This window comes from Mycolicibacterium tusciae (genome assembly GCF_002086795.1).
Taxonomy (GTDB): domain Bacteria; phylum Actinomycetota; class Actinomycetes; order Mycobacteriales; family Mycobacteriaceae; genus Mycobacterium; species Mycobacterium tusciae.
The window spans coordinates 513,292-568,496 of record NZ_MVIM01000002.1 but is presented as its reverse complement, the minus strand read 5'-3'; the positions used below and the strand labels follow the sequence as shown (position 1 = coordinate 568,496).

68 protein-coding genes (2 of these 68 only partly in view) are annotated in these 55,205 nt (G+C 66.9%); 17 read left to right on the top strand and 51 right to left on the bottom strand.

Features of this window, described 5'->3' with window-relative positions; genetic code table 11:
* The 3 genes in view from BST47_RS05865 to BST47_RS05855 are tightly spaced (at most 1 nt apart) and all read left to right on the top strand, a layout consistent with a single transcriptional unit that may run on beyond the window.
* Positions 1–111: the 3' end of a molybdopterin-dependent oxidoreductase gene (locus BST47_RS05865; protein ID WP_234809591.1), read on the top strand. It extends 1,233 nt beyond the left edge of the window; the window shows 111 of its 1,344 coding nt (coding positions 1,234–1,344); the start codon falls outside the window, past its left edge; it ends in the stop codon at positions 109–111.
* Position 112: 1 nt separating this feature from the next.
* A complete protein-coding gene (locus BST47_RS05860) occupies positions 113–628 on the top strand; it encodes a hypothetical protein (protein WP_083124238.1) in 516 nt (171 codons plus the stop codon).
* On the top strand, positions 615–1,658 hold the full coding sequence (locus BST47_RS05855; RefSeq protein WP_107528857.1) for an NHL repeat-containing protein: 1,044 nt from the start codon (positions 615–617) through the stop codon (positions 1,656–1,658). Before BST47_RS05860 ends, BST47_RS05855 begins: the two co-directional genes overlap by 14 nt.
* Positions 1,659–1,661: 3 nt before the next feature.
* Here BST47_RS05855 and BST47_RS05850 read toward each other — a convergent pair whose 3' ends face one another.
* Genes BST47_RS05850 through BST47_RS05840 form a run of 3 tightly spaced genes read right to left on the bottom strand, consistent with a single transcriptional unit; the run spans position 1,662 to position 3,611 of the window.
* Positions 1,662–2,291 carry a class I SAM-dependent methyltransferase gene (locus BST47_RS05850; protein WP_083124237.1) on the bottom strand — a complete coding sequence of 210 codons (630 nt, stop codon included), beginning with the start codon at positions 2,289–2,291 and terminating at the stop codon, positions 1,662–1,664.
* 1 nt (position 2,292) lies between these two features.
* Entirely contained in the window at positions 2,293–2,958 is a 666-nt protein-coding gene (locus tag BST47_RS05845; RefSeq protein WP_083124236.1) for a TIGR04282 family arsenosugar biosynthesis glycosyltransferase, read from the bottom strand.
* Positions 2,955–3,611, bottom strand: a complete 657-nt coding sequence (locus BST47_RS05840) for a glycosyltransferase family 2 protein (protein WP_083124235.1) — start codon at positions 3,609–3,611, stop codon at positions 2,955–2,957. The genes BST47_RS05845 and BST47_RS05840 overlap by 4 nt, the downstream gene beginning before the upstream one ends.
* A gap of 100 nt (positions 3,612–3,711) precedes the next feature.
* On the opposite strand from BST47_RS05840, the gene BST47_RS05835 reads away from it, so the two are divergent.
* Positions 3,712–4,410, top strand: coding sequence for a response regulator transcription factor (locus tag BST47_RS05835; protein ID WP_083124234.1), 699 nt, complete (start codon positions 3,712–3,714; stop codon positions 4,408–4,410).
* Positions 4,400–5,422: a sensor histidine kinase gene (locus BST47_RS05830; RefSeq protein ID WP_083124233.1), complete on the top strand. Its 1,023-nt coding sequence runs from the start codon at positions 4,400–4,402 to the stop codon at positions 5,420–5,422. Before BST47_RS05835 ends, BST47_RS05830 begins: the two co-directional genes overlap by 11 nt.
* Here BST47_RS05830 and BST47_RS05825 read toward each other — a convergent pair.
* Complete coding sequence (locus BST47_RS05825) at positions 5,419–6,750, bottom strand: adenylate/guanylate cyclase domain-containing protein (protein ID WP_083124232.1); 1,332 nt, start codon at positions 6,748–6,750, stop codon at positions 5,419–5,421. The two genes, BST47_RS05830 and BST47_RS05825, sit on opposite strands and share 4 nt — an antisense overlap.
* Positions 6,751–6,877: 127 nt before the next feature.
* On the opposite strand from BST47_RS05825, the gene BST47_RS05820 reads away from it, so the two are divergent.
* Positions 6,878–7,324 carry a nitroreductase/quinone reductase family protein gene (locus BST47_RS05820; RefSeq protein WP_083124231.1) on the top strand — a complete coding sequence of 149 codons (447 nt, stop codon included), beginning with the start codon at positions 6,878–6,880 and terminating at the stop codon, positions 7,322–7,324.
* A gap of 70 nt (positions 7,325–7,394) precedes the next feature.
* Positions 7,395–7,781: a hypothetical protein gene (locus BST47_RS30195; protein WP_207568539.1), complete on the top strand. Its 387-nt coding sequence runs from the start codon at positions 7,395–7,397 to the stop codon at positions 7,779–7,781.
* Between the two features lie 108 nt (positions 7,782–7,889).
* Here the strand turns inward: BST47_RS30195 and BST47_RS05810 are convergent, their stop codons facing one another.
* From BST47_RS05810 to BST47_RS05790, 5 genes are read right to left on the bottom strand one after another with little or no spacing between them, the layout of a single operon-like run.
* Positions 7,890–9,017 (bottom strand): nitronate monooxygenase, encoded by a 1,128-nt coding sequence (locus tag BST47_RS05810; protein ID WP_083124230.1) that lies wholly within the window; start codon positions 9,015–9,017, stop codon positions 7,890–7,892.
* Between the two features lie 13 nt (positions 9,018–9,030).
* On the bottom strand, positions 9,031–9,843 hold the full coding sequence (locus BST47_RS05805) for an alpha/beta hydrolase (RefSeq protein ID WP_083124229.1): 813 nt from the start codon (positions 9,841–9,843) through the stop codon (positions 9,031–9,033).
* Positions 9,844–10,875: an NAD-dependent epimerase/dehydratase family protein gene (locus BST47_RS05800; protein ID WP_083124228.1), complete on the bottom strand. Its 1,032-nt coding sequence runs from the start codon at positions 10,873–10,875 to the stop codon at positions 9,844–9,846.
* A complete protein-coding gene (locus BST47_RS05795; RefSeq protein ID WP_083124227.1) occupies positions 10,872–11,648 on the bottom strand; it encodes an S-methyl-5'-thioadenosine phosphorylase in 777 nt (258 codons plus the stop codon). The genes BST47_RS05800 and BST47_RS05795 overlap by 4 nt, the downstream gene beginning before the upstream one ends.
* A gap of 3 nt (positions 11,649–11,651) precedes the next feature.
* Positions 11,652–11,876, bottom strand: a complete 225-nt coding sequence (locus BST47_RS05790) for a hypothetical protein (protein WP_083124226.1) — start codon at positions 11,874–11,876, stop codon at positions 11,652–11,654.
* A gap of 71 nt (positions 11,877–11,947) precedes the next feature.
* Between BST47_RS05790 and BST47_RS05785 the strand changes: the two genes are divergently transcribed.
* The gene (locus BST47_RS05785; protein ID WP_083124225.1) at positions 11,948–12,823 is read left to right on the top strand and encodes a 1,4-dihydroxy-2-naphthoate polyprenyltransferase; all 876 of its coding nucleotides are present in this window, start codon (positions 11,948–11,950) and stop codon (positions 12,821–12,823) included.
* Between the two features lie 37 nt (positions 12,824–12,860).
* On the opposite strand, the gene BST47_RS05780 is transcribed toward BST47_RS05785, so the two are convergent.
* Positions 12,861–13,967 carry a DUF1214 domain-containing protein gene (locus tag BST47_RS05780; protein ID WP_083124224.1) on the bottom strand — a complete coding sequence of 369 codons (1,107 nt, stop codon included), beginning with the start codon at positions 13,965–13,967 and terminating at the stop codon, positions 12,861–12,863.
* Positions 13,964–14,539 (bottom strand): TetR/AcrR family transcriptional regulator, encoded by a 576-nt coding sequence (locus BST47_RS05775; RefSeq protein ID WP_083124223.1) that lies wholly within the window; start codon positions 14,537–14,539, stop codon positions 13,964–13,966. The genes BST47_RS05780 and BST47_RS05775 overlap by 4 nt, the downstream gene beginning before the upstream one ends.
* Positions 14,540–14,597: 58 nt before the next feature.
* On the opposite strand from BST47_RS05775, the gene BST47_RS05770 reads away from it, so the two are divergent.
* Positions 14,598–15,851: a sulfotransferase family protein gene (locus BST47_RS05770; RefSeq protein ID WP_107528876.1), complete on the top strand. Its 1,254-nt coding sequence runs from the start codon at positions 14,598–14,600 to the stop codon at positions 15,849–15,851.
* A gap of 12 nt (positions 15,852–15,863) precedes the next feature.
* On the opposite strand, the gene BST47_RS05765 is transcribed toward BST47_RS05770, so the two are convergent.
* From BST47_RS05765 to BST47_RS05755, 3 genes are all read right to left on the bottom strand, one after another.
* Positions 15,864–16,229: an ester cyclase gene (locus tag BST47_RS05765; protein WP_207568538.1), complete on the bottom strand. Its 366-nt coding sequence runs from the start codon at positions 16,227–16,229 to the stop codon at positions 15,864–15,866.
* Between the two features lie 195 nt (positions 16,230–16,424).
* Positions 16,425–17,459 (bottom strand): aminotransferase class V-fold PLP-dependent enzyme, encoded by a 1,035-nt coding sequence (locus BST47_RS05760; protein ID WP_083124220.1) that lies wholly within the window; start codon positions 17,457–17,459, stop codon positions 16,425–16,427.
* Positions 17,456–17,764: a DUF4229 domain-containing protein gene (locus BST47_RS05755; RefSeq protein WP_083124219.1), complete on the bottom strand. Its 309-nt coding sequence runs from the start codon at positions 17,762–17,764 to the stop codon at positions 17,456–17,458. Before BST47_RS05755 ends, BST47_RS05760 begins: the two co-directional genes overlap by 4 nt.
* A gap of 48 nt (positions 17,765–17,812) precedes the next feature.
* Here BST47_RS05755 and BST47_RS30610 point away from each other — a divergent pair, with 48 nt between their 5' ends.
* The gene (locus BST47_RS30610) at positions 17,813–17,968 is read left to right on the top strand and encodes a hypothetical protein (protein WP_165799741.1); all 156 of its coding nucleotides are present in this window, start codon (positions 17,813–17,815) and stop codon (positions 17,966–17,968) included.
* A 13-nt stretch (positions 17,969–17,981) separates the two neighbouring features.
* Here the strand turns inward: BST47_RS30610 and BST47_RS05750 are convergent, their stop codons facing one another.
* Genes BST47_RS05750 through BST47_RS05715 form a run of 8 tightly spaced genes read right to left on the bottom strand, consistent with a single transcriptional unit; the run spans position 17,982 to position 25,531 of the window.
* Entirely contained in the window at positions 17,982–19,133 is a 1,152-nt protein-coding gene (locus tag BST47_RS05750) for a MinD/ParA family ATP-binding protein (RefSeq protein WP_083124314.1), read from the bottom strand.
* 14 nt (positions 19,134–19,147) lie between these two features.
* The gene (gene ccsB, locus BST47_RS05745) at positions 19,148–20,131 is read right to left on the bottom strand and encodes a c-type cytochrome biogenesis protein CcsB (protein ID WP_083124218.1); all 984 of its coding nucleotides are present in this window, start codon (positions 20,129–20,131) and stop codon (positions 19,148–19,150) included.
* Entirely contained in the window at positions 20,128–21,771 is a 1,644-nt protein-coding gene (resB, locus tag BST47_RS05740; protein ID WP_083124217.1) for a cytochrome c biogenesis protein ResB, read from the bottom strand. The genes ccsB and resB overlap by 4 nt, the downstream gene beginning before the upstream one ends.
* Positions 21,768–22,568, bottom strand: coding sequence for a cytochrome c biogenesis CcdA family protein (locus tag BST47_RS05735; RefSeq protein WP_207568537.1), 801 nt, complete (start codon positions 22,566–22,568; stop codon positions 21,768–21,770). Before BST47_RS05735 ends, resB begins: the two co-directional genes overlap by 4 nt.
* Complete coding sequence (locus BST47_RS05730) at positions 22,565–23,176, bottom strand: TlpA disulfide reductase family protein (RefSeq protein WP_083124216.1); 612 nt, start codon at positions 23,174–23,176, stop codon at positions 22,565–22,567. The genes BST47_RS05735 and BST47_RS05730 overlap by 4 nt, the downstream gene beginning before the upstream one ends.
* Positions 23,173–23,781, bottom strand: coding sequence for a histidine phosphatase family protein (locus tag BST47_RS05725; RefSeq protein ID WP_083124215.1), 609 nt, complete (start codon positions 23,779–23,781; stop codon positions 23,173–23,175). The genes BST47_RS05730 and BST47_RS05725 overlap by 4 nt, the downstream gene beginning before the upstream one ends.
* Positions 23,778–25,094 carry a glutamate-1-semialdehyde 2,1-aminomutase gene (hemL, locus tag BST47_RS05720; RefSeq protein ID WP_083124214.1) on the bottom strand — a complete coding sequence of 439 codons (1,317 nt, stop codon included), beginning with the start codon at positions 25,092–25,094 and terminating at the stop codon, positions 23,778–23,780. Before hemL ends, BST47_RS05725 begins: the two co-directional genes overlap by 4 nt.
* Positions 25,095–25,144: 50 nt before the next feature.
* Positions 25,145–25,531, bottom strand: coding sequence for a nitroreductase/quinone reductase family protein (locus BST47_RS05715; protein ID WP_083124213.1), 387 nt, complete (start codon positions 25,529–25,531; stop codon positions 25,145–25,147).
* A 23-nt stretch (positions 25,532–25,554) separates the two neighbouring features.
* Here BST47_RS05715 and BST47_RS05710 point away from each other — a divergent pair, with 23 nt between their 5' ends.
* Positions 25,555–25,935, top strand: a complete 381-nt coding sequence (locus tag BST47_RS05710; protein ID WP_083124312.1) for a nitroreductase family deazaflavin-dependent oxidoreductase — start codon at positions 25,555–25,557, stop codon at positions 25,933–25,935.
* Positions 25,936–25,941: 6 nt separating this feature from the next.
* Here BST47_RS05710 and BST47_RS05705 read toward each other — a convergent pair whose 3' ends face one another.
* The 5 genes from BST47_RS05705 to BST47_RS05685 are packed head-to-tail and all read right to left on the bottom strand — an operon-like array spanning position 25,942 to position 29,622.
* Positions 25,942–27,300: a cytochrome P450 gene (locus BST47_RS05705; protein WP_083124212.1), complete on the bottom strand. Its 1,359-nt coding sequence runs from the start codon at positions 27,298–27,300 to the stop codon at positions 25,942–25,944.
* Positions 27,297–27,782 (bottom strand): pyridoxamine 5'-phosphate oxidase family protein, encoded by a 486-nt coding sequence (locus BST47_RS05700; protein ID WP_083124211.1) that lies wholly within the window; start codon positions 27,780–27,782, stop codon positions 27,297–27,299. The genes BST47_RS05705 and BST47_RS05700 overlap by 4 nt, the downstream gene beginning before the upstream one ends.
* A 19-nt stretch (positions 27,783–27,801) precedes the next feature.
* On the bottom strand, positions 27,802–28,113 hold the full coding sequence (locus tag BST47_RS05695; protein WP_083124210.1) for a hypothetical protein: 312 nt from the start codon (positions 28,111–28,113) through the stop codon (positions 27,802–27,804).
* 44 nt (positions 28,114–28,157) lie between these two features.
* On the bottom strand, positions 28,158–28,778 hold the full coding sequence (locus tag BST47_RS05690) for a TetR/AcrR family transcriptional regulator (protein ID WP_083124209.1): 621 nt from the start codon (positions 28,776–28,778) through the stop codon (positions 28,158–28,160).
* Positions 28,765–29,622 carry an oxygenase MpaB family protein gene (locus BST47_RS05685; RefSeq protein ID WP_083124208.1) on the bottom strand — a complete coding sequence of 286 codons (858 nt, stop codon included), beginning with the start codon at positions 29,620–29,622 and terminating at the stop codon, positions 28,765–28,767. The genes BST47_RS05690 and BST47_RS05685 overlap by 14 nt, the downstream gene beginning before the upstream one ends.
* Before the next feature lie 149 nt (positions 29,623–29,771).
* Here BST47_RS05685 and BST47_RS05680 point away from each other — a divergent pair, with 149 nt between their 5' ends.
* Entirely contained in the window at positions 29,772–31,145 is a 1,374-nt protein-coding gene (locus BST47_RS05680; protein ID WP_083124311.1) for a WS/DGAT/MGAT family O-acyltransferase, read from the top strand.
* Positions 31,146–31,160: 15 nt separating this feature from the next.
* Here BST47_RS05680 and BST47_RS05675 read toward each other — a convergent pair whose 3' ends face one another.
* The 9 genes from BST47_RS05675 to BST47_RS05635 all read right to left on the bottom strand — a co-directional run bounded on the left by BST47_RS05675 (position 31,161) and on the right by BST47_RS05635 (position 38,166).
* Positions 31,161–31,430, bottom strand: a complete 270-nt coding sequence (locus BST47_RS05675; RefSeq protein WP_083124207.1) for a hypothetical protein — start codon at positions 31,428–31,430, stop codon at positions 31,161–31,163.
* Positions 31,427–31,918 (bottom strand): transport-regulating membrane protein Mce1N, encoded by a 492-nt coding sequence (locus BST47_RS05670; protein ID WP_083124206.1) that lies wholly within the window; start codon positions 31,916–31,918, stop codon positions 31,427–31,429. Before BST47_RS05670 ends, BST47_RS05675 begins: the two co-directional genes overlap by 4 nt.
* A complete protein-coding gene (locus tag BST47_RS05665; RefSeq protein ID WP_083124310.1) occupies positions 31,915–32,307 on the bottom strand; it encodes a hypothetical protein in 393 nt (130 codons plus the stop codon). The genes BST47_RS05670 and BST47_RS05665 overlap by 4 nt, the downstream gene beginning before the upstream one ends.
* Before the next feature lie 20 nt (positions 32,308–32,327).
* Positions 32,328–32,744, bottom strand: a complete 417-nt coding sequence (locus tag BST47_RS05660) for a hypothetical protein (RefSeq protein WP_083124205.1) — start codon at positions 32,742–32,744, stop codon at positions 32,328–32,330.
* A complete protein-coding gene (hemB, locus tag BST47_RS05655) occupies positions 32,741–33,721 on the bottom strand; it encodes a porphobilinogen synthase (protein ID WP_083124204.1) in 981 nt (326 codons plus the stop codon). The genes BST47_RS05660 and hemB overlap by 4 nt, the downstream gene beginning before the upstream one ends.
* 23 nt (positions 33,722–33,744) lie before the next feature.
* Positions 33,745–35,427, bottom strand: coding sequence for a bifunctional uroporphyrinogen-III C-methyltransferase/uroporphyrinogen-III synthase (locus BST47_RS05650; RefSeq protein WP_083124203.1), 1,683 nt, complete (start codon positions 35,425–35,427; stop codon positions 33,745–33,747).
* A 30-nt stretch (positions 35,428–35,457) separates the two neighbouring features.
* On the bottom strand, positions 35,458–36,438 hold the full coding sequence (gene hemC / locus BST47_RS05645; protein ID WP_420094019.1) for a hydroxymethylbilane synthase: 981 nt from the start codon (positions 36,436–36,438) through the stop codon (positions 35,458–35,460).
* 3 nt (positions 36,439–36,441) lie between these two features.
* Complete coding sequence (locus BST47_RS05640) at positions 36,442–37,785, bottom strand: glutamyl-tRNA reductase (RefSeq protein WP_083124202.1); 1,344 nt, start codon at positions 37,783–37,785, stop codon at positions 36,442–36,444.
* Positions 37,786–37,899: 114 nt separating this feature from the next.
* Positions 37,900–38,166 carry a glutaredoxin family protein gene (locus BST47_RS05635; protein ID WP_083124201.1) on the bottom strand — a complete coding sequence of 89 codons (267 nt, stop codon included), beginning with the start codon at positions 38,164–38,166 and terminating at the stop codon, positions 37,900–37,902.
* Between the two features lie 38 nt (positions 38,167–38,204).
* Between BST47_RS05635 and BST47_RS05630 the strand changes: the two genes are divergently transcribed.
* Complete coding sequence (locus tag BST47_RS05630) at positions 38,205–39,107, top strand: HAD family hydrolase (protein ID WP_234809578.1); 903 nt, start codon at positions 38,205–38,207, stop codon at positions 39,105–39,107.
* Between the two features lie 51 nt (positions 39,108–39,158).
* Positions 39,159–39,698, top strand: coding sequence for an FAS1-like dehydratase domain-containing protein (locus BST47_RS05625; protein ID WP_083124200.1), 540 nt, complete (start codon positions 39,159–39,161; stop codon positions 39,696–39,698).
* 45 nt (positions 39,699–39,743) lie between these two features.
* Here BST47_RS05625 and BST47_RS05620 read toward each other — a convergent pair whose 3' ends face one another.
* From BST47_RS05620 to BST47_RS05580, 9 genes are all read right to left on the bottom strand, one after another.
* Positions 39,744–40,814 (bottom strand): lysophospholipid acyltransferase family protein, encoded by a 1,071-nt coding sequence (locus tag BST47_RS05620; RefSeq protein WP_083124199.1) that lies wholly within the window; start codon positions 40,812–40,814, stop codon positions 39,744–39,746.
* Positions 40,815–40,853: 39 nt separating this feature from the next.
* Positions 40,854–41,930, bottom strand: a complete 1,077-nt coding sequence (locus tag BST47_RS05615) for an SDR family oxidoreductase (RefSeq protein ID WP_083124198.1) — start codon at positions 41,928–41,930, stop codon at positions 40,854–40,856.
* 29 nt (positions 41,931–41,959) lie between these two features.
* Positions 41,960–42,061: a 30S ribosomal protein bS22 gene (locus BST47_RS05610; protein ID WP_003402602.1), complete on the bottom strand. Its 102-nt coding sequence runs from the start codon at positions 42,059–42,061 to the stop codon at positions 41,960–41,962.
* Positions 42,062–42,223: 162 nt separating this feature from the next.
* Positions 42,224–42,481, bottom strand: coding sequence for a helix-turn-helix domain-containing protein (locus BST47_RS05605; RefSeq protein WP_083124197.1), 258 nt, complete (start codon positions 42,479–42,481; stop codon positions 42,224–42,226).
* Positions 42,482–42,620: 139 nt separating this feature from the next.
* Positions 42,621–43,493: a pyrroline-5-carboxylate reductase gene (gene proC / locus BST47_RS05600; protein WP_207568536.1), complete on the bottom strand. Its 873-nt coding sequence runs from the start codon at positions 43,491–43,493 to the stop codon at positions 42,621–42,623.
* A gap of 55 nt (positions 43,494–43,548) precedes the next feature.
* Positions 43,549–44,409, bottom strand: a complete 861-nt coding sequence (locus BST47_RS05595) for a thioesterase family protein (protein ID WP_083124195.1) — start codon at positions 44,407–44,409, stop codon at positions 43,549–43,551.
* Between the two features lie 17 nt (positions 44,410–44,426).
* Positions 44,427–45,272, bottom strand: coding sequence for a sugar phosphate isomerase/epimerase family protein (locus tag BST47_RS05590; RefSeq protein ID WP_083124194.1), 846 nt, complete (start codon positions 45,270–45,272; stop codon positions 44,427–44,429).
* Positions 45,273–45,300: 28 nt separating this feature from the next.
* Entirely contained in the window at positions 45,301–46,428 is a 1,128-nt protein-coding gene (locus BST47_RS05585; RefSeq protein ID WP_083124193.1) for an Rv0497 family membrane protein, read from the bottom strand.
* Between the two features lie 57 nt (positions 46,429–46,485).
* Positions 46,486–47,451, bottom strand: a complete 966-nt coding sequence (locus BST47_RS05580) for a Ppx/GppA family phosphatase (RefSeq protein ID WP_083124192.1) — start codon at positions 47,449–47,451, stop codon at positions 46,486–46,488.
* A gap of 12 nt (positions 47,452–47,463) precedes the next feature.
* Here BST47_RS05580 and BST47_RS05575 point away from each other — a divergent pair, with 12 nt between their 5' ends.
* Entirely contained in the window at positions 47,464–48,294 is an 831-nt protein-coding gene (locus tag BST47_RS05575) for a DUF3109 family protein (RefSeq protein ID WP_207568535.1), read from the top strand.
* Positions 48,291–48,575 carry a YciI family protein gene (locus BST47_RS05570; RefSeq protein WP_207568534.1) on the top strand — a complete coding sequence of 95 codons (285 nt, stop codon included), beginning with the start codon at positions 48,291–48,293 and terminating at the stop codon, positions 48,573–48,575. The genes BST47_RS05575 and BST47_RS05570 overlap by 4 nt, the downstream gene beginning before the upstream one ends.
* A gap of 51 nt (positions 48,576–48,626) precedes the next feature.
* Here BST47_RS05570 and regX read toward each other — a convergent pair whose 3' ends face one another.
* The 6 genes from regX to BST47_RS05540 all read right to left on the bottom strand — a co-directional run bounded on the left by regX (position 48,627) and on the right by BST47_RS05540 (position 54,594).
* A complete protein-coding gene (regX, locus tag BST47_RS05565; protein ID WP_083124190.1) occupies positions 48,627–49,313 on the bottom strand; it encodes a two-component sensory transduction protein RegX in 687 nt (228 codons plus the stop codon).
* Between the two features lie 7 nt (positions 49,314–49,320).
* Complete coding sequence (locus BST47_RS05560; protein WP_083124189.1) at positions 49,321–50,508, bottom strand: sensor histidine kinase; 1,188 nt, start codon at positions 50,506–50,508, stop codon at positions 49,321–49,323.
* A 141-nt stretch (positions 50,509–50,649) separates the two neighbouring features.
* Positions 50,650–51,396, bottom strand: coding sequence for a phosphoglyceromutase (locus BST47_RS05555; protein ID WP_083124188.1), 747 nt, complete (start codon positions 51,394–51,396; stop codon positions 50,650–50,652).
* Between the two features lie 10 nt (positions 51,397–51,406).
* Positions 51,407–51,928, bottom strand: coding sequence for a type III secretion system chaperone family protein (locus BST47_RS05550; RefSeq protein ID WP_083124187.1), 522 nt, complete (start codon positions 51,926–51,928; stop codon positions 51,407–51,409).
* Positions 51,925–53,265 carry a D-inositol-3-phosphate glycosyltransferase gene (mshA, locus tag BST47_RS05545; RefSeq protein WP_083124306.1) on the bottom strand — a complete coding sequence of 447 codons (1,341 nt, stop codon included), beginning with the start codon at positions 53,263–53,265 and terminating at the stop codon, positions 51,925–51,927. The genes BST47_RS05550 and mshA overlap by 4 nt, the downstream gene beginning before the upstream one ends.
* 54 nt (positions 53,266–53,319) lie before the next feature.
* Complete coding sequence (locus tag BST47_RS05540) at positions 53,320–54,594, bottom strand: ROK family transcriptional regulator (RefSeq protein ID WP_083124186.1); 1,275 nt, start codon at positions 54,592–54,594, stop codon at positions 53,320–53,322.
* A 172-nt stretch (positions 54,595–54,766) separates the two neighbouring features.
* Here BST47_RS05540 and BST47_RS05535 point away from each other — a divergent pair, with 172 nt between their 5' ends.
* Positions 54,767–55,205, top strand: the 5' portion of a protein-coding gene (locus BST47_RS05535; RefSeq protein WP_083124185.1) for an SDR family oxidoreductase. It continues 320 nt past the right edge of the window; only the first 439 of its 759 coding nucleotides appear in the window; the start codon lies at positions 54,767–54,769; its stop codon lies beyond the right edge, outside the window.

Genomic DNA, 55,205 nt, shown 5'->3' with positions numbered 1-55,205 from the left:
GACGCCGACCTGTCCCCCGATCACGGCTTCCCGGCACGGATCATCGTTCCCGCACTGCCAGGCGTGCACAACACCAAATGGGTTGCATCCATCGATTTCAGGGCCAAGTGACATGTCGCTGAACGGGTTTCACCGTGTCTACGGGTCGCATCCGCTGCACCTGCTGACGCTGGTCGCGGGTTTCGCGCTCTTCGGATACGTCATCGCGACGATCAAGCCGGAGACGTTGTGGAACACCAACGTGTGGTGGCAGTCGATCGCAGTGTGGTTCGCCGCCGCGATCATCGCTCACGACCTCGTCCTTTTTCCAATCTATGCCCTGGCGGACCGACTGCTGACAGCGAATCGGCGTCCAGTCGCAAATGTGCCTGTGCTCAACTACATCCGCGTACCCGCGCTGGGAGCTGCGCTGACGCTGGTGGTATTCCTGCCCGGCATCATCGAACAAGGTGCGCCGACGTATCTGGCCGCCACCGGACAAACACAGGAGCCTTTCCTCGGTCGGTGGCTGCTGCTGACCGCGGCGATGTTCGCCGTCAGTGCCATCGCATTCGCGATCAAGCTTGTTCTCAGCCGGGCGAAATCCACTGGCCCGCAGAAAAGGACGGTCCATAGTGCGGCCGATTGAGGCGGTCGGGGTCCTGCTCGCCGTGATAGCGGTGGTAGCGGGCTGCGGCGGAGGTGCGACAACGGAGCAGACATCCGCACCGCGATCCCCACGTGCGCCCGCCGCCGAACCCGCTCCAGCCGAGGCGCCGACGGTGGCACCGGTCGGCAGGGTCGTGCCGATCCCCGGCGGGCCCGAGGGCATCGTCGTCGGCAGATCGGGGACCGCTGCGATCGCCGTTCGTAATCCCCCCGGTGTGGCGCTGGTGGACAGCGCAACCGGGGTCGTTCGCCAGACCGTCCAAATGGGCGGAGCTGCGCGGCATCTGAGCCTCGCCGGGGCCGACGGGCCAGTGTTGGTCCCGCTGGAGTCATCCGACGAATTGGTCGAAATGAGCCTTGCCGATGGCAACGTGGTGTCGAGGACCGGCGGCGTCGGGCGGCAGCCTCACGATGCAGTGCGCACGTCCGACGGCACGGTCGTCGTGACCAACGAGATGGGTGGCGGTGTGGTGTTCGTTCGGGACGGGGCCGTCGTCGGATCACTACCCGCGGGTCCGCCGCAGCCGGGTGGTGCCGCGGCGGTCGGGAAGTACGCGGCCGTGGCCGACGTGCAGGGCAACGGAGTGTGGGTTTATGACGGATCGAGCCGGCAGCAGGTGGCGCAAGGGCCGGTCGGGACCAAGCTGACGCACGCGGTGGCGTTATCCGACGATATCGTCGCATTCGCCGACACCGATGGCGGTGCCGTGCTCATCGAACGCATCACGCCACAGATCAGCGAGCTGGCCAGGGTCGAGTCGCCGGGCATGCCCTACGGGCTGGCGCAGGACCCCGATCGTCGACGGCTTTTCGTCACCCTGACCGCCACCAACCAACTGCAGGTGATCGACGTGGCTGATCCCGCCACACCACGGATCGCCGGCACCGTCCCGACGGTGCAGCAACCCAATTCGGTCGCGGTGGAACCACGTTCCGGTGCGGTACTGATCACGGGTAGCAGCCCGAACGGGTCACTGCAGATGATCAGCGAAGATCTGTTACCCCGCTGATCGTCACGGTAGTGCCAGCGTTGCCACGACGCGCCCACCGATCGTCTGCATGCCCGTCATCACCAATCCCGCGTCCTTGGCGAGCGAGGCTGCGGAATCGATGCCGACCAACGCCCAACGGAACCACGGGCCGATAGTCCGACTCGACTCCAGCCGCACCCAGCTGGTGCGGATTCCCATTGCCTCCGAATCGAATTCGGCTACGCATTTTCCGCCGTGACTCAACAACTCAGCTGCTCTTCTCAGCATCCGCAGTGGGTCACCACCCAGCCCCACGTTTCCGTCGGCGAGGAGGACTGTCTGCCAGCGTCCCATTCCCGGTAACGGTCCGAACACGTCTCGTCGGAGCACCGGAGCGCCGTTGCGCCTCGCCAAGTCGATGGCCGTCGCGGACTGATCGACCCCGAGCGCGGGAATGCCACACCGGATGAGTTCCGTCACGAATCGACCGGGACCACAACCCAAGTCGATGGTCGGCCCAGTGCACAGTTCGAGCACGGCACTGTCGAACTTGTCATCGGCGTGCTTCCCCCCAAGCCACCGTCGCACCGGTAGCCGTCGGACTTCGCCGTCGTCGCGCCTGATCCAGCACCGCTCACCATCTAGAGCGCGGTCATAAAGGTGTCCCAGCATGTCAGGCACGCACCCCCTCGGTGACGCGGGCGAAACGACTGTCCGCGGCGCACATCCGCCGTACCGACGCGATGTCATCCACCGTATCGACATCCGCTAGTTCGGCGACCCGCGTGACCTCGATTCCCTTGGACCACAACGCCGCCAGCGTCAACGCACCGGTGTCGGGTTGTGACATCGGCACCGTGCGAAGGCAATCGGCCATCGCGGCATCGGACACTCCCAGCACCCACCATCCACCGTCGTCGGCGAGGCCGAGCACCGCGCCGGTGCCCATCAGTTCATGGGCGCATTCGGTGAGCATGTCTGCCGACACCTGCGGGGTGTCCATACCGATCTGCAGCACCGCACGATGGCCCGTCGCTGCCGCCGCGTCGATGTGCGCATTGGCGAGCCGGTCGGCGAACCCGTCCCCGCGCTGCGGCACCACCGTGAACGCCTCGAGGCGGCTACGGATCGTCGCCGATGCCCGCGCGTCATCGAGGTCGCCTGTCATCGCCACCACACGCGCCTCTGCGGGCACGGCGGCAACCGCGTCGAGGGTGTCCAGCAGCGCGGCCGCCGCGATATCGGCGGCGACGCGATCCCCGACCGAGGCGGCCAGCCGCGTCTTCGCCAAACCGGGCACGGGCGCCTTCGCCACCACGAGGGCGACCACCGGAATCACGAAATCACCCGCCAGAAATCGACTGCCGCGACCACGCTGCCGCGCATCGAACCGCTCACCTTCGACTTCCCACCGGTTCTGGGTCCGTACTCCACATCGCGTTCGACGACCTTCCACCCCGCGGCAGCGGCCCGCACCAGCAGTTCGAGCGGATATCCGGATCTGCGGTCCTGCACGCCCAGCCTCAGCAGCGCGTCGCGGCGGACCACCCGCATCGGCGCAATGTCGTGCACCGGCAGACCGTGCTTGCGACGTAGCCGCCAGCACACCGCGGCGGTCCCGGCGCGGGCATGCCACGGCCAGTTCAGCCCCTGCACGGCACGCCGCCGTCCGATCGCCATATCCGCGCCGCGTTCGAGATCGTCGACCAATTTCGGTAGGTCACGCGGATCAAGCGAGCCGTCGGCGTCGATGACCGCCACGACCGGCGTCGTCGCCCCCACTATCCCGGCGTGCACCGCGGAGCCGTATCCGGGGCGGGTTTCGGTGACCACGTCCGCACCGTGCCGTCGGGCCACCTCGGCGGTGCCGTCGGTGCTGTTGTTGTCGACCACCAACGTCCGGTACCCGGGCGGGATCGCCGCCAGCACCCCCGGCAGTGACGCGGCCTCGTTGAGACACGGCAGCACCACCGTGACGCGACAGTCGGGCATGGTTCGAGGCTAACCACCCCCGCACTGGTCAAACAGGGTGACCCGTGACGAATTCATTACGTCGCTGCAGGTCGCGGCTGCGCAGGGCTAACCTCGGGGGGTGACTCGGGTGTTGATCGCCGACGACGACGCCGTCGTGCGCGATGTCGTGCGCCGGTATCTGGAGCGCGACGGCCTCGAGGTGTCGATCGCCCACGACGGAACGGAGGCGCTGCGGCTGCTCGGCTCGCAGCGCATCGACGTCGCGGTACTGGACGTGATGATGCCCGGACCCGACGGTCTCATGCTGTGCCGCAGCCTGCGGCAGCGCGGCGGCTACGCGATTCCGGTGATCCTGCTGACCGCGCTCGGTGAAGAGGACGACCGGATCGCCGGTCTGGAGGCCGGCGCCGACGACTATCTGACCAAACCGTTCAGTCCGCGCGAACTGGCGCTGCGGGTCCGGTCGGTGCTGCGGCGTGCTCCTGCACAGTCAGGGCCCCCGCCGCTCGACATCACGGTGGGCGAGCTGAGCGTGTCAGCAGCCGCGCGCTCGGCGACCGTGTCGGGGCACCAAGTATCGCTGACCAACCGCGAATTCGACCTGCTGATGTTCTTCCTCACGCACACGGACACGGTGTTCTCCCGTGAGGAACTGCTGAAACAGGTGTGGCGCTGGGACTTCGGCGATTTGTCGACGGTTACGGTGCATGTGAAGCGGCTGAGGTCCAAGCTCGGAGACGCGCACCGGTTGCAGACCGTGTGGGGCAAAGGCTACCTCTGGAGCAGCGCCGAGGGACAGCAGGCTCATGCCCACTGAACTGTGGGAGATCGCCTGGTGGGCCTTCGCCTGCTCGGTGCCGGTGGTCCTCGTCGGAGCGATCATCATCCGGTTGGCTCGGTCGTGGTCGTTGGCTGTCAGCATGGTCGCGCTGGTGCTCATCCCGGTGCTGGCGACGTTCTCGGGAGTGCTCGGCGCGAGCGGGTTCATGATCACCGAGACGTTCGAACAGACGGCGGTCGTGCTGGTCATCGTCGCGGTGGTCACGATTCCGGCGGCGGTGATGTTGGCGCGCTACCAGGCCCGGCGCACCGTGTGGGAGCAGGAGATTCGCGAGTCCGAACGGGCCGCCGAGCAGTCGCGGCGGCGGCTGGTGGCCTTCGTGAGCCACGACCTGCGCACACCGCTGGCCGGGATCCGCGCGGTGTCCGAGGCGATCGCCGACGGTGTGGTTCCCGAATCAGAGGTGCAGGTGCACGCCAAAACGATTGAGCAGGAATCGATTCGGCTCGCCGAGATGGTCGACGATCTGTTCGAGATGTCGAAGATCAATGCAGGCGCGGTACGGCCCGCGCTGGACAAGGTGGCGCTGGACGAGGTCGTCGACGACGTCCTGGCTGCACACCGGATCGCCGCCGAGCGCGCCGGTGTGCACCTGACGGCCGAGTTGCCGTCCAAGGCGGTACGGGTGGTGGGTAGCGACCGGGCATTGGTCAGGGTGTTGTCCAACCTGGTGGCCAACGCGATCGCGCATACACCGGAGGGCGGGCAGGTTTTGCTCTCACTCGGTGCCGACGACAACGGCGCATGGGCCCGCGTCGACGACACCGGCGTCGGCATCGCCGAGGCTGATCTTCCGCGGGTGTTCGATGTCGCGTACCGCGGCTCCAACAACCGTGTGCCACGCTCGGATTCGTCGCTGCCCAGCGGATCCGGACTCGGTCTCGCCATCGCCGCGGGTCTAGTTCAGGCCCATCGCGGCACACTGACCGCGCACAACCTCGGCGCCGGCGCACGGTTCGAGGTGCGGTTGCCGCTGGCGGTCGATTAATCGACCGCGAGGACCCGCCACGACCCCGGCACGCCCTTCAACGAGTGCTCGCCGCGATCGGCGAATTCGAGCCGTGATCCAAGCACCAGAGGCGGCATCACACCTGAAACCAGCACTTCTCCCGGACCGGCGAGCGCCATGATGCGCGCTGCAATGTGCACGGCGATGCCGTGGATGTCGCCGTCGGCTTTCTCGATCTCGCCGGTGTGCAACCCCGCGCGAATCGACAAGCCGAGGCCCTCGACAGCATCACGGATTCCGGTTGCACACTCAACCGCGCGGGCAGGGCCGTCAAAGGTCGCGAGAATACCGTCGCCCGTCGCCTTCACCACGACCCCGCGCGCGGCGGCCACATGTCGCTCGACCAGATGGTCGTGTCGCGCGAGTACCGCCGCCCATGCCGAGTCTCCGAGTTGTGTTGCGCGCTCTGTGGATCCGACGATATCGGTGAACAGGACGGTCGCCAAGACGCGGTTCGACGTTGTCGCGCCGCGTGTTCCGGTGAGGAATGACTCGATCTCGTCGAGCACGGAATCCGCATCGCCGGCAAGCCATTCCAGATCGTCGCCGTCGAACTCCACATAACGCGAATTCGAGATTCGCTCGGCGACGTCTTTCGCATGGCCGATGCTGACGTCGCGGGCAGATCGTCGCCCCATGACTAGGGTCGGCGCCGAGATGGTCTCAAGCACCGGCCGGAGATCGGTGCGCAGGAAGACTTCGAGCATCCATCTGAAATAGCCCGGTGTTCCTTCGAGCCTCTCGCATCGCGCCCACCATCGCCGTTTCGCGGCGTCGTCCGCCCAGCTCGGCGCGTATCTGTCGATGTTCGCACCGGTGCCGATGCGCTGCTCGAAGTCGTCCAGGACCTCGTCGAGCAGTGTCTCCGGCAAGCCGATCCGATGATCGGGAGCGCGGATATACCGCGCCCACGGGCTCCACAGGATCAGGGAGCGCACCCGATCGGGATAGGTTGCCGCCAGAAGGGCGGCAGGCAGTGCCGAACCCGACATCGCGATGATTGACGCCCGCTCACTTCCGATCGCATCCAGAACCGCGATCAAGCCGTCGGTCCACGACTGCATCGCCGGATCTTCGGACCGCACCACGTCCGAACTGCCTGCACCGAGGATGTCGGTCAAGATCACCCGACTGAAGGACGCCAACCTATATAGGTGACGCGCGACGGTGGGTTCGTCCCAAATCAGATCGATCGGCCACAGGGCTATCGGAACGTACAACAGATCAGGACCGCGCTCGCCGACGACTTGATAGGCGATGTACCTGTCACCGTCGCGTGCATAGCGTGTCTCCGGCGTGCCGCCCATGGACTGAGCATCCCAGGTAATCGCTCAGCTATCCGTGTTATCGATCGGCGCACCGGAAGAGTAGTTGACCTGCGATTTCAGCCCTGTCTCTAGTAATTGAGTGATCGTTCTACTATCTTCGTTAAGCATGACCACCAAGAGTGCCGAGAAGGCGCGACGCAAATTCAAGTTCGAACGACGCATGGGGCGCCTCGTGATGAACCCGTTGGTGACGGCACTGGACCGCCTGGGCGTCCGCTCGTCACTTGTGGTCGAACTCGAAACCATCGGCCGCAAGTCGTCAGAACCGCGCCGAGTGCCGCTGGCCGGTCGGATCGACGGTAACGACCTGTGGGTGATCTCCCAACACGGCCGACGGGCCGGGTGGGCCTACAACATCGCCGCCAACCCAAATGTCCGGGTTCGGGTCAACAACGAATGGCGCACCGGCACAGCTACTTTCGAACCAGATGACGACGTGCGCGCTCGCGCCCGCAGCTTCGGTGGCGGCGGCCGCTTCGGACAATCGGCGACCGCGTTCACGATGCGCGCGATGGAAAGCGACCCGATTTCGGTCCGCATCGCCATGGCCTAGGTCGACCTCCTGCCGTTTCGAGCCGACTGGGGCGGGTAGTCCCACCGCGTCGGGAGGAAACGGAGGAACTGTGAACAAGCAACTACGAACGTCGTTCGCTGTATTCGGCGGCGCGGCTGCGATGGTGCTGGCCGTGGGCTGCGGCGGCGGCGACGAAGGTGACTCGACCAGCACGACCAGCACGACCACCGAGACGACGTCGGCGACAACGACGACGACCGCTCCGGCGACGACGACCGCGCCGGCACCGGCTCCGGGTGGCACTGGCACGGTTCCCGGCGGCCCCACCGGCGGGGGCGGCCCAGAGGGCGGCGGCGGAACGATTCCGGGTGGCCCGACCGGCGGCGGCGGCCCCGGCGGAGGCGGCGGCAGCATTCCCGGCGGCCCGTCAGGAGGCGGTGGCCCAGGTGGCGGCGGAGGTTGTGTTCCCGGCGTGGGTTGCATCGAGGTCCCATAGCACCCCTCGTTGACTCTGCGTTCAGTGCGCCTTTTCCGCGGGATATCGGGACCTGGACGCAGAGTCAACGTGGCCGGGGAAGTCCACGTGGCCGGGCTGGATCTGCACCTAGTCGGGCAGTGAGTTGCTCAGCCGTTCCGTCGCCGAGAGATAGTCCTCGATGAACTCACGAACCACCTCTTTGGCGGGCTTCACCTTGTTCATCAGCCCCACGCCCTGTCCGACGAAATAGGTCGCCAGGGCTTGCGCCCCCGGATGGCCTTGCGCCGCGAGCACGTCGATGCGCCGGATGATCGGCTCGGCCACCATCGATTGCAGCGGCAGCGGCAACGTCTTGTGACCGCCCTCGTTCGGTTGCCATGCATCGGTCCAGTCCGAAACCAGCTGCCGCGCAGGCTTTCCGGTTCGGCCGGTGGAGCGGATGGTGTCGCGCGACGACGCGGCGAGGAACTTCTGCACCGTATGCGGCGCCGTTTCGGCCTCCTCCGTCGTCAGCCACACCGAGCCGGTCCACGCTCCGTCGGCACCCATCGCTACACACGCGGCCATCTGCTTGCCGGTGACGATCCCCCCCGCCGCCAACACCGGGATATCGCTGCCTATGGCCGCTAGAGCTTCGAGGACCTCGGGGATCAGCACCAGCGTCGTCACCTCGCCGCAGTGGCCGCCGGCTTCGGTGCCCTGCGCGACGATCAGATCCACCCCCGCCTGCACCTGCTTGACCGCATGCTCCTTCGCGCCCACCAACGCGGCGACCGGAACACCGTTCTTCTTGCCCGCCTCGATCATGTAGTCGGGCGGCACCCCCAGCGCGTTGGCGATGAGCTTGATCGGATGGCTCATCGCGACCTCGAGCAGATCCTGCCCGGTGTCTCCCGACAGGAACGAGGGGCCGGTCTTCGGCGACGCCTCGGGCTCGATGTCGTGCTTGGCCAGCAGCTCCGCAATGAACTTGCGGTAGTCCTCGGGGATGCGGGACGCCAGCTCGCCCCGGCCCAGCTTTTCGCCCTTGCCCTCGAACTTGGCGGGCACGATGAGGTCGAGGCCGTACGGCTTACCACCGACGTGCTCGTCGATCCACGACAGTTCCTGGTCGAGCAGCTCCGGTGTGTAGGCGGTGGCGCCCAGGACGCCGAACCCACCGGCGTTGGTCACCGCGGCCACCACGTCCCGACAGTGGCTGAACGCGAAGAGGGGGAAATCGATGCCGAACTGCTCACAAATGGCGGGCTTCATTCCACCAGTATCACTAGGTCACACCGGTCGACGACAGGAACCCTTGGATCTCGGTGAGCATCTGCCGGCCGTCCGACATCTCCGGGTCGTTGTGACCGGCCCCCGGCGCCAGCACGTATCGCTTGGGCTCATCGGCCGCGTCATAGAGTCGCCGGCTCAGTGCCTCGGGGACGATGTCGTCGCGGTCACCGGCGATCACCATGACCGGCACGTGCACCGATCCGATCCGGTCGATCGAGGGATACCGGTCCATAAGCAGCCACCGCACCGGCAACCACGGATAGTGCATCGCGCCGACGTCGGGCAGGGAGGTGAACGGCGATCGCAAAATCAAGGCTGCGGGCGGCCGTTCCACCGCAAGGCCGACAGCGACTGCGCCGCCTAGGGATTCGCCGAAGTACACGATTTTCTCGACGCCGGGTTGCGCAGCCAGCCATGCCTGGGCGGCCCGTGCGTCGGCGGCCGTGCCGTCCTCGGAAGGCTGGCCGGGGTTGCCGCCGTAGCCGCGGTAGTCGAACAGCAGCACCGAAAGGCCGATACGGTTCAGCGCGGCGGCCAGGGCGATCCGGCCCGACCGGTCGCCGCCGTTGCCGTTGCACACCAGCACCGCGGGACCGCCGCCGGCGACCGGGAAATACCACGCCCCCAAGCGGATTCCGTCGCTGTCCAGTGCGACGTCCTGACCGTTGGGCAACATCGTTGCCGCCGGCGGGACCGGCCCAGGCGACGGAAAATAGATCAACCGTCGCTGCTGCGACCACGCCAACGCCAGCAGACCCGATGCCACGAGCGCGACGATAGCGACAACCACCGCGAGGCGCTTCATCTACGCCCGCAGCGGTGCGAACGCGAACTCGCGCAGGCCGTCGCGCGGATCGACGGCGGCGCGAAAGCCGAGCACGTCGGCGGCGCGGGCGGGGTCGGCGACGATATGGCGGACGTCGCCGCTGCGGTACTGCCCGGTGACGACGGGTGCCGCGGCGCCACGCACGTCGCACAACTCGGTCGCGACCTCCATGATTGAAATCGGCCGACCGGAGCAGACGTTGAACGCGTCGAAACCGTCGACTGCGGACTCGACGGACGCGACGTTGGCTGCCGCGATGTCGTCGACGTGCACGAAGTCGCGCATTTGACCACCGTCTTCGAAAACCCTTGGCACGTCGCCGGATTCAAGCTCTGAGCGGAAGATCGCCGCGACCCCGGAGTACGGGGTGTCGCGCGGCATGTGCGGGCCGTACACGTTGTGATAGCGCAGCGCGACGACCGAGCCGCCGCCGGCCTCAGACCACGCCAATGCGTAATGCTCCTGCGCGGTCTTGCTCGCGGCATACAGGCTGCGCGGCCGCAGCGGCGCGTCCTCGGCCACCAGTTGCCAGTTGAGCGTCGCAGCGCAGACCGGGCAGCGGTGGTCGAATACCCCGGCGTCGAGATCGGCGCGCGAGCGGGGCAGCGGGTCGATCGGACCGTGCTCGGCGCAGTCGTAGCGGCCCTGGCCGTAGACGACCATCGACGAGGCCAGCACCAGCCGCCGGCAGTCCGCGGCGAACATCTCGGCCAGCAGAACCGACGTCCCGTAGTCGTTGTGGCTGCCGTACGACGGTGCGTCGGCGGCGTTCACCCCGGCACCCACCACCGCGGCCTGGTGGCACACCACGTCGACACCATCGAGCAGCGGCGCCAGCGCGGACCCGTCGCGGATGTCGAGAACCCGGCAATCCGGCGGCGGCACAGCACCCGGACCGTGCGCGGCGGGCAGCATCGCGTCGACCGCCACGACGTCGTGTCCCGCGTCGCGCAGTGCGGCGTCGACCCGGGTTCCGATGAACCCGGCCGCTCCGGTCAGCAGAACTCTCACGGCAAGTCGAACGGAAGTTGAACGCCGTCGTGTGGCTGGCAGTGCGTGCAACTCTGCTCGAGCTCAACACGATCGATGGCCTCGTGCATGAGCTTCTTGAACGGCACCATGTTGCGTTCGAACTCGGCGAAGACGTCAACAGCCCGCACCGCCGATCCGCTGTCGATCCCCGCATCCACGTCTGTCACCAAAGCGATTGCTGCATAACACATTTCAAGCTCGCGCGCCAATACCGCCTCTGGATATCCAGTCATGTTGACCAAGCTGAAACCCTGGCTCGCGAACCAGCGGCTCTCCGCCCTGGTGGAGAACCGCGGTCCCTGCACCACCACCATCGTCCCGCCGTCGACCACCCCGGGTAGGTCGGCCGCGGCGGCGCGCAGTGTCGGGCAGTACGGGTCGGCGAACCCGACGTGGATGCCGCCGGAGTCGAAATAGGTGTCGTCGCGGCCGCTGGTGCGGTCGACCAGTTGATCGGGCACCACCATCGCGCCGGGCCCCAGGTCCGGTGTCAGGCTGCCGACGGCGCACGGCCCGAAGATGCGCCGCACACCGAGCGCACGCAACGCCCACATGTTGGCGCGGTACGGGACGGTGTGCGGGGAGAACTCGTGCCCGGCACCGTGTCGTGGCAGAAACGCAACCTCGTGGTCGCCGACGGTGCCGACGGTGATCGGCGCGCTCGGCTCACCGTAGGGGGTGTCCAGGCTGATCGCGCGGGCGTCGGAACCGAAGAACGTGTAGAACCCGCTGCCGCCGATGACTCCGAGCAAGGGCTACACGCCCGGCGTTTCGTCCTCGACCACCGACTGCTGCGAGGCGCGTCGTGCTCCGTCGCGGATCTCGAATACGTCGGTCGCGAAGCCGCCGATGGCGTTTGCGACGTCCTTCACTGCGGTGGTGATGATCGAGGCCACATCGCCGACGGTTGCCGCGCCGGACTCGACGATCTCCTGCACGGCGTCCTTGCGGATCTCCGTCTTACTGAGTCGGTCCTCCATGAGGACAGTCTGCCACGCGTACCGGCGCCGGACCCGAAGAGGAAAACAACGACCGTGCAAGACTGGCGCTCGTGGCCAGTTTCGCGCAGTGGGTGGAGGGCGCCCGGCCCAGAACGCTGCCCAATGCGATCGCACCGGTCATCGCCGGTACCGGCGCGGCGGCCTGGTTGCACGCGTGGTGCTGGTGGAAAGCTCTGCTGGCAATGGTCGTCGCGGTCGCGATGATCGTCGGGGTGAACTACGCCAACGACTACTCCGACGGTATCCGCGGCACCGACGATGTGCGGGCCGGGCCGCTGAGGTTGGTGGGGTCGAAGGTCGCCACCCCGCGCTCGGTGCTGACCGCCGCGATCGTCAGCCTGACCATCGCGGCCCTCGCCGGACTCGCGCTCGCGTGGTTCAGCGCGCCGTGGCTGATCCTGGTCGGCGGACTGTGTATCGCCGGCGCGTGGCTGTATACGGGCGGCTCGAAGCCGTACGGCTACCTCGGGCTGGGCGAGGTCGCGGTGTTCGTGTTCTTCGGTCTCGTCGCCGTACTCGGCACCCAGTACACCCAGGCGCTGCGAATCGACTGGGTCGGCGTGGCGATGGCCGTCGCGATGGGCGCGATGTCGTCGGCGGTGCTGGTGGCGAACAACCTGCGCGACATCCCGACCGACAAGGAATCCGGCAAGATCACGCTCGCCGTCCGGCTCGGCGACCCGCGCACGCGGCTGCTGTACCAGACGCTGCTGGCGGTGGCGTTCGTGCTGACGCTGGTGCTGATCCTCGCGACGCCGTGGGCCGCCGTCGGCCTGGTGGCACTGCCCCTGGCGGTGCGGGCCGCTTCTCCGGTGCGAAAAGGTTCCGGTGGCAAAGATCTGATTCCAGTCCTGCGCGATACCGGGCTGACCATGCTGGTCTGGTCGCTCGCGGTCGCACTCGCCCTGGCGATTTCGGTGCGCTGACAGTCGCTGAGCGATCGTATGCGCACCGAAACCGCAACTAGCTGACGCGCGTCGGCGCGTCCGACACCTTCACCAGTGCCACCTCGGGCCGGGCCGGAACCTCATCGGCCAGAAACCATCGGAACGCGAGATTGCCCCGCGGATAGTCAAGCGTGGTAATGGAGTTCGGATGTTCGGTCATCCCCCGTGAGATGACGACGGTCACCGAACCATCGGCGTTGGGGACCGCCGAGTAGCCGTTGACCGAGCTGCGCGCGTCGGCGACACCCGGCGTCGCCATGAACTGATTCCACACCACCAGGTTCCAGAATCGGCACGGCGGCGGGCGGTGGGTGACGACGAGCGCCTCGTCCTCGTCGAGCACGAAACTGCCGTAGGCATAGCAGGCGTCGCGCGCCGACCAGCCGAAGTTCGCATCGGGTACCTGATACGGATCAGCGAATTCATTTGCTGCCGCGGCAATCTCGTGTCCCAGTGTGTGTTGTTGCTCGCTACGCACACCCACCGCCAGCGGCAGGATCGCGAACATCGTGCGCAACCAGGCCGCACTGGAGCGCAGCGCGGCCGCCGTCTCTGCGTCGCCATGCCGGAATGGATCGGGTTTGTCGAGCGCCTCGATCTGCCACTTCACCGGGCGCCCGGTTTGGGGATTGCCCTGGTAGTCACGTGTCATCAGCACCGCCGCGTCAGGCGCCGGACCGAAGTCGAAGGAGAAGTTGCCGTCGGCATCGACGTCGAGGTCGTCGTCGCGCAGGATGGCCACGATCCGGTCGGACCACGCACCCGGCGACGGCTCGTTGTAGGCGGTCACCGAGAAGTAGACGCTGTCGCCCTTGTTCCCGCTGATCCGGTAGCGCCGATTCGGATCGACCGGGCACATGAAGTAGTAGGCGTCGGTATTGTCGCCACCCCACCGGCGGTCGGGCCGAAACGGCGAGTTGACCTCCACCCACAGCGGCCGGCTGGGGTCGGCGAACAGGTACGTGTCGAACGCGACGCCGAGGGTGGTCGCCAGCATGCGGTAGCCGTCGGCGATATGGCGATCATCGGTCACCGCGCGGTCACCTTCGAGGAAGGTACGGTCAAGGCCGCCAAGGGTTTCCAGAAGCTCGCGCCAAGCCGCCGTGGATTCGTGTTCGGTCATGCGCTGATCCCTCTCGCGATGAACTCGGCCGTGCGGTCCATCCAGGCCTCGTCGAGTGTCTCGGGGTGCGTGATGAGAGCGAGGAAGATGATGCCGGCGAGCGCGTCGATCACATCGGCGGGACGGACCTCGACGCGAACCTCACCGCGATTGCGGGCCGTCTCGAGCCAGTCGTCCAAACCGTGGGACAGCACGTCGACGAAGCGCTCGAGCAACGCGGCGTGCAGCGTGGAGTCGACGGCCATCTCCGCCACCAGCCCGGGCAGAGCTGCCAGCGCCGCCGGGGTGGTCAGGAGCGCGAACGTCCGGGCCATCATCTCGCGCACGTCACCGAGCGTGCTTCCCGTCGAGGGTAACTCGGTGTATTCGGTGACCGGGAACACCGCCTCATGCACGAGGTGCGCCTTACTGGGCCACCGCCGGTAGATCGCCGGCTTGCTGGTGCCCGCACGCTTCGCGATCGCGTCCACCGACAGCGACGCGTAATCGGTCTCGCCGAGCAACTCGGCCGTTGCCTCAAGGACCGCACTGTCGATCCGGGGATCGCGCGGTCGACCAATTTCCACCATCATTATGAAACTGACAGTAACATAAGTTGCCGTGACCGATGCCCACTCAGCGCCGCCCACGGTGCACCTTGACGACCTCGCCGAACCACGCTTCTCGCCCGAGGCCGAGCCGATTCGCGAGATGATGGGGGCGATGGCGGCGGATTGCCCGCTGGACGCCGACGCCCTGCACACCAAGGCCGCCGCCGAAACCGGACTCGACGATTTCGGCGCCGACGACTACCGCGAACGCCTCGATGTGTTTCTTGCAGCGCTGCAAGACATTCCGGGCATGCATGACGCGGGCATCGTCAACTTCCACGCCCAGTTGTTGCAGTGGCTCAAGAACAGGCTCCTGCTCACCGACCTGCTGACCCGCCATCCCGAGATCCACGACATCGAGCTCGCTCCGCCGGTCGTGATCGCCGGACTACCCCGCACCGGAACCACCCATCTGCACAACCTCCTCGGCGCGGCTACGGTCAATTCTCCGTCCGGCCGGTCGGAGCCGACGTTCCGGACCGTGCCCTACTGGGAGAGCAACGAGCCGTTCCCCCTACCGTCGGAGGCGGGCATCGAGCCGGATCCCCGCCGGACGCGAATGGACGTCGCAGTCGAGGTGATGAACATCGTGATGCCGCACTTCGCGCTGATGCACGAGATGACCACAGACCATGTCCACGAAGAGATTCAGCTGCTGGCCAACGACTTCTCGACGATGCTCTTCGAGACCCTCGGTCACGTGCCGGCATGGCGCGACTATTACCTGTCCCACGATCAGACGTCGCACTACGAATACCTCGCCGTTCAGCTGAAGGCGCTGCAGTTCCTGCGCGGCGGACGGCGCTGGCTGCTCAAGTCCCCGCAACACCTGGAGCAGCTGCCGGTCCTGAACGCCGTCTTCCCCGGGGTGATCGTCGTGTTCACTCATCGCGACCCGGTGCCCGTTGTGCTCTCCATGCTCGCGATGCTGACCTACAGCGCCCGCATGCACTGCTATCCGGTGCCGGTGCGCGAGATTGCGGCGACGTGGATCGATCGTCTCGAGCTGATGCTCAACGCGTTGGTTCGCGACCGTGCCGTCGTGGGGCCGGAACGCTCGGTCGACGTCCGCTTCGACGACTTCATGGCCGACGAAATGGGCGTCGTCGAACGGATTTACGACCTTGCGGGAGAGCCGTTGGCCGACGATGCACGGACCTCGATCCAGGACTACCTCGCCGGACACCAGCGTGGTCGGCTCGGCCGTATCGCTACGTCAGCCGAGATGTTCGGGCTCGACGAGAGCGACATGCGGGCCCGGTTCGCCCCGTATGCCGAACGCTTCCTGGCGTGACGGGCCCGAAGGTCAGCCTGTTGAGGTTCCCGTCCAGTACTCGACCACTCGTCCGTCGGCGATCCTGAGAATGTCGTTGCCCGTGAATCGCTTCGGACCGTCCGGCGTGGCGCCCGTCCCGATCCAGCGAGCCGCCAACATGTCGCCTTCGACGAACGGTTCCACGTCGATGACGAATTGCAGATCGGTCAGCATCGACCTGGTCTTGTCCACCGTCGCGTTCAACTCGTCGGGTCCGTGGACCTCATGGTCCGGCCAGTGCCCGACGAAATCTTCGGACACCAGGTCGTTCGCCACCGACTTGCCCGCCCACAGTTCGTCTATCCAGCGCCCGTAAAGCTCCTTCGCAGAGCTCACGCACTCTTTCGTAGAAGACATGCGGATTTACTACCCCGTCAGCCGCAAAAATAAGCCCGAAATTCAGGAACGCGATGTCGGCCATCCGCGACGACCTGGCCAACAGCTGTCCCCGCCAGCCCGACCGAGGAATGCCTGCTAGCTGCATTGTCGGCGCTCAGCGTGCCCAACGATTCGCGAGTTCCGCATTGCGGATAGCTGGAATTCATCCGGCCATCAAGGCCGTAGCGCGTCCACCAACCGGTCCAGGTCGTTCTCGTTGTTGTAGAGATGAAAACCCACCCGAATCGCCCCGGCGCGGACAGACGCGCGGATGCCGGCCCGCTGAAGTGCCTCGGCCGCACCCTCGATGGGCAGCGAGACGATCGACGAATCATGCGGCGGCAGATCCAGTTCGGTGCGCAGACGATTGGCGAGCCCCAGACAGTGCGACTGCACGGCGTCGCCGTCAAGCGAGGCCAGCCACGGCATCGCGAGCCCGGCGCCCAGCACGCGGAACCACGCGGGCGACAGGTCGAACCGGCGAGCATCCTCTGCCAACCGGAGCGGCAGCCCGTATATCGTCTGCCAGGGGTCAACGCCGGCGTACCAGTTGGCGGCGTGCGGCGTCATCGCGTGACTAACTCTCTCGCTCAACGAAACCCACGCCGTACCCCGAGGCGAAAGCAGCCACTTGTACACCGCCGCGACGGTGACGTCGACCCAGCCCAGCTCGACGCGCTTCCATCCGAGCGCCTGTGTGATGTCGATGACTGTCAGCGTTTCGGTGCCAGCAACGTGGCTGCGCAGCGCATCGATATCGAGCACCACACCGTTTGCCGATTGCACCAGGCTGACGGCAACGACATCGAAATCGCCTGCCGCCGTGACCAGTTCGTCGGCACGCAGCTCGGTGACGGTGACCCCGCGCCGCGCCTGGGCGGCGAACGGAAAGGTGGTGCTGGTGAACTCGCCCGGCAGCGTGAGGACACGCGCACCGTCGGGGATGGCCGCGGCCACCAACCCCAGCGCCGAGGAGACGGTGCTGCCCATCGCCACCGAGCCGACGGGAAGGCCCGTCAGCGCGGCATAGCCTTCGCGTCCGGCGGCGACGTGGGCGTCGAACGAGGGGACGTCCATCGTCCCGTTCTGCCACTTGCCGATGCAGTCCAACAACGCGTCGACGAGGAACTGCGGCGGCAGGCCATAGGTTGGTGAGTTGAGAAATCCATCGGCCCCGAGGAATTCGGCGCCGAATGCTTCCCGCGTCACGGCGTGGGAGGCTCGTCGCCACGCAGTCTGGCCTGCAGTTGCTCGCGGTCCTTGCGACGACGTTCGTCGAGTAGCGCGATGCTGGCGGTGGCGCGACGGCGAAGGGGGGCGAACAGCCAGATGCCCAGTGGCAACGCGATCACCATGGCGAACAGAAGCGCCACCACGAGCGGAAACTCGCGCACCCCGAGCACGTGGGCCGCTCCGACGATCACCGCGGTCAACGCGACGACGAGAAGTAACCGGGCCAGTACGTAAAGCACCAGGTCTGCGACGAGGCGAGATCCCGGCCGACTATCAGACACGGCCCGAGCCTACCGACGACGCGTATATTCGGAGCAAGGAGGTTTGTTGTGATTTACCTGTTCGCGATTCTCGTCTTGGCCGCCCTGGTCTATGTGGGCTACCGGCTGATGCGCGCGAACGCGACTCCGCGGCCCCGCACCATCGGCCCGGACGACGATCCTGATTTCCTGCGCCGACTCGGCCCTGAGAACAAGCCGCGGTAGCCGCCGGTTCAGATCAAGCTCGAAGAGGCCGACCTTCCGGCTTCGGGTCGCGGCGCGCGCCCGGAAAACCCGATGCCACCACCGCCGCCAATTCCAGCAGCGCCTCCCGTGTCTCGGGCTTCAGTCTTTCGAGGCTGATTTCGGCGCCCTCTTCGAGGTGCGGGTCGAACGGCACCTGCAAGACGGCCCGGCAGCGCCGGGTGAAGTGATCGACGACCTTGTTCATGTCGACCTTGCCGGAGCGCGGCCGCACGGCGTTGATGACCGCGATCGAATCGCGCACCAGATCTTCGTGTCCGTGTGCGTCCAACCAGTCGAGGGTGGCCGACGCGCTGCGGGCGCCGTCGACCGATCCGGAGCTGATGACGATCAATGCATCCGCTTTGGCCAGCACCGCCGCCATCGCCGAATGCATCAGGCCCGTGCCGCAGTCGGTGAGCACCAGGCTGTAGAACCGCTCGAGGACCTCGAGGGTGCGGGTGTAGTCGTCGGAGCTGAACGCCTCCGACACCGCGGGGTCGCTCTCCGACGCCAGCACCTCCAGCCGGCTCGCGCCCTGCGAGGTGTACGCGCGCACGTCGCTGTAGGCCTCGATGCCCTCGGCGTCGCGCAATAGATGACGGACCGTCGCAGGCGTCTCCAGCGGAACCTTCTGGCTCAACGTGCCGCGGTCGGGGTTCGCGTCGACGGCGATGACGCGGTCGCCGCGGACAGACGCGAGCGTGGCGCCGAGCGTCGCGGTGACGGTCGTCTTGCCGACCCCACCCTTGAGCGACAGGACGGCGATGCGGTGGCAGCCACGCAGCGGCTGCTGCGCCTGCGCGATCAGGGCGTCACGGTGGATCACCTTCGGACTCTCGCCCACGTTGATCAACTTGAACGACGCCAGATACAGCCACTTGCGCCAGCCCACCGACGGGGCCCGCTTGCGCTGTCCGAGCAGCGCCACCGTGGACAGATCCAGATACGGCGGCGGATCCTGGCCGGGCGGTGTGGGTGCGGCCGGCGGTGGCGGTTTCGGCGGGATCATCAGCGGCAGCCCGGTGGGTGGCGTCGGCGCGGTCCAGTCCTGCGGCACGTCCTCCGCCGGGTCCGTAAACCGATTCTGGCCACGAAAACCCGTTGAGCCAGCAGAGTTTCTAGGTGCGCTAGCGTCCGTATCCAGCTTCTTGTCCCCTTCTAGCCAACTCCGGCGTACGAGTGCAGACCCACCGTCACGAGGTTGATGAAGAACAAATTGAAGACCATCGCGATGAAGCCGGCGACGTTGATCCACGCAGCCTTCTTGTCACGCCAGCCGGCCGTCGAGCGGGCATGGAGATACGCGGCGTAGATCACCCATGCGATGAACGACACCGTCTCCTTGGGATCCCAGCCCCAGTAGCGGCCCCACGCCTCTTCGGCCCAGATCGCGCCGAAGATGACACCGAAGCCGAACACCGGGAACGCGAAGATCGTCGTCCGGTACGCAATGCGGTCCAGCGTCTGCGCGTCAGGCAGTCGCTGGACGACCCGGGCGACGATGCCCTCTCGGCCCTCTCGATCGGACTCCCCCAGCTTGGACATCTTCAGCAGGAAAAGGATGCTCGCGACGCCCGCGACGAGGAAGACACCCGAGCCGAGGCTGACCACCGAAACGTGGATGGGCAGCCAGTAGGACTGCAGCGCGGGCATGACCGGAGCCGCGTTGGTGTAGAGCCAGCGGCCCGACACTGTGAGCAGGATCAGCACCGGAACCAGCACGAAAACCCACAGCGCGCGGACCTGGGGGCGGCGCAACACGATGGCCGCGGCCACCAGGCCGGAGAAGCACGTCAGGTTGATGAACTCGTACATATTGCCCCACGGCACGCGTGAGGTGGCCATACCGCGCAGCACGATGCAGATCAGCAGCAGGGCGATGCCGAGATAGGTCAGTGCCAGGCCCGCTCCGCCGATCCGCTCGTCGACACTGCGCCGCGGCCGCTCGACCACGATGCCCGGTCCGCCGACGCCGGGGCCGACACCTGCACCGACCGTCTCACGCTCGATGACCTTGCGGCTTCGGTTGTACGCCAGCTCGACCGCAAGCAGGAGCAGGGCACCGACGAGCACCACGACCGACGTGGTGAAAGCCCAGTCCGAGTATTTGGCCAGGCCGATGTCGATGTGGTCGGTGTTCATGCTCGCTCGGTCATCTCAGGTTCCTCTCGCTGCGCATCGTCGGCCCCGGCTAACAGGCGCTCGGTCAACCGCTCGAACTCGTCGCCCCAACCAGAGTTGTCGGTACGGGCCAGCCCGCCCAGCTCGACGCTCACGGTACCCGGCCCACCGGGGGCGATTCGAATCCAGATCCGCCGTCGCCGCACCACGAGGGACACCAGCAGACCGGCCATCATGGTCAGCGCGAACACCAGCACCCAGATCTGGGCGGGGTCGTGTGACACCTGCACGTTGATGAACGGCACCGCACCGTCGAACCGCACGACGGTGCCGTCGTCGAGGCTGGTCGACTCGCCGACGCCGAGGTTGACCCTGGCCATTTTGGTCAGCCTGCCCTGCCCGATGAGGCGTGGGTCGAGGGTGAACAGCGACTGCGGCCTGCCGGTGTCCAAACCGGCGTCGCCCTTGTAGATGTCGATGGCGACGGCCGGGTCGTTGGGTGCGGGGAAGCTCGACGACAGCAGCGTGCCGTCGAGCAGCTCGGTCGGCGCGAACAGGCCCTGGATGGCGATCTGGTTCTTTCGCCGCTCGTCCGCATCGGGGTAGGTACCCGCCGGCGGGTCGAAGCGCATCGCACCCGAGGACAGCATGGTGATCTGATCGTCGGGTCGCCACTGCAGCGTCTGCGTGCGGGTCTGCCCGTCGGGGAAAGTGACGGTGAACGTCGGGGCGTAGCCGTGGCCCTGCAGGTAGATCCGGTCGCCGCCGACCCGCAGCGGGTGGTTCACCTCGAGGCGGTAGGGCCGCCAGGTGTCCGAGGTCAGGTCCGCCCCGGCCTGGTAGTCGATATCCGCGGCGAACGACACAGCCTGTCCGGACGGCAGATAGTCGGCCTGGAAGTCGTTGACCCGCAGGCAGATCGGATGCAGGGACGTGCCGTCGACGGTGTTGCCCGCGCGGAACGAGTCGAACGCCGCCGGTGACGCCGAGCAGAAACCCGGCCCGCCGTCGGCAACGACGATGACGTTTCCCTCGTAGCCGAACAGCTTCCCCGCGGCCACCGCGACGAGCAGGCCGAGCAGCGAGAAGTGGAAAACGATGTTGCCGAACTCGCGCAGATAGCCCTTTTCGGCGGATATTTCGACGCTGTCGTCGCGGACGGTCGTGACTTTGCGCCACCCCCGCAGCCGGCCGGTCATCGCCGTCGCCAGTGCCTGCGGCTCGCCGGTCACCTCGGCGGTGTGGTGCTTGGGCAGCCGGCCGAAGTTTCGCGGCGCCGCCACCGGGACCGCGCGCATGCTGCGGACGTGCTCGATCATCCGCGGTGTCAGGCAGCCGACGAGCGAAATGAACAGCAGCGCATAGATGGCGGTGAACCAGAAGCTGGAGAACACGTCGAAGGCCTGCAGGCGGTCCAGCCACGGGCCGATCGTCGAATGCTCGGCGATGTACTCCGCGACCTTGGCCTCGTTGAGGCTGCGCTGCGGCAGCAGCGCACCCGGGATCGCCGCGAGCGCGAGCAGAAACAGCAGCACCAAAGCGGTGCCCATCGACGTCAACGTACGCCAGGTGTTGCGTGCGAGCGCGAGCAGTCGCGAAAACCCCCTAGAACCACCACTTTTAGGGGTTTTCACGTCTTTTCGCGGTTGGGTGTCGGTCATATCGGCAACGTCACGTCGCTGACGAAGGCGTCGCGCACCCAGGACACGAAGTCGCCCCACAGTCCGGTGACCAATGCGATGCCCACGGCGATGAGCAGCACGCCGCCGAAGATCTGGATGGCACGCGCGTGCCTGCGCAGCCACGCCATGCCCTGGACGGCGCGCGCGGAGCCGAAAGCCAGCAGCACGAACGGAATTCCCAGTCCCATGCAGTACGCGATGACCAGTGCGACGCCCCGCCACACGTTGACGCCGTCGGTCGCGGACGCCACGGCGATGACGCCGGTCAGCGCCGGTCCCAGACACGGCGTCCAGCCGAGCGCGAATACCGCGCCGAGCAGCGGAGCGCCGGCGAGCGTGGAGAGCTGACGCGGCGCGAACCGGGTGTCGCGTTGCAAGACCGGAATGAAGCCGACGAACACCAGGCCCATGAGGATGGTGATCACGCCGCCGATACGTTGCAGCAGAAGCTGATTGGTGATCAGCGTCGTCGTCATGCCCAGCACCGCGACGGTGCCGAGCACGAACACCGCGGTGAACCCGGCGACGAACAGCGCTGCGGCTCCCGCGACGCGCACCCGCGCCGTGCGGACCGCGACGCCCTGCTCCCCCGACGAGGTGCCCAGTGCGGACCGGTCCTCCACACCCACGACGGCGGCGAGGTAGGACAGATAGCCCGGCACCAGCGGCACCACGCACGGAGAGGCGAACGACACCAGCCCGGCGAGTGCGCTGACGAGGAAGGCCAGCAGGACCGGACCACCCGCCATCAGTTCGTCGATCTGGTCGAGACTCACGTGCCGCCCTTACCCGGCTCGGGCGCCTCGGCGGCCAGGCGCTCCACGACCGGTTGCAGGTCCTCGGCGAGAAGTTCGCGCAGGAACACCGCCGCGACGCGGTGCTCGCGATCCAGCACCACCGTGGACGGGATGACGGTGGTGGGGTATCTGCCACCGAACGCGATCATCGTCCGCATCGGCGGGTCGTAGATCGACGGGAAGGTGATCCTGCGGTCGATGACGAAATCGACCGCGGCCTGCCGGTTGTTGTCGCGGACGTCGATGCCGAGGAACGCGACGCCCTGCGCGCGCGTCGCGTCGTACACCTGCTGCAACTGGGGCATCTCGGTGCGACAGGGCCCGCACCACTGCCCCCAGATGTTGATCACGACGACCTTGCCCGCAAAGTCGTCGAGCGAGATGGTCCTGTCGGGATCCATCAGGTCCGGACCTGACAACGGGCCTGGGCGGCCGCGGCTTCCGGGCGGGTCGTAGGCGATGTCGGTCTTGCCGCCGGGGGCGACGAACTCGAACGTGCCGCCCTGGGCGACGGCGTCGGTTCCGGTGGAGCAGCCGGCGACCGCGATGCACAACGCGCCCACCAGCACCGCCACCAACGACTTCACTGCCCGGCCAGCTCCGCGTAACCCCAACCGACGAGGGCATCGTCGTGGAAGTAGAAGGACGTCAGCGAAGCCAGGTTGCACAGCCGACGGGTCGGGAAATGATGCAGGTTCCGCTTCGTCATGGCGCGCCGCAATGTCTCGACCGGCAGCTGGTGGCTGACGCACACCGCTTCATGACCGCCCGCCTCGAGGCGTGCCCGCTCCAGTGCCGCCGTCATCCGTTCGGCGATCTCCCGGTACGGCTCACCCCACGACGGCTGCCGCGGATTCCGCAGGTGCCACCAGTTCTTCGGATTGCGCAGCGCACCGTCGCCCGGCGATACCCGTTGGCCCTGAAAGATATTCGTCGACTCGATCAGATCGCCGTCGGTGTCGATCGGCAGATCGTGTGCGGCCGCGATCGGCCCGGCGGTCTCTTGTGCGCGCTCCAACGGCGACGCCACGACGTAGGTGATGTCGCGCTCCGCCAACCAGTCGGCGACCGCCTGCGCCTGGGCCCGACCCCGGTCCGAGAGGTGGTAGTCCGGCAGCCGGCCGTACAAGATCTTCTCCGGATTGTGCACCTCGCCGTGGCGCATCACGTGCACTACCGTTTTCTCGGTCATCCGGGCGGTGTCGCTTCCGCTGCGGCACGCGCGGCGCCCGGCAGGGCGGCGGCGATGCGGTCGAATGCGTCGTCATCCAGAGCGGCTGAGACGAACCAGGTTTCGAATGCGCTGGGCGGCGGATAGATCCCCGCATCGAGCAGCCCGTGGAAGAAGGCGGGAAAGCGCCAGGTTTCCGACGCCCGCGCTGACGCGAAGTCGGTCACCGGTTGGTCGGTGAAGAACACGCTGAGCATGTTGCCGGCGCGCTGAACCCGATGCGCCACACCGGCTTCGGCCAGCGCCACGGTGAACAGCCCATCGAGGCGGTCGGCGTTGGCGTCCAGGCTTGCGTATACGGCGTCGTCGGCCGCGCGCAGCGTGGCCAGCCCAGCGGCCATCGCCACCGGATTACCCGACAGGGTGCCTGCCTGGTAGACGGGTCCGAGCGGAGCCAGTCGTGCCATCACCTCTGCCCTTCCCCCGAACGCCGCGGCGGGCAGGCCGCCGCTCATGACCTTGCCGAACGTGAAAAGGTCCGCGTCGACGGGATCGACGCCGTACCAACCTGATCGGCTGACCCGGAATCCGGTCATCACCTCATCGGAGATCAGCAGCGCGCCGTGGTCGGCGGTGATGCGTCGCAGCGCCGCGTTGTAGCCGGGCAGCGGCGGGACCGTGCCCATGTTGCCGGGGCTGGCCTCGGTGATGACGCAGGCGATCTCGTCGCCGAACTGAGCGAAGATCTCCTCGACCGCGGCGACGTTGTTGTAGGGCATGACGATCGTGTCGGCTGCAGCGGCCCCGGTGACACCGGGCGACGAAGGCAGGCCGAGCGTGGCGACACCGGACCCGGCGTCGGCGAGCAGCGCATCGCTGTGCCCGTGATAGCAGCCGGAGAACTTGATGATCTTGGCCCGGCCGGTGTATCCGCGGGCGAGCCTGATCGCGCTCATGGTGGCCTCGGTACCGGAGTTCACGAGGCGGATCCGCTCCACGGGTGCGATGCGCCCGATGATCTCCGCGGCGAGCTCGGTCTCCGACGGGGTGGGGGCGCCGAACGACAGGCCGTTGACGGCGACACGTTGGACGGCTTCCACGACGGCGGGGTGTGCGTGCCCGAGGATCATCGGCCCCCAGGAGCACACGAGGTCGACATATTTGTTGTCGTCGGCGTCGGTGAGCCAGTAGCCACTGGCCGAGGTGATGAACCGCGGGGTGCCGCCGACCGAGTTGAACGCCCGGACCGGGGAGTTCACCCCGCCTGGGATGAGGGCGCATGCGTCGGTGAACAGCGCAGCGGAGGTCGCCGTCGCTGAGGAGGTGCTGCGCATGCCACCAGTCTCCCAGCCGGGCCAAATGCGTCAACTACAGGGTGTAGTGGTCAGCCCTTCGGGGTCAACGCGAACACCGGGTGATCGGCGTCATCGGGCAGCTGGCGCCAGTAACCCTCGACGACCTTTCCCGCCAGGGGGCGGTATGCGGCGATGACGGGTGCCCGCTGCGCCACCGGAATCTCCTGGGCGGCGTACTTCCGGTCGCCGACCATGACCTCGGGGATGGCACGCACGTTCTTCACCCACTCCGCCTCGCCGCGCGTGGACACCAGGTACTGCACCCCGTCCACCTCGGGCACGACCACGGGGATCTTCTGCGGTTGCCTGCTGAGGCGCTTGGTCACGGTCAGCGTTTGGCTGCCGCCGATGCCGGTCGCCATCGCGATCTTGTTGAATATCGCCCGCGTGAACCACGGGGGCTTGAGGTACGCCATACCGTCCGAGTTTGATGGTCGACATGCAATTACCGCAATGGCTCGCGCGGTTCAACAGGCACGTGACCAATCCGATCCAGCGGCTGTGGGCGGGTTGGGCGCCGACGATGGGCATTCTCGAGCACGTCGGCCGCAAATCGGGGAAGCGGTACCGGACCCCGTTGACGGTCTTCTCCACCGCGGACGGCGTGGCGATCCTGCTGACGTACGGACCCGACCGGGATTGGCTCAAGAACATCACCGCGTCCGGTGGCGGCCGAATGAGGCGTTACGGCAAGACCTTTGAGGTGCGCGATCCGCTGGTCATGCCGAAGGGGCAAGCGGCGCCGTCGGTGACAGGGTTGGGGCGGCTAGTCTTCGCGCGGCTACCGTTCGAGCAAGCTGTGCTGCTCACCAGGGTCTAGCGGCACCTAGTGCCGCAGGTCTACGTGAGCGCGGATGGGCCCCTTGGCAACCGTGGTGAACGGCACCTCGCAGGCGAAGTCCTCGTCCAGCGAGCTGACCTTCATCGCCCGGACGATGGTGGCCAGCGCCAGCGTGGTTTCCAGCCGTGCGAAATGTTCGCCGATGCAGGGGCGCCCACCGCCGAGGAACGGGAGGAACTGCCAGCGATCGCGGGTCCTGACGTTCTCTGGGCTGAACCGGTCGGGGTCGAAGTCCATGGGATTGGGCCATAACGTCGGATCGTGATGCAGCGCGTAGATGCCCACGGCGATGAGGCTGCCCGCCTGCACTCGGTATCCGTTGACCGCGATATCGCGAGTCGCCAGCCGCGCTACACCCGCCGCGGGAGGACACAGCCGCAGCGCCTCGTGCAGCACCTGCACCGTATAGCCGAGTGCGGGCACGTCGTCGGGTGTCAGCTCTCGATCGCCGATGGCCGCCGCCTCGGCGGCCACCCGGTCCTGGACGTCGGGATGGTGGCCCAGGATCCACAACGAGTAGGTGAGCGCCGTCGCGGTGGTGTCGTGGCCGGCGAGCATGAAGATCAGCAGGTCATTGGAGATGTCGTCGTCCGAGATCGGCTGCCCGGTTTCCGGATCGGTCGCCGCGAGCAGGGCCTGCACCAGCGGCGCGTCCCGGGTGGGGTCCGCGCGGCAGGCCCGCACCATCTCGTCGGTGATCGTGCGCATTTTCCGGACCGCGGCGCTGGCCCGGCGGCGCGCCGGTGTCGGCATCCACCGTGGTGCGCGCACCGGTCGTAACGCCCGGTCGGCGGTGTAGGAGGACGCTACATGCATGCAGTTTGCGATCGTGTCGGCACGTTCGTTGAGGTCGATACCCAGCACCGAGCGGCCCAATGACTGCATGGCGATCTTGCGGCACTCCACGTCGAGGTCCACATCGCCGCCTGCCGGCCAGCGATCGACGAAATGCTGTGCGGCCCGCGACATGTGACCGCCGAAGTTACGGACGTTGTGCTTGGTGAACACCGGTTGCAGCGCCCTCTTACGGGGGCGCCACTGTTCGTTGGGCAGCACGAACAGGCTGTCGCCCGCCATGTTCCGCACCTCGTCGTGGATGACGCACCGGTCCGACGATGCGTCGCTGCGCCCCAACACATCACGCATCGCTTCGGGCGACATCACCGCAACGATCGGCGGTATGAAGCTCTTCGGTCCGAATTGGATGCGGGTGATGGTGCCACCGGCATCGCGGATGACTTCCTGCCCGGTGTCCAGCCTGCGCACCAACTTCACCAACCGATGAATCGGCAGGGGATTCTTCGGCACCAACGGCAGGGTGCTGACGTCGACGGTGGAGGTCACTTCGCACTCCAAAGCAGCGGTGCGCCTTCACCTTTCATCATGACCGTTCCGGCCATGACTCTCAGCCGGTACGGGGCGAGCCGCAACGCGGCGAAATCCTCGGAAGTTGGCCCGTCTGCCCATTGCGGAATGATCCGGGGGTCATAGCCCACCGGCGCCGGAGCATTGGCGAATTTGTCCCAGACCGCGGCGCGGGTTTCGTCGTCGAGATACCACTCGACGAGGCACTCGGCGCTGCAGGTGTCCTGGCTCGGGGTCCAGTAGTTCAGCGACATCTGCGGGTGAACGGCAAGGTGCGCCTTCTTCACCGGGCTCGGCACCGTCGCGACCCAGCCGAACAGGTCGGTGCCGTCCCACTCCCAGATCGGGTGGAGCACCCGGCTGCGCGGATGGCCGTTGGTGTCGACGGTGGCGGCGGAGGCCCATACGATCGAATGGGCCATCTCGATGAACGCGGGCGCGATCTTCTCGAGAGAGGTCACGCCGGAACTCTAACGCGGTCTACGTCTTGTCCTGCTTGTTGCTCTCGTCGCTGAACTTCGGGTTGCCGTCGTCGTCGATCCAGTCGTTCACCGCGGTACCCGATACTGCGCCGTCGGTGCCTGGCATCGTGACCGTCTCCAGATCCTCCTCGTAGTCCTTGCGCATCTCCTTGGCTTTTTCTTTGTGCTCGTCGGTGACCTCCGGCTTCTCGGTGGGTTCCGGCGGATCGGGCGCGTCGACGACCTGATGGTGTTCGTCGGTTGTCGGTTCGGCCTCGCGTCGCTCTTGTGTGCTCTGTAGCTCGTCAGTGCCCTGCTGTTCAGTACTCATGCCACTGTTTGCCCGATGGTGTGATCCATCAAACAGTGGGGCCGCTAACCAGCGAGAACGGCGCGCAGCGCGGCAGGCAGGCTGGGGAGGAAGTGCTGCGTGGCGAAGACCCGGATGTCGTCAGCGCTGTCCAGCGGTTGTGCGCTGGGCAGCAGCAGCACCATCGCCGCATAGCGCAGAATCGTGTCGGCGAGTTCGTTGACGGCCTGCTCACCGATCCGCTCGGCGAAGCCGGCCGGGAAGATGACCCGCAGCGCCTCGGCCATTCGGACGATCGCGGCCCCGTGGTGCTGAGCCGCCAGTTCGAGGACCAGCGCCGGCTCGTCCCTGATCATCCGGTCGAGGACGCGGTGCCTGCGAAACTTCAGGATCGCCAGGGTGAATGCCTCGACATAATAGTTCGCCTGCGGGCCCGCCTGTTTCAGCTCGTTGGCGATGTCGGCGAACAGCGTCACGTTCTCGCGTTCGATGACGGCCGCGACCAGCTCGTCCTTGTTGCGGAACCGCCGGTAGATGGTCGTGCGGCTGACCTTGGCGCGCCGCGCGACATCATCGAGCGCAACCCGGCGGAATCCGTGTTGTTCGAACTCGACGACGGCGGCGTCGAGGATGGCCTCCGTCGTGGACGACGAATCAGGCCCCGTGGTGGGGTCAGCCCCTGGCATAGCCGGTCTGGGCGAACGTGTTGTAGCGCAACCGCATTGGCAGATGATCCCACACCCAGTTCACCGCCCGGGTGCGCCACAGCGCGGCGAAGCGCTGGTATCGGCGTTCTTGGCGCTCACTCCACGGCAGTCCGAGCAGGTCCCTGGTCCGCGGCGGCATGCCGCCGGTGGTGAGGAACGCGGCCACGGGGTTGAAGACGGGCGCGATCAGCCGCCACAGCACCGGCGAAACCCCGTTGGGGCGCGGGAAGCCCTTGGTGACATAGCCGACGCCGTACTTGGCGGTCGGATGTGCGACGACGATCTCGTCGATCATCCGGTTCCAATACCGCTCGAACTCGGCGTAGTCGGCGGGCATCGGCCGCTCGCTCACGCCGTAGCGGCGATACCAAGTCTTGGACTCGAGGTAGATCTGTTCCTTTTCCGCACGGGTCAATCGCTTGACGAACGTGTCGGCGAAGTAGAGCACCTGCTCGAGGAATGTGGCGTGCGCCCAGAAGTACGTGTCCGGATCCAGCGCGTGGTAGCGAGAGCCGTCAGGCATCTCGCCCTTGATGTTGGTGTGGAAGTCGCGGACCCGGGTCCCCTCGTTGTCGTCGTCGGCGCCGTAGACCGTCATGAAGATCGGTGGCAGCGACCGCTTGACCCGGGCGGCGGTGTCGGCGAAGAACACCGAATGATCCAGTACGCCCTGGCCGAGTTCGGCAAGCATGTTCTGCAGGACGGCGGGCCGGGGCCCGATCAGGTACATCCGATTGTCGCCGAAATACCGCCAGACCAGCGAGTCCGGACCCAATGGCAGGGCGTCGAGCGTCTGTTCGGCATTCTCGGCCAAATCGGTCATGTGCACAGTGTTACAAATTTCGAACTTTGTACCAACCGCTGCGAGTGTGATGCCTGTCGCACTTCGATGCGGCTGCAGGCATATCGTCGGAAGCCTCTGCTTTCGACAATCAAGGAGCGCCGGTGGCGAAGCGTCTGAGTCCGCAGGACATGATCTTCCTGTACGGCGAAACTCCCAGCTCGATGATGCACGTCGCCGCGCTGATGCCATTCACCCCGCCGGCCGACGCGCCGTCCGATTATCTGCGCCAGATGTTCGAGGAAACTCGACACCTCGAAGTCGTCGAACCCTGGAATCTCAAGCTGTCCCATCCGCGCATGCTGTTTCGGCCGGACCAGTCGTGGGTCGTAGACGAGAAGTTCGACATCGACTACCACGTCCGCCGGTCGGCGCTCGCGAGTCCGGGCGACGAGCGCGAACTGGGCATCCTGGTCTCCCGGCTGCACAGCCAGAACGTCGACTTCACCCGGCCACCGTGGGAACTGCACTTCATCGAAGGGCTCGAGGGCGGGCGGTTCGCCATCTACATGAAGATCCACCACTCGTTGGTGGACGGGTACACGGGGAACAAAATCCTCGAGCGAAGCATGTCGACCGACCCGACGCTGCGGGATCAGCCGCTGTTCTTCAACGTCGGGCCGCCGTCAAAGAGGCGCTCGAAGACACCAACGCCGCCCCGCAATCCCATAGTGAGTCTGGTCGGCGGCCTGCTCGGTGGCGCCGTCGGCGGCGCACAGTCGGTGGTCAATGTCGGAAAGGCGTTGTACAACACGCAAATCCGCAGCGACGACGAATATGGGCAGATCACCAACTCGTTCCAAGCCCCGCATTCGATTCTGAACAAGCACATCAGTCGCAATCGCCGGTTCGCCACGCAGGTCTACCCGTTCGAGCGCCTCAAGAGCATCGGCAGCAAGCACGACGCGACCGTCAACGATGTCGCGCTCACGATCATCGGCGGGGGACTCCGCGCGTTTCTCGATCAACTCGGGGAATTGCCCGCCAAACCCTTGGTCGCATTTCTGCCGGTCAACATCCGACCGAAGGACGACGCCGGCGGTGGTAACGCGGTGGGGACGATTTTGACCACGATGGGCACCGACATCGAAGATCCGGTCGAAAGGCTGCATGCGATCACCGCGTCGACGCGGGCGGCGAAGCGTCAGCTGCAGAACATGTCACAGACCGAGGTGCTGGCCTACACCGCGGCGTTGATGGCGCCGACGGCATTTCAGCTCGCCAGCGCCATGACGGGCGTCAGGGGACCATTGCCCTTCACATTCAACCTGTGTGTCAGCAACGTTCCCGGGCCGCGAGAAACCTTGTATCTCAACGGAAGTCGCCTGGAAGCCACCTACCCGGTTTCGATTCCGATGCACGGGATGGCGCTCAACATCACGCTGGAGAGCTACGCCGACACCCTGAACTTCGGATTCATCGGATGCCGGGACGCCCTGCCACACCTGCAGCGCCTCGCGGTGTACACCGGTGACGCGCTTGACGAATTGGACAAGCTGGCCTGAGCGAATGCCGCTGCGTCACGCAGGCACTGCAGCTGCACTCTCGACTCGAGCGCGATTGACGCGTCGCCACCCCGCGACCCCCAGCACAGCAAGCACGCCCGCGACCGTCGCCAGCAGCAGAGCCAAACTCAGCAGGGGCGCACTGTAAACCGACGACGTGGTCATCGGCTCACCCTCGATGATCGGGGGCACTTCGACCGTCGTGACCGCGGCCAGCCAGCTCAGCACACAGCCGACGCCCGCAGCCGCTGCCATCACCAGTTGGATGACAGCGCGGCCCTTCACGGAGCCGGCTCCGGCGGGATGCGTTCCTCGACCAGTCGGGTCAGCTCGGTGCGCAACCGCTGATGCTTGCGTGCCCACGCCTGGGCACCGCGGTCGTTGGTCAGCTTGAGGCCGATGCCCTTACGTCCACGTGGCACCCCGGCGAGTTCACCGAGTGCACGCGACGACTGCCATTTCGGCGTTTCGGCACCGGTGGCCTCGGGATAGATCCGCACGATCTCGTCGATGCTGATGCGTTCTTCGCCCTGGCGCAGGTGATCCGGTGTCAATTCCACCGAGGTGTGGATCCGGGCCGCCTTGATCTGGATCCACAAAAACCCGGTCACGAGGACGAAGAAGATGCCCGGCACCACCCATTGGATGCCTAACCCGGCCGAGAGCTGGATCAGCGCCATGGAGATGCCCGCGACGGGGCCGGCCAGGATCCACCACCACGTGGCACCCGGCTCGTAGAACAAGATCTGGGGCGGCGAACTGGTGTCCGTCACGTGGGCTCGTCTTTCTGGTCTCGTGCGAACCACTCAAGCGCCGGTGGCCGCATCATCAGGACGGCGCCGACCATGGTCAGGATCATTATGAGCAGCCAGATCGGCCCGCGGCTGTACAGCGCAAAGAGCGCGAGAACCACCACGACCGCCAGCGACAGCGCGATGGCCGCGCGCCGGAACCTCTCATCGCCCAGGCGGGCCCGGCCGGCCAGAAATCCCAGGCCGAGACCCGATGCGGCCAACAGCGCCCCCATCCCGCGGAACAGCGAGGGGAGGGCATCCGGCGAGAATGCGAGCAGTAGCCCGAATGCCACCAGCAGCACCGCGCCGGCCGCCCAGCACCAGAACCCGGCGGACACGACACGCGGTCGCAACTGTTGAGCTGTCATGGTCGGGCCAGCGTAACGCTTCACCGCGTGAAGAACGCGTGGGCGTCTTTGCGGTGCAACAGGAACACCCCGCCCGCGATCAGGACCGATCCCAGGATGCCGCAGACCGCGTAAACCATCGCCGCGACGGTGGGCCGGGTGACCGTGAAGAGGTTCGTCGCGACGTACACGACCGTCGCGACCCCACCGCCGGTCAGCACCGTGCGAGCCCATCGGTAGCCCTGGCGCATCAGGATCTGGAAGGTCAGCACGACCGCCGCCAGCACGACGACGAACAGTATCGACAGCGCCAACACCGCGGTGGGCAACCGAACATTCGGGGTGGCGACCATGTCGATGACGTGGCCGGCCAACAGCAGCGGTAGGGAGGCCACCCACAGCCAGAATCCGGTGTCGACGTCCACCGGCCGGCCGGAGGGCTCGACCGGCGGCGTCACGCCAGCCAGGCGGCGACGTCGGCCGCCCAGTACGTCAACACGATGTCGGCGCCTGCCCTGCGGATGCCGGTCAACGTCTCCAGCGCGACGGTCTGCGGGTCGATCCAGCCCCTCTCGGCAGCAGCGCAGATCATCGCGTATTCGCCGGAGACCTGGTAGGCGGCCACCGGCACCGGCGAGATGTCGGCGGCCGCACGGACCACGTCGAGGTAGGCCATCGCGGGCTTGACCATCACGATGTCGGCTCCCTCGTCGATGTCGAGTTCCACCTCGTGCAGCGCTTCGCGGGCGTTGCCCGGCTCCTGCTGATAGGTGCGCCTGTCGCCTTGCAGGCTCGAGGACACCGCCTCACGGAACGGACCGTAGAAGCCCGAAGCGAATTTGGCCGCGTAGGCCAGGATCACGGTGTCGATGTGGCCGGCCGCATCCAGCCCGGCGCGGATGGCCGCCACCTGGCCATCCATCATGCCACTGGGGCCGACGACGTGCGCACCTGAATCGGCCTGTGCCACAGCAAGTTCGACGTAACGCTGGTTGGTCGCGTCGTTGTCGACCCTGCCGGTGGCGTCGAGGACGCCACAGTGACCGTGGTCGGTGAACTCGTCGAGGCAGGTGTCGGCCATCAGCACCGTGTCCTCACCGAGGTCCTTCGCCAGATCCCGCAGCGCGACGTTGAGGATGCCGTCCTCAGAAACCCCGACCGACCCGCCGGCATCCTTGTCCTCGTCGCGCGGCACACCGAACAGCATCAGACCGCCCACGCCCGCGGCGACCGCCTCGGCGGCGGCGCGGCGCAGCGAGTCACGGGTGTGCTGTACGACGCCGGGCATCGAAGAGATTGCGCGAGGCTCGTCGATGCCGTCAGCGACGAACATCGGCAGCACCAGATGCCTTGGCTCCAAAGAGGTTTGTGCGACCAGCCGACGCAGCGCAGCTGTCGACCGGAGCCGACGGGGACGGTGACTTGGAAAAGGCATGCAAGGCCACCTTACTGTTTGCGTTAGCGGCGACGGCTCTTCTTGCGCGGCGGGGGCAGCGCACCCTCGGCACGCAGTCGGGCCGCATGCTCGGCGAGCGCCTCGACCAGTGGACCGACCGCGGCGACCTCAGGCTGCACGTCCACGCGTAGGCCGAATTCCGCTGCGGTTTCAGCGGTCTTGGGCCCGATGCACGCCACGATCGTGCGTGCGTGCGGCTTGCCGGCGATGCCGACGAGGTTGCGCACCGTCGAGCTCGAGGTGAAGCACACCGCGTCGAAGCCACCGGTCTTGATCATCTCGCGCGTCTGCGCAGGCGGCGGTGCCGCGCGCACAGTGCGGTAGGCGGTGACATCCTCGATCTCCCAACCGCGTTCACGCAGACCTTCGGCCAGCGTCTCGGTGGCGATGTCGGCGCGCGGCAGCAGCACCCGGTTCACCGGATCGAAAACGTCATCGTAGGGCGGGAACTCGTCGAGCAAGCCGATCGACGACTGTTCACCGACAGGCACCAGCTCGGGGTTGATACCGAAAGCGCGCACCCGATCGGCGGTCGCCTGACCGACGCACGCGATCTTCACGCCGGAGAATGCGCGGGCATCTAGGCCGAACTCGTTGAACTTCTCCCACACCGCACGCACCGCGTTGGTGGAGGTGAACACCACCCACTGGAACCGTCCGTCGACCAGACCCTTGACCGCACGCTCCATCTGCGCGGGGCTGCGCGGCGGCTCGACGGCGATGGTCGGCACCTCGATCGGCAATGCGCCGTGGGACACCAGCTTTTCGCTCATCTCGCCGGCCTGGTCCTTGGTGCGCGGCACCAATACGGTCCAGCCGTACAGTGCGCGACTCTCCCACCAGTTCAGCTTGGCGCGGTTGGCGACGGTCTTGCCGATCGTGACCACCAGCGGCCCGGCCTGGGCCCACGCGGTAGCCGGGGAAGGTCCCGCCGGTTCGGTGCCGATCAGCGTCGCCTTGTCCAACAGCCCGGCCAGCGTCGTCTCGACCGAACGCTGTTGGCACGTCGTACCGTTCGCGGTCACCACGGTCTGGGTGTTCTCGGCAAGGCCGTACTCGATCAGCGTGCGCGCCGCATCGGGAAGGTGAGATGCGGTGGCGTGCAGGATCAGTGGGCCCGGCGCAGCGGCCAGCGACTCCCAGTCCACGTCGCCGCGGACGTCGGCGACGGTGTGTGCCGACCCCAGCGGCAGGCCCGCATACGTGGGCACCGCAGTGGTGTCGGGCAGTCCCGGCACGATCTCGAAATCCAGGTGCGTCTTCGCCAGCGCCGTCACCTCGGTGATCACCGCATCCACCGACAGTGGATCGCCCGCCACCAGACGCACGACGTCGGCGCCGGCGCGCGATTCGGCCGCCAGTGTCTTGGCGACCTCGGCCGGATCGCCCAGCGCGGGCCGGATGTCGGGACCGCCTGAGATCGTGGGTGCCGCATTCCCGGCTGCGTCGCCGTCGACGGATGCCGGCGGATCGGCGGGTTCGGGGCCCGACGGCGGCGGCAGCTCAGAACCCGCGAGGGCGAGCACCGCTTCCGGCACGTCGGGGTCTGTGAACACCAGGGCGGCGTTGGCTAGCACCGTGCGGGCCCGCGTCGTCAGCAGACCCGGATCGCCCGGGCCCGAACCGACGAACGTGATGCGGCCCGGCTTCGGCTTACGCCCTCGCCCGCTCCCTTGGCCTGTCATCTATCACTCACCTCGATGCTTGTCGCAGCTCTAGCTACTGCCGTCGCGTTCCGCCATGAGCTCGCGCGCCCCCAGCTCGAACAACTCCTCGGCCACCGAGAGCCCCAGCTCCCGTGCCCGATCGGTAGTCCCTACCGCGGACGCACGGATCACGTCGGATCCGTCCAGCGTCGCCACGCAACCGCGCAACGACACCTCTTCGAAGACGCGGCCGTCCTCGTCGATGGACTCGACCACCTCGGCGATCGCACCCACCGGCGCGGAACAACCCGCCTCCAGTGCGGCGAGCAGGGCCCGCTCCGCCGTGACCGCTGCGCGGGTGTCGGCGTCGTCCAACTCCGACAGCAGCGCGGCGAGCTCGGTGTCGCCTGCGCGGCACTCGACCGCGAGGGCACCCTGAGCCGGCGCTGGCAACATCTGCACCGGGTCCAGGGTCTCGGTGACATCGGCCAGTCGTCCGATGCGGGCCAGACCCGCTCGGGCGACGACGACGCCGTCGAGATCACCATTGCTTACCCTGTTCAACCTGGTGTCAAGGTTGCCTCTTAGGGGGCGGATTTCCAAACCGAGACCCAATGCTCTAAGCTGCGCGGCCCGTCGCGGGCTCGATGTGCCGATGACCGACCCGGCAGGCAACTCCCCCAGCACCAGGCCGTCGCGGGCCACCAAGGCATCGCGAGCGTCCTCTCGCGGGGGTATCGCAGCGATCTTGAATCGTTCGTCGGGCGCGGTCGGCAAATCCTTGTAGGAGTGCACCGCCATGTCCACCCGGCCGTCGTGAATCGCCTCCCGCAGCGCCGCGGTGAACACGCCGATACCGATCTCGGCCACCGGGGCGTCGGATCGATCGCCCTCGGTCGAGACGATGACCAACTCAGCGGCGTGCCCTCTGCCCTCGAGCGCGTCTTTGATGAGACCGGCCTGGGTCGTCGCCAACAGGCTGCCCCGGGTGCCTATCCTGATGGGTCCCTGGGGGTAGGAGCGCAGCGACCCGGGGGGAGATGTAGTCAAGCTCTACTCGGTCTTGTCGAGATCGGTTGCCATCAAAGGCAATTCGCCCGCCGCGACAGCGTCGACAGCCTGCTGGTCGAGCTCGAACAGCTCCCGCAGCGCTTCGGCGTAGCTGTCGCCGCCCGGGGCGCTGGCCAGCTGCTTGACCCGGACTGTCGGGGCGTGCAGGAGCTTGTCGACGACCCGTCGCACCGTCTTGGCGACCTCATCGCGGTGGGCCGCTTCGAGTCCCGGCAGCCGGTTGTCCAGTCGCAACAGCTCAGCCTCGACCACGTCGGCGGCCCGCTGGCGCAGGGCGGTGACCGTGGGTGTGACCTCGGCCATGCGCTGGCCGGACAGGTAGTTGGCCACCTCGGCGGCGACGATGGTCCGGGCCGCCTCGGTGTCCGACGCCGCGGCGCGCGCCGACGGCTCGCGCTGGATCCTGTCCATGTCGACGACGTAGACGTCGGGAAGACCGGCGACGGCCGGGTCGACGTTGCGGGGCATGCCGAGGTCGCAGATCACCAGCTGTTTGGGCGTCTGACCGTGTGCGAGACCGCGGTGGACGTCGGCCAGCGACACCACCGGACGGACAGCGCCCGTGCAGCTCACGACGACGTCGGCGTCGGTCAGCGTCGGCGTGAGGTGGTCGAACGGAAACGCGTCGGCCGTCACACCGAGTTCACGGATCTTCTCGGCCAGCCGCTTCGCGCGCGGCAGCGAGCGGTTCACCACGTGAATACGCTCGACACCCGCCTTCACCAGGTACTTGGCCGACAGCGAACCCATCGAGCCCGCGCCGATGACGACGGCGCTGCGGCCCGCCAGCGAGCCGAGCTTGGCGTCGGCCATATCGAGCGCCACCGACACCACGGATGCGCCGGCGGCGTCGATGCCGGTTTCGGCGTGCACCCGCTTGCCGACGGAAAGGGCGCGCTGGGACAGTTCGTGCAGCGTGCGGCCCACGGTGTGGTTCGCCTCGGCGGTGGCGTATGCCCGGCGCACCTGCCCGAGCACCTGCTGCTCGCCGATCACCGCGGAATCCAGGCCGCTGGCCACCGCGAAAAGATGCTCGACGGCCGCCTCGGCATAGCGCACGTAGGCGTATTTCGTGAGGTCGCCCAGGCCCATACCGGAGTGCTCCGAGAGCACCTGCCCGATCACTGACAGGCCGCCGTGGAAGGCCTCGACGACGGCGTAGACCTCGACCCGGTTGCAGGTGGACAGCACCATGGCTTCAGTCACCAGCGACGACTGCAGGACCTTCTCGACGATTTTGGCCTGTTCGGCCTCATCGGTGCTCAACCGCTCGAGAACAGACACCGGCGCGCTGCGGTGCGAAACCCCGAAAAGCAGCACGCTCACGGCTTATCCACCACGTCATCCAAGGTAATCGGTGACCAGCGAGCTCACCAAATTATCGACGTTGCCGAGATGGGACTTTCGACACGTCTGACGGCCGGAATCCGTACCGGAACCTTATTTCGGCGGCGGTTTCCGGAGATCCGCCCGCAACCGGGGCTCATCGACTTCCCAGTAGCTGTGCTCGGCGCCGTCGAGCAGCACCACCGGCAGCCGATCGCCGAACTCGGCCCGCAGCGCCGGGTCCCCCTCGGCCGCAACGGTGTCGACGTCGGTGATCGTCAACGTGAAGCCCAGCTCGTCGGCCAGCTCAGCGAGCCGGGCAGCGGCGCCGGTGCAGATCGTGCAGCCGGCACGTGTGAGCAGTTCGACCCGTCTTCCCATGGCGCAAGTATCTCCGCACGGTGACCTAGGCTGAATTCGTGTCCGACTCCGACGTCATCGAGCCCTCCGCGGGCACAGACGCCGATGATCAAGAGCTCGCGGGCGAGGCCAGCGCGGGTGCGGCAGTCTTCGACCTGGATGAACCCGGCGCAGCAGGCGCCCCGCCGCCCGACCTGACCGCGGCGGCGTTCTTCGACGTCGACAACACGCTCGTACACGGGTCGTCGCTGGTGCATTTCGCGCGTGGACTGGCCGCCCGCAAGTACTTCACCTACGGCGATCTCGGCCGATTCGCCTACGCGCAGGCCAAGTTTCAACTGCTCGGCCGGGAGAACAGCGACGACGTAGCCGCCGGTAAGCGAAAGGCGCTCGCGTTCATCGAGGGCCGGTCGACCGAGGAACTGATGGCCCTCGGCGAGGACATCTACGACCAGATCATCGCCGACAAGATCTGGCCGGGCACTCGCGCCCTGACACAGATGCACCTCGACGCCGGCCAACAAGTGTGGTTGGTCACCGCGACGCCCTACGAGCTGGCGGCCACCATCGCCAAGCGGCTCGGGCTGACCGGTGCGCTGGGCACCGTCGCCGAATCGATCGACGGTGTGTTCACCGGCCGGCTCGTCGGCGACATTCTGCACGGTGCGGGGAAAGCGCATGCGGTACGGTCGCTGGCCATCCGGGAGGGCCTGAACCTACGGCGCTGCACCGCGTATTCGGACAGCTTCAACGACGTCCCGATGCTGTCGCTGGTCGGCACCGCGGTGGCGATCAATCCGGATGCCGCCTTGCGTGATCTCGCGAGGGAGCGCGGATGGGAGATCCGCGACTTCCGCACCGCGCGTAAGGCCGCGCGCATCGGGGTGCCGTCGGCGCTGGCGTTGGGCGCCGCGGGCGGCGCTTTGGCGGCGATCGTGTCGCGGCGCCAGGACGGCCGCTGAGACCAGCGCTGATAGGCTCGCGCCCGCACATCACGAGACGAAGAGAACGCCATGGCTATCGCTGAAGACATCATCGGGACCCACTACCGCTACCCCGACTATTTCGAGGTCAACCGGGAGAAGATCCGTGAGTTCGCGCGTGCGGTCAAAGACGAGCACCCGGCGCACTACTCCGAGGAAGCCGCCAAGGAGTACGGCCACGACGCCCTCGTCGCGTCACTGACGTTCCTCGCGGTGGCGGGCCGTCGGGTACAGCTGGAGATCTTCAACCAGTTCGATGTGCCGATCAACATGGAGCGGGTACTGCACCGCGATCAGAAGTTGGTCTTCCACCGGCCCATCCTGGCGGGCGACAAGCTGTATTTCGATTCCTATCTGGACTCGGTCATGGAGTCGCACGGCGCAATTCTCACCGAGATCCGCGGTGAGGTGACCGACGCCGAGGGCAAGCCGGTGATCACCAGCATCGTCACGGTGATGGGTGAAGCCGAATCCGACACCGAGGTCGACGACGTGAGCGCCCGGATCGCCGCGGCGCGCGACGACGCCATCGCGAAAATGATTGCCAAGCAAAGCTCTAAGCAGAGCTAGCTTCCGCCGGCGAGCAGACGCAAGCCCGACGCGCGTTGCACGTCTCTATCCGAAGAAGGCGTTCCGCCGGTTGGCCAACAGCTGGTAGAGCGTCTGCTGGATGGTCTCGCGCACGTGGTCCGTCAGCTCAAAGGTCACCATCGGATCGTCGGCGGACGCTTCGTCGTAGTCGGACGTGTATATCGGCTCGCCGAACTGGATGTGCCACTTCGACGGAAGCGGCACCAGCCCGACGGGTCCGGCCAGCGGGAACAGCGGTGTGACGGGGAAGTACGGCAGGCCGAGCAGACGGGCCAGCAGCTTGACGTCGGCGATCATCGGATAGATCTCTTCGGATCCGACGATTGAGCACGGCACGATCGGCGCCTTGGTTCGCAGGGCCGCCGCGACGAACCCGCCGCGACCGAACCGCTGCAGCTTGTAGCGGTCCTTGAAGTGCTTGCCCAAACCCTTGTAGCCCTCGGGGAAGACCGCGGTGAGTTCCCCGGCTGCCAATAGCCGATGCGCATCGGAAGTGCAGGCCATGGTGTGCCCGGCCTTGCGCGCCGCCTGCCCGACGAAGGGCATGTCGAATACCATGTCCGCGGCCAGCAGACGCAGATCGCGATTCGTCGGATGGTTGTCGTGTACCGCCACCGATGTCATCAGCCCGTCGAAGGGCAACACCCCGGCATGGTTGGCGACGATCAACGCGGCACCGGTTACCGGGAGGTTCTCGACACCGCTGACCTCGACCCGGAACCACGACTTGAAAAGCCCTCGCAGCAAAGGCAAGAAGATTGCGTTGTTGAGGTGGGGGTCGAAGCCGAATTCGTCGACGGTGTAGTCGCCCATCATCCGCTGGCGGATGAATTCAGCTCCCGCACCTATTCGTTTGGCGAGTTCGGAGGGAGTCGCGTCGGCGCCGCCGGCACCCGCGGCGGCGCCGCGGGCCTGATCGATTTCGCGGACGACCGCGGCGATCTGCTCAGCGGAGGCGTGCGCACCGCTGTCGGAAAACACGGACGGATGTCGACGCGAACTGTCCGCGCGCGCTGCGGCCGCCCGCCGCTGGGCCGTCGAACGACCCGAATTGGAATGCAGCGGAATGACTTTGGCCTTCGACTCGCCCGCCACCTTCGTACCTTCTCCCCGACCCGAATCGAATCGTTGCTGTTATCTTCCCCACCGCTGCGCCACGGACACGGCGCGACTCTCCATTGAGCGTACCCATTGCGGGTCGATGATCGGAGTCAACCCGCGACCTCTCACGTAATCGTCAAACGCTTCCAAGGTTGTCCACTTCGGGCTGTAGCCGAGGTCGTTACGCATGCGTGTCGTATCCATGACGCGGCCGTAGCTCAAGTAGTCAAGCTGCTCTCGATCGACCTCAGTGTAGCGAGTTGCGCGCGACAGCGAATCCACAGCGGAGAGCGCGGAACGAGGGACCGGCAGGGCGATGCGCCCGGCGCGCCGGATGGCCTGGCTCATCATCATGATTCCGGTGGCACCGATGTTGAAGGTGCCCGACTTGCCCGCCATCGTCGCGCGCTCCAAAGCGCCGAGCGCGTCCTGCTCGTGCAGCAGCTGCAGTCGGGCGTCGTGGCCGATGACCGTCGGCACCACCGGACCTGCGAGATACCGCGACAACGCGGTGTCCATCGCGGGACCGATCATATTGGCCAGCCGCAGGATCGTGACCGTGATGTCGGGCCTGCGCCGGCCCAGACCGCGGGCGTAGCCCTCGATGTCGATGCTGTCGCGGGCGAAGCCCTCGCCCGGTGGCCGCCTCGCACCGCTGGCCTCGGTGAACAGGACGGGATCGTGCGGGTGTGAGCCGTAGACCTCCGACGTCGACTTCACGATCACCCTGCGCACCGTCGGTGCCTTCTGGCAGGCGGCGAACAGCTGGATCGCGCCCATCACGTTGAGCTCTTTGAGCACGGCCCGTCCCCCGGCACGAGGCGCGTAGGAGGCCGCGGCGGCGTGCACAACGGTGTCGACCTCACCGTTGCGGATGACCTTCGCGATGAACGGGTTACGGATGTCGGCGCGCACGAACTCGGCGCGACCCATTCTGCGCAGCAGATCCTTGCTCGGGGCTATGGCGTCGACGGCGATAACGTGGTTGATCAGCGGGTTCTGGGCCAACCGTGCCGTCAGATACCCGCCGAGAAATCGGCACGCGCCCGTGACGAGCACGACCTTCGGGTAGTGGACGGTGTCGTCTGCAGAACGACCCTCAGAATCCATCCGGTCAGCCTAGCGACCAAGCGCGAGAACTACTTGCCGAGTTTTCTGCGCTGCACCCTGGTGCGACGAAGCAGCTTGCGGTGCTTCTTCTTCGACATACGCTTGCGCCGCTTCTTGATGACTGAACCCATGAACTCCGCTATCTAGATGATGTTTGTGCACTTCCATGCACCACGACTCGACCAGCCACCTTACCTGGGCGGTCAGGCTAAACGAAAAACGCGTGACGGAGCCGGAAGGCCGGCGACATCGGGCTCGGCGGTCAGCGGTGCAAGGCGACGAGAACCAAACAATCAGCCCGCGTCGAAGTAAGAGCTTTCGAGCATGTCGTGCACTGCCTTGGCGTGCACACGGAAAGAGCGGCCGACACGCACTGCGGGCAACTCTCCGTTGTGCACCAAGCGATATACCGTCATCTTGCTGACCCGCATCAGGCTGGCCACTTCCGCGACGGTGAGAAATTGAGCACGAGGCGGCTGGCCGTCGGAAGCGCTGCTGTCCCGCTTGCCGCTCGCCGAATCACGACCCGATGGCCCGTTCATAGACGTCATCGCAACCCATTCAGTTCAGGCACGAGCAGTTCCAGCAGCTTCCCCACCGCTGGCACCAACCCGTGCTTACACGAGGAGAATAGCGTGGCGTATGGGGTTACTGCGACGGGTGTGGGCTAATCAATTTGAATTGATTGAATTACTGGGATGTAATTCCTAGCTGCTCAGACCGGGTTTTTGCGGCTTCGACCGCGGATGCGACGGCGGCCCGCAAACCGCCTCGTTCGAGTTCTCGCAGACCAGCTGCGGTGGTACCCCCGGGCGAGGTAACTGTCGCGCGGAGCTGAGCCGCCGTGGTGTCGATCGCCGTTCCCAGCGCGACTTCCCCCGACGGCTGCGCCTCGTCGAGCCGCTCCAGCAACATCGCGGCCGAACCCGCCATCGTTTGCACGACCAGATCGGTCGCCACCGACCGCGACAGACCCGCGGCCACGCCCGCGTCCACCAAGGCCTCGACCATCAGGAAGAAGTAGGCCGGGCCCGACCCGGACACGGCGGTGACGGCGTCGAGCTGTGACTCCGGCACGGTGAGCACACCGCCCACTGCGTCGAAGATCGACGACACCTCCTTGAGGTGCTCCGCAGTGGCGAAGCGACCCGGCGCCAGGGCGCTCACCCCGCCCCCGACGACGACCGGGGCGTTGGGCATCACCCGGATGACGGGCGACCCCGCGGGCAGTTTGTTCTCATAGAACGCCGCCGTGACGCCGGCCGCGACAGTCACGAAAACCTTTTCGGCAGTATCGGTTTCGGCCCTGGCCGCGGCATCGGCGATCTCGGCGACCAGCCCCTCGACATCGAACGGCTTCACCGCCACGATGACGTATGTCGCGGTGTCGACCGCATCGCCCACCGTCGTGACCAGCACCGAGTACGTCTCGGACAGGAACTTGGCGCGGCCGGGATCCTTCTCGGCGACCACCAGGTCCTTGACCTGCCGACCGGCGCGCAGCATGCCCGACAACAGCGCCTCGCCCATACTTCCGCCACCGATGATCGCGATTCTGGCCATGCGGGCAAGCATTGCAGACGGCACAGGCGGCTGGTGTCATCGGCCGCCGTCGGCGTCACGCCTCGGGCGGCACCAATGCCAGCTGGCGGCTCTGCACGACGATGTGCCCCGCACAGTCGACGACGATGTGGTCCTCGTCGAACCAGTCCTGGCCGATCTGCACCGTCGTACACAGGACCCGCAGCCAGCCGTCGGCAGGCAATGCCCGCAGATAGGCGGTCAGTTGCACGGTGGGCGCCCAACCGAACCTGTTGACCCCGAACGTCACCGGAGCCGACACATCGCCGCACAGCAGCGCGAACAGCACGTCGGGTGCCACCCCCTTGGGGCGGACCCAGTACTCGATCACCGGCGGCCCGCCGTCGGCGCGCGGCTCCATCGTCGTCAGCGACGGACGGATATCGCAGCCGTGTGCCAGGTGGACGATGTCGGCCATCCGGTGGCCGGGCCCGATCGGTTCCAGCCCCGGCGGCGGCTCCGGCTGCATCAGCGGGATGACGGGGTTGACCGAAAGCAGCGGAGGCACGTGATGCTCGGGCTCCCCCAGCGTCACCGACGCCCGCACCGCTGTCCGGTCACCCTGGTGGAGTTCGACGTCGATGAGGCTGACGCGACGGCCCCGCTTGCGCACGGTCGTCGTCAACCGCATCGGGCCGGGATCGGGTGCCCACAAAAAGTTGCCCGAAATGGCGATCGGCTGGACATCTCCGTCCCCTGCGTCCCCTGCGCTGCGCGCGTGGCCCCAGCGCGCGTGGACCCAATGCTCGGTGCGCGCCGCGTTGGCGCACAGCGCCAGCATCGCCCCGCCGTGGACTTTTTCCCCGATCGTCCAATGTTCGTTCAGCTCACCGTCATACACGCCGTCGCCGGCACTGGTCAGCGCCATGGCATCGGTGAACAGGGTCGAGCTCGGCATGGGGATCCTCACCTCGGTCAGCGCAGCAGATTGGCGCGAGCGAACTGCAGGGACTCGGCCAGCAGCGCCTCGCGCTCACTCGCCGACCGCGCGCCCGACGTCGTCACCTCAAGGATCACATGCCCGGAGAAGTCGCTTGCCGCCAGCATCTCGCAGACCTCAACGGTCGGCTGGGTGCCGCGACCGGGAACCAGATGTTCGTCGGCCGACGCGCCGCTGCCGTCGCACAGATGCAGGTGCACCAGGCCCTCACCCATCCGGTGGGCCATCTCGAGGGCGTCGGTGCCCGCGGTCGCGGTATGCGACAGGTCGAGCGTGTAGTGCGCGTGGTTCCCGTCCAGCGGGTCGTAGGACGGCGCGAACGCCGAGATGCCCGGCCCTGGCTTACCCCCGCGTTTGCGCATCCGCTCGATCGACGTCTGGCCCGCACCGAAAAACCGGTCGGCACGGAACGGGAACATGTTCTCCACCGCCACCATCACCTCGCTGGACGCCTCCAATTCGGCGACCTGCGTGCTGAACCCCTCGGCGTACCGGCGCTGCCAGCGGAACGGCGGATGGACGACGACGGTCTGGGCGCCGAGCTGTTCGGCGGCCCGCACGCTGCGCTCCAGTTTCGGGATCGGATTGGCACCCCACACGCGCTGCGAGATCAGCAGACACGGTGCGTGTACCGACAGCACCGGCATCTCGTAGCGCTCGGACAGCTCGGTGATGGCATCGATGTCCTGAGAAACGGTTTCAGCCCACACCATCAGCTCGACACCGTCGTAGCCCAGGGTTGCCGCGTACTCGAAAGCAGCCTCGGTCCTCAGTGGATAGACCGAGGCCGTCGACAGACCGACCTTGATTGCGGGGCGCACGTTGGCTGTTAGGCGGCGGTAGTCGCCGTCAACCCGACTGCAGCAGCGCCAAGGGGCCCAACGTGACGAGAGCCCCCACAGCCACTGCGATCAGCGTGCTGCCGATGTCCTCGGTCTTGCGCACCACCCGCACCCCGACGACGAGGCCGAGAATCACCAGGACAGACAGCACCAGCGCGACGATGTTGTTCCACTTCCACAGCTGGTCGAAAGCGACGAACAGGCCGGCGCCGAACGCGACCGCCAGGACGCACTGCCCGACGATCCACACGCCGTGCATGAACGACGACATGGTCGTCGGCTGGGCCGCCTCGATCCCGTGGTCTGGGTCGTCGAGTTCGATGTCCTCCGGAGTGGGCGATGTGCCCCTGCGCGCGATGTCGTCGGCGACGGTCTGGCCGCCGAACAACGCACCCTCGGCGGGGCGCGGATAGGACCTCGAGCGGTCGGAATCCTTGGCGTCGTCCTCGAGGTCGCCGACCGTATCGAGGGCGTCTATGTCGTCCTCGGACTCGATCTCGGGCGCCGACCAGTCCAGGGCGGTGTCCTCGTCGACCGGGTCCGGGTCGGGACTCATCTCCTCGGCGTCGACCAGCGCGCCGAAACGGCGCGGCGCGTAGCTCGAGCGCCGCGGTGGCGCGAAGAAGTCGACGTCGGCGTCGCTATCGCGCTGTTGGATGTGGGCGGCATAGTCGGTGACCGCGTCGGCGTAGTCATCGTCGGTCTCGTCGGCTGCGTCCTGTTCGACGGCTTCAGCGGCCTCATCGGCCTCGACGGCTTCAGCGGCCCTGTCGGCCTCATCGGCCTCGACCGCTTCGACCACGTCGGTGTCCTGATGGTCGACGGCGCCGTTGCTCACAGTGGGGCTGGTCAGATCCGGCGGTTCGACGGCTTCGACCTCTTCCACAGGGACCTCGACGGGCTCGGCGACGTCCTGCTGGGCCAAGGGTTCTTCAGCCACGGGCTGTTCGACGATGTCGCGATCGGTGACGATCGGAATCTCACCGGTCAGCTCGGCGACGGAGATCGAGTCGGTGTCTCCGCGACGGCGCCTGCGGCGGCCCCCGACCGGCGGGGCACCGATTGTGCCGTTACGGGCCAGCAACTCCGCGACCGAGATCGGTCGCGTGCTCTGGCTGTCTTCTGGTCCTGTCATTCGTCTCTCGCCTCTGGGCCCCTGGAATCGGCGCCGTGTGAGCCTCCAGTCTGCTGGTCAGCGTCGCTGGACAGATGTCTCCACCAAGGCGGTTCCATCAGCCTCGCTGTCGAGTTTCCGCAGAATCAGCCCTTCTCGCAATGCCCATGGACAGATATCCACGCTTTCGACATCCAGCACCTTCATGCTCGCCTCAGCTACCAAGGCTCCGGCCACGATCTGCGGCGCCCGTTCGGCGCTCACCCCTTCCAACTCTGCACGGTCAGCCGCGGTCATCCTAGAGATGAATGCTATGAGCTGTCTCAGGCCGGTGGCCGTCAACGTCCGCTTCACCCTCGGACCTGCCCCGGAGGGGGCCGCGCCGGTGAGGCGGGCCAGCGAGCGGAACGTCTTCGAGGTCGCGACGGCCAGGTCTGGAGTGCCCGCCTTGAGCATCTCGGCGCCCGCGTCGGCCAGCTCGGTGGCCAGCCAGTCGCGCAGCATGTTCACGCGGCGGCGGCCCGGGGGATCGTCGGGCAACCATTCCCGGGTCAGCCTGCCCGCACCGAACGGCAGCGACAGCGCAACCTCGGGCTCCTCGTCGACGCCGTTCGACAGTTCAAGCGAGCCGCCACCGATGTCGATGTTGATGATGCGGCCCGCGCTCCAGCCGTACCAGCGGCGCACCGCGAGGAACGTCAGCCGGGACTCATCGACCCCGCTGAGCACCTGCAGCGCCACGCCGGTCTCGGCGTGCACCCTGGCGAGTAGTTCTTCGGAGTTCTTCGCATCGCGGACAGCGGAAGTCGCGAACGCCATCAACTCGGCGCAGCCCGAACTCGCCGCGATCTTGGAGAACTCGTCGAGCGTGCCGATCAATTTGTCGGCGCCCTTGCGAGTGAGCTTGCCGTTGTTGTCGATTGACTCTGCGAGGCGCAGCGACGCCTTTGTCGAACTCATGGGCGTCGGGTGGCCGCCCCGACGCGCGTCCACCACCAATAGGTGGACGGTATTGCTGCCGACATCCAGCACGCCTAATCGCACCTCTACACGGTAATGGGTTTACCGTTGAATACTGTGAGCGCATCAGCGATGAGCCCTCGGGCGAAGAGCAAATCACCGGGGCCAGGAGAGGTTGAACTCGACTTTGCCCGTGAGTGGGTGGAGTTTTTCGATCCCGACAACCCCGAGCATCTGATCGCGGCCGACATGACGTGGCTGCTGTCGCGGTGGACGTGCGTGTTCGGCACGCCGGCCTGTCAGGGCACTGTGGAGGGCAGGCCCGACGACGGATGCTGCAGCCACGGGGCCTTCATGTCGGACAAGAACGACATCGCCGAACTCGAAGAGGCGGTCAAACTCCTGACCGACGAGGACTGGCAGTTCCGGGACAAGGGTCTCGGTAAAAAGGGCTACCTCGAAATGGACGAGTACGACGACAAACCCAATCTGCGCACCCGGAAGTACAAGGGCGCCTGCATCTTTCTGAACCGTCCCGGCTTTCCCGGCGGCATCGGATGTGCGCTGCACTCGAAAGCGCTCAAGATCGGGGTCGAACCGCTGACCCTCAAACCGGAGGTCTGCTGGCAGCTGCCGATCCGCCGCACCCAGGAATGGGTGGAACGACCCGACGGCACCGAGATACTGAAGACGTGGATCACCGAGTACGACCGGCGCGGCTGGGGCGAGGGCGGCGCCGACCTGCACTGGTACTGCACCGGCGATCCGAACGCGCACGTCGGTAAGAAACAGGTGTGGGAGTCCTACGCCGCAGAACTCACCGAACTGCTCGGCGAGAAGGCCTACGCAGAGCTGGCCGCGATGTGTAAGCGGCGCAGCGCTTTAGGGCTGATCGCCATACACCCCGCGACCCGCGCGGCCGAATGAGCCTGTTCTTCTTTCGCCTCACTCCGCCACGTGCGGATTTCGCGCAGACGATGACACCTGCCGAACAGCAGGCGATGGCAGCTCATCAGGAGTACTGGCAGCAACTGGAGGCCGACGGCAGGGTCGTGGTCTACGGTCCGGTTGCCGACCCCGAGGGCGTGTGGGGCCTAGGCGTCCTGCGCGCGGCCGACCGCGCCGAGGTGCTGGCCATCGCGGAGAGCGATCCGTCAGTCACCGCGGGCGTCAACACCTTTGAGGTGTTCGAGATCCTCGGTTCGTAGCGATTTCGGTGTAGCTGGTCGCGCTCGGCGCGACGGCGTACACCGAAATCGCTAACCCTCCAGCTTGTAGCCCAAGCCGCGGACCGTGACCAGATGAACGGGATTCGCAGGGTCGGACTCGATCTTCGACCGCAGCCGCTTCACGTGCACGTCAAGGGTTTTCGTGTCGCCGACGTAGTCGGCACCCCACACCCGGTCGATCAGCTGACCGCGGGTGAGCACTCGGCCACTGTTGCGCATCAGGTACTCGAGCAGGTCGAACTCTTTGAGCGGCAACGTGATCGCATCGCCGTTGACCGAAACAACGTGCCGTTCGACGTCCATCCGCACCGGCCCGGCTTCCAACACGCCATCGCCGATCCCTGCGTCGTCGTTGTCGCTGCCGCGACGCAGCACGGCGCGAATACGCGCAATCAGTTCCCGCGCAGAGTACGGCTTAGTCACGTAGTCGTCGGCCCCGAGTTCGAGTCCGACCACCTTGTCGATTTCACTATCGCGAGCCGTCACCATGATGACGGGAACGCTTGAACGCGAACGCAATTGCTTGCAGACGTCCGTACCGCTCATCCCCGGAAGCATCAGGTCCAACAGGACGATGTCGGCACCGGCCCGCTCGAACTCGGCCAGGGCCGACGGCCCGTCGGCCACTACCGTGGCTTCGAAGCCCTCCTTGCGCAGGAGAAAGGCCAGGGGATCGGCCAAGGACTCCTCGTCCTCCACGATCAACACGCTGGTCATTGTCTGGCTAGTCCTCTCGTTCGACGTGCACTTCTGGGTCATCGTCACCCTGCGGATATGCCGGAATCGACAGGGTGAACGTCGATCCCGTTCCTGGTTGACTCCACAGCCGGATGGCTCCGTTGTGGTTGGCGGCGACGTGCTTCACGATCGCCAATCCGAGTCCCGTGCCGCCGGTGGCCCGGGAACGCGCCTTGTCGACGCGGAAGAACCGTTCGAACACCCGCTCCTGGTCCGCGCGGGCGATGCCGAAACCGCGGTCGGTGACGGCGATTTCGATGTTGTCGCCGCGGCGGCGCCTGCTGATCGACACCGCAGAACCGTTAGGCGAGTAGGCAATTGCGTTGGACACCAGGTTCGCGATGGCGGTGACCAACAGCGGCTGGTCACCCAGGACCCGGAATCCGGTCGGCGCGTCGGTCGTGATCGCGATGTCGGCGTTGTCGGCGGCCACCTTGTACCGCGACAGCGCCTCGGCGACGACGGTGTCGACGTCGACGGCTTCCAGGTCGGGCAGCGGTTCGGCGCCCTGCAGCCGCGACAGCTCGATCAGTTCGCCCACCATGTTGCCCAGCCGATTCGCCTCGACCAACATCTTGTCGGCGAACCGGCGCACCGTCTCGGGGTCATCGGCCGACGCCAGCACCGCCTCTGCGAGCACCCCCATCGCACCGACGGGGGTCTTGAGTTCATGGCTGACGTTGGCGACGAAGTCACGGCGGGTCGCCTCCATCCGCGCATGCTCGGACTGGTCGTCGACGTAGACGACGGCGAAGCGGCGATCCTGCTCGGTCAGCAGGCGGACGTGCCCGCGAACCGACAATCCGGATCGGCCCGGGTGGGCACGCTTGCGTGGCGACAGGTCGACCTCACCGTCCTCACCGGTGGTCAGGGTGCGTTCGGCCGCCAGCCAGGCACGGTCGTCGAGCAGCCGGTCACGCACCAGACCCAGCTCACGGGCCCGGTCGTTGGTGTAGACCACGTCACGGTAGGTGTCGACCACGACGATCCCGACCGGCGATTGCGACACGATGTGAGCGAGCATCTGAGAAACGGTGATCCCGGACTGCGCGGTCGCGCGCCGTTGCCTGCGCTCCATCAGACGGGGCGCCAACCCCGCCCCGAGCGCCACACCGATCGCCAGGGCGAGCAGTGCGACGAGCGCCGACAGCAGCAGCGCCGTTACCACACTCACGCGAAAATCGTACGCACCCGGTGAACGTCATCCCAGCAGCGTGCGGCCAAATCGGGACAAGTCACAGAAGGAATCTGGGAAATTCGAACCCTGGCTTTCCCCCGTTAACCCGCCGTTTGCCCGGCGGCACTGTTCCGCGGTCTACTTCGCGCCCTGCGCAGCAACTGCGGCCGCACCCGCCGCCGCGGCCTCGGGGTCCAGGTAGGTGCCGCCGACGACCGCCGGCTTGAGGTCGGAATCCAGGTCGTAGCGAAGAGGAATGCCGGTCGGAATGTTCAGTCCGACCACGTCTTCGTCCGACATTCCGTCCAGATACTTCACCAACGCGCGCAGCGAGTTGCCGTGGGCGGCGATGAGCACGGTCTTGCCGGCACGCAGATCGGGCACGATCGTGCCCTCGAAATACGGCACGAATCGCTCGACGACGTCCTTGAGGCACTCGGTCAGCGGGCCACCGCCGATATCGGCGTACCGCGGATCGCGGTCCTGGCTGAACCTGGTGCCCGCCTCGATCGGCGGTGGCGGGGTGTCGTAGCTGCGCCGCCACTTCATGAACTGCTCGTCGCCGTACTTGTCCTTGGTCTCGGCCTTGTTGAGGCCCTGCAGGGCGCCGTAGTGCCGCTCGTTGAGCCGCCAGTCGCGGTGCACCGGAATCCAGTGCCGGTCCGCGGCGTCCAGCGCCAGGTTCGCGGTGGTGATCGCCCGGCGCAGCAGCGAGGTGTACAGCACGTCGGGTTGGCGGTCGAGCTCCTTGATCAGCTCGCCCGCGCGCAACGCCTCGGCCCTGCCCTTGTCGGTGAGGTCGACGTCGACCCAGCCGGTGAACAAGTTCTTCGCGTTCCACTCGCTCTCACCGTGCCGCAGCAGAATCAGCGTGGAGTCTCCCATGGCACAGAGCCTAGTCGGAGGCGTCCTCGTCGTCTTCGTCGATGAGGTGAGCGAAGGCCTGCAGGTTCTTCAGCGACTCACCACGCGACACCCGCCACTCCCACTCTTTTTGGATGGACGACCGAAAACCCAACTCCAACAGTGTGTTGAAGTCCGTGTCGACGGCTTCGAGCACTTGACCGAGCACCCGGTCGATCTCATCGGAGGTGACCGACGCCAGCGCCATCCGGCCGACGAGGTAGATGTCGCCGACGTTGTCCAGCGTGTAGGCGACGCCGTAGAGACGGCGGTTGCGCTTCAGCAGAAATCGGTAGACACCCTCGTGGTTTTCGTCGGGTTTGCGGCAGACGAACGCTTCCACGCGCACCGAATGTTCACCGATGGACAGGATGGTGTTGGTCGTCAGCCGACGCTCGCCGGGCAGTTCGACGATGATGCCGGGCAACCCGCCGCGGGCACCTTCATGGCGGGTACAGGTGAGGCCGTTCTCCTTGCAGGTCTGCTCGATGATGTCCCGCGCGCTGGCAGTCACGCACGCACCCCGCGCCGGATCGTGAATCGCCGGCCACTGCGGCGCGCCGCCACGTCCTTGCGCTGGCGGGCGCGATAGTCCGACATCGCGCGTCCGTAGCTGGTGAGCAGCGCGTCGACGGTGCGGGCCCACGAGAACGTCGCGGCATGCTCGACGGCGGCCGCGCGCATCGTCTCCGGTCCCTTGTCCAACACGGCGCCGATGGCGTTCGCCCAGTCGTCCACGTCGTGGCCGTCCACCAGCGTTCCGGTGACGCCGTCCCGCACCGCGACCGGCAGCCCGCCGACGGCGGCCGCCACGACGGGCGTCCCACAGGCCTGCGCCTCGACGGCGACGAGCCCGAACGATTCCGAATAGCTCGGCACGGCGACCAGATCGGCGGCCCGGTACACGTCGACGAGTTGATCGCGCGACTGCGGCGGCAGGAATGTCACGTGTGCGGTGATACCCAGTTCTTCGGCCAATTGAATCAACGACTCGGGTGCGGCTAGCCCGCTGCCGGACGGTCCGCCGGCCACGAGCACCCGTAGTGCGCCGAACCGGCCGGTCAGCCGGGCAGCGGCGCGCAGCAGCACGTCGGGCGCCTTCAGCGGTTGGATCCGCCCGACGAAGGCCAGCACCTGCTCGTCGGCCCGCAGCCCCAGCGCGGCGCGTGCGGCGGCCCGGTCACCGGGTGTGAAGAGCTCGAGGTCGACGCCGGGGTGGACGACGTCAATGCGAGCCGGATCGGCGTGATGCAGCGAAACAAGTTGGCGTGCTTCGGTTTCGGTGTTGACAATCATCCGGTCCGCCTCGTCGACCACCTGCTGCTCACCGACCGCGCGCAGCGGCGGCTCGGGTGCGTCACCGTCGGCGAGCGCCGCATTCTTGACCGCGGCCAGGGTGTGCGCCGTATGTACGAGCGGCACGGCCCACCGATCCCGTGCCAGCCAGCCCACCTGACCCGACAACCAGTAGTGCGAGTGCACGACGTCGTAGTAGCCGGGCTCGTGGGTGGCCTCGGCCCGCAGGACGCCCGCGGTGAAGGCGCACAGCTGGGTGGGCAGGTCGTACTTGTCCAGACCCTCGAACGGGCCGGCGACGACGTTGCGGACGAGGACCCCCGGCGCGACGCGCACGACGGGCGCATCCGCCGATGACGTCGCCCTGGTGAAGATCTCCACCTCGACGCCGCGGCGGGCCATCTGCAGCGCGCTCTGCAGGACGTAGACGTTCATCCCGCCCGCGTCTCCGGTGCCGGGCTGCGCCAGCGGCGAGGTGTGCACCGACAACACGGCTACTCGTCGCGGAGCCGGAAGGCCGGCGACATCAGACCCCGGAACCGCAAGACCTGTCAGATCCGTGGCTGGGCGCACACACACATGTCTACACCGTGGCCGGACACCGGCCTGCTACGCACTCACCTCGGGGCGCCGGTTGAGGGCCCGCTTCATCGCGCCGATGGGGTCGGCGTAGAGCCCGACGAGGGACACCACGCCGGCGCCGGCCTCCTGCACCCGATTACCGAACGCCGTGACCCGGATCTGACGCGGCGGCATGACCGAGCGTTGCGTGTACGCCGCCTCGACCCATTCCATGCCCTCCGGATACTCGGTGAAGGCCTGGCCGCCGACCACGAGGTCGTCGGGGTTGAGCATGTCGCGCAACAACGCGACAGCCTGGCCCAGCACACTGGCCCGCTCGGCGAGCAGGCCCTGCGCCTGCTCGTCGCCCTGCCGGGCGGCCCGCAGCACCGCCTGCATCGTCGAGGCCGGACCGTCGCCGCTGATGATGCGGGCCTTGCGGGCGGCGATCAGCACGGCTTCGTCGCTGACCGTGGACTCGAGCTGGCCGGTGCCGCCCAGCAGCTCCGAGTCCGCGGGCAGCGCGGCGATGGTGCCCGGTCCGCTGCTCGGCGAATGCACCCGCCCGCCGATGGACAGCGCGTAGCCGACGGTCTCGCGCGCGTAGACGTACAGACTTGTGCCCGCGCTCTCGGACACCGGCTGCCGACGGCCCCCGAGCAGAAGTTCGGCACCGGCCATCGCGTCGACGTGGGAGGCGACCGACACGGGCAGGCCGAGCGCTTCGGCGAGCACCGGCCCGACGGGAGCCTCCGACCAGCCCAGCCGCGGATGATCGAGGTAACCCGTCGCGCTGTCGACGACGCCACCCGCGGCCACGCCGACCCACAGTGCGCGGCGGCGGTGCCAACGGCTGAGGTAGCGGCGGGCGCTGGCGGCCAACGAGGCCAGCGCGGCGGCCTGCGGGGCACGCGGCGTCGGCGTCTCGACGACGTCGAGCGTCCGGCCGAACAGATCGGTGGCCACGATGCTGGTGGTGCGCGCACCGATGTGGATGCCCAAGGTCAGATAGGGCTCGTGATTGACCTCGACGGGAACTCGCGGCCTGCCGATGGCTCCGGCGACCGCCAGGTCGGCGCGCTCCCGCAGGACTCCCGCATCGAGCAGCGCCGTCACCTGTCGGTTGACCGTCGCGATGCTCAGTCCGGTGACCTGCGCGATGACGTCACGCGCGATCGGGCCGCGCAGGCGCGCGGCGCTGAACACGGAGCCCGCGGCCGCCTCGGCTACCCGCAGCGAGGGCGCCACGACGTGATGACGTGCAAGCAGAGCGCGCTTGGCGTGAGCGGGGGGCTTATGGAGAGTGGGAGATACGGTGCGCACGGGAGTGTCCTTTTGTGAAGTCGGCCGGGGGGTCGGTGCCACACCCGGGGACTGTCATCAGGACAGCGGAATCAGGAGCGGCGAAGTGCGCAACAACAACAGTGCCGCGTGATGCGGGCAGCCTGACTCCTGGACACGCGGCGAATTTAGCACGCCAACTAAAGTTGGGCCCATGACGACACCAGAGACCGACAGGCGGGTCGCGGTGGTGACCGGCGCCAGCGCCGGTATCGGTGCAGCGACCGCGAGAACCCTTGCCGCCCTTGGCTTTCATGTGGTCTGCGCAGCCCGGCGCGCCGAGCCGATCCAGGCCCTGGCCGACGAGATCGGTGGGACCGCGATTGTGACCGACGTCACTGATTCCGACGCCGTCAACGCCCTGGCCGACAGCCTGAACAGGGTCGATGTGCTGGTGAACAACGCCGGCGGCGCGCGCGGACTCGAGCCGGTGGCAGAGGCCGACATCGAGCACTGGCGGTGGATGTGGGAGGCCAATGTTCTGGGCACTCTGCGGGTCACCCGCGCGCTGCTGCCGAAGCTGATCGACTCGGGCGACGGGCTGATCGTCACGGTCACCTCGATCGCGGCTGTCGAGATCTACGACTACGGCG

Bases quoted from the DNA above. Each gene is read 5' to 3' on its own strand.
- BST47_RS05830 (WP_083124233.1), top strand. From the start codon at position 4,400: ATGCCCACTGAACTGTGGGAGATCGCCTGGTGGGCCTTCGCCTGCTCG.
- BST47_RS05605 (WP_083124197.1), bottom strand. From the start codon at position 42,481: ATGACGTCTATGAACGGGCCATCGGGTCGTGATTCGGCGAGCGGCAAG.
- BST47_RS05825 (WP_083124232.1), bottom strand. From the start codon at position 6,750: ATGGGCGGCACGCCGGAGACACGCTATGCACGCGACGGTGACAGGTAC.
- BST47_RS05570 (WP_207568534.1), top strand. From the start codon at position 48,291: ATGAGCCTGTTCTTCTTTCGCCTCACTCCGCCACGTGCGGATTTCGCG.
- hemL (WP_083124214.1), bottom strand. From the start codon at position 25,094: ATGCGCAGCACCTCCTCAGCGACGGCGACCTCCGCTGCGCTGTTCACC.
- hemB (WP_083124204.1), bottom strand. From the start codon at position 33,721: ATGCCTTTTCCAAGTCACCGTCCCCGTCGGCTCCGGTCGACAGCTGCG.
- BST47_RS05695 (WP_083124210.1), bottom strand. From the start codon at position 28,113: ATGAGTACTGAACAGCAGGGCACTGACGAGCTACAGAGCACACAAGAG.
- BST47_RS05780 (WP_083124224.1), bottom strand. From the start codon at position 13,967: ATGACCGAACACGAATCCACGGCGGCTTGGCGCGAGCTTCTGGAAACC.
- BST47_RS05820 (WP_083124231.1), top strand. From the start codon at position 6,878: ATGACCACCAAGAGTGCCGAGAAGGCGCGACGCAAATTCAAGTTCGAA.
- BST47_RS05850 (WP_083124237.1), bottom strand. From the start codon at position 2,291: ATGCTGGGACACCTTTATGACCGCGCTCTAGATGGTGAGCGGTGCTGG.
- BST47_RS05725 (WP_083124215.1), bottom strand. From the start codon at position 23,781: ATGACCGAGAAAACGGTAGTGCACGTGATGCGCCACGGCGAGGTGCAC.
- BST47_RS05635 (WP_083124201.1), bottom strand. From the start codon at position 38,166: ATGGGAAGACGGGTCGAACTGCTCACACGTGCCGGCTGCACGATCTGC.
- ccsB (WP_083124218.1), bottom strand. From the start codon at position 20,131: ATGAACACCGACCACATCGACATCGGCCTGGCCAAATACTCGGACTGG.
- BST47_RS05610 (WP_003402602.1), bottom strand. From the start codon at position 42,061: ATGGGTTCAGTCATCAAGAAGCGGCGCAAGCGTATGTCGAAGAAGAAG.
- BST47_RS05860 (WP_083124238.1), top strand. From the start codon at position 113: ATGTCGCTGAACGGGTTTCACCGTGTCTACGGGTCGCATCCGCTGCAC.
- BST47_RS05650 (WP_083124203.1), bottom strand. From the start codon at position 35,427: ATGACAGGCCAAGGGAGCGGGCGAGGGCGTAAGCCGAAGCCGGGCCGC.
- BST47_RS05810 (WP_083124230.1), bottom strand. From the start codon at position 9,017: ATGAAGCCCGCCATTTGTGAGCAGTTCGGCATCGATTTCCCCCTCTTC.
- BST47_RS05585 (WP_083124193.1), bottom strand. From the start codon at position 46,428: ATGACAGGACCAGAAGACAGCCAGAGCACGCGACCGATCTCGGTCGCG.
- BST47_RS05625 (WP_083124200.1), top strand. From the start codon at position 39,159: ATGGCTATCGCTGAAGACATCATCGGGACCCACTACCGCTACCCCGAC.
- proC (WP_207568536.1), bottom strand. From the start codon at position 43,493: ATGGCCAGAATCGCGATCATCGGTGGCGGAAGTATGGGCGAGGCGCTG.
- BST47_RS05775 (WP_083124223.1), bottom strand. From the start codon at position 14,539: ATGATGGTGGAAATTGGTCGACCGCGCGATCCCCGGATCGACAGTGCG.
- regX (WP_083124190.1), bottom strand. From the start codon at position 49,313: ATGACCAGCGTGTTGATCGTGGAGGACGAGGAGTCCTTGGCCGATCCC.
- BST47_RS05665 (WP_083124310.1), bottom strand. From the start codon at position 32,307: ATGACAGCTCAACAGTTGCGACCGCGTGTCGTGTCCGCCGGGTTCTGG.
- BST47_RS05595 (WP_083124195.1), bottom strand. From the start codon at position 44,409: ATGCCGAGCTCGACCCTGTTCACCGATGCCATGGCGCTGACCAGTGCC.
- BST47_RS05715 (WP_083124213.1), bottom strand. From the start codon at position 25,531: ATGGCGTACCTCAAGCCCCCGTGGTTCACGCGGGCGATATTCAACAAG.
- BST47_RS05555 (WP_083124188.1), bottom strand. From the start codon at position 51,396: ATGGGAGACTCCACGCTGATTCTGCTGCGGCACGGTGAGAGCGAGTGG.
- resB (WP_083124217.1), bottom strand. From the start codon at position 21,771: ATGACCGACACCCAACCGCGAAAAGACGTGAAAACCCCTAAAAGTGGT.
- BST47_RS05685 (WP_083124208.1), bottom strand. From the start codon at position 29,622: ATGACCGATTTGGCCGAGAATGCCGAACAGACGCTCGACGCCCTGCCA.
- BST47_RS05765 (WP_207568538.1), bottom strand. From the start codon at position 16,229: ATGTCTTCTACGAAAGAGTGCGTGAGCTCTGCGAAGGAGCTTTACGGG.
- BST47_RS05615 (WP_083124198.1), bottom strand. From the start codon at position 41,930: ATGGATTCTGAGGGTCGTTCTGCAGACGACACCGTCCACTACCCGAAG.
- BST47_RS05710 (WP_083124312.1), top strand. From the start codon at position 25,555: ATGCAATTACCGCAATGGCTCGCGCGGTTCAACAGGCACGTGACCAAT.
- BST47_RS05840 (WP_083124235.1), bottom strand. From the start codon at position 3,611: ATGCCCGACTGTCGCGTCACGGTGGTGCTGCCGTGTCTCAACGAGGCC.
- BST47_RS05790 (WP_083124226.1), bottom strand. From the start codon at position 11,876: ATGGAGGACCGACTCAGTAAGACGGAGATCCGCAAGGACGCCGTGCAG.
- BST47_RS05805 (WP_083124229.1), bottom strand. From the start codon at position 9,843: ATGAAGCGCCTCGCGGTGGTTGTCGCTATCGTCGCGCTCGTGGCATCG.
- BST47_RS05690 (WP_083124209.1), bottom strand. From the start codon at position 28,778: ATGCCAGGGGCTGACCCCACCACGGGGCCTGATTCGTCGTCCACGACG.
- BST47_RS05575 (WP_207568535.1), top strand. From the start codon at position 47,464: ATGGGTTTACCGTTGAATACTGTGAGCGCATCAGCGATGAGCCCTCGG.
- BST47_RS05680 (WP_083124311.1), top strand. From the start codon at position 29,772: ATGATCTTCCTGTACGGCGAAACTCCCAGCTCGATGATGCACGTCGCC.